The sequence below is a fragment of the Pseudomonas sp. WOUb67 genome, assembly GCF_050058005.1.
Taxonomy (GTDB): domain Bacteria; phylum Pseudomonadota; class Gammaproteobacteria; order Pseudomonadales; family Pseudomonadaceae; genus Aquipseudomonas; species Aquipseudomonas putida_R.
Genome location: NZ_CP170112.1, coordinates 6221094 through 6276903, shown reverse-complemented (window position 1 = coordinate 6276903; position 55810 = coordinate 6221094). Strand labels below are relative to the sequence as shown.

Here is a 55810-nt window from a genome sequence, read left to right as displayed (position 1 = left end):
GAGCAGCAGAGCCGCTACGAGTTCTTCGGGCCGGCGGCTGCCCTGGAGTGATGTAACACCTGTGCCGGCCTCTTCGCGGGCTTGCCCGCTCCCACAGGTACCCCACAGCATTTGAAGCCGGTGGAGTCCTGTGGGAGCGGGCAAGCCCGCGAAGAGGCCGGCACAGGCTTACATGATTACTTCCTGCCTATATATAAAGGAAAGATGAAACCGGGCGCTGCGCTTTCATCTTTAATCCTCCTTTAATCACGGTATCCTTCACTCCCGGGTGTCGAGGGGCTTGCCCCTGCGCGGCACCCGGGCAGCCGTTTTTTTGCCGCCCGGCGTTGAACCGACGTCGTTGCGGCCGGTCTCAGCCACACCGGATAGCCCTGCGCAGTGCTGTCACGCCGCTTCCTCGGCACGCTCAAAGGCCCTGCCCAGCGTGTAGACTTGCGCTCAGGCAGGCGGACCACGCTGCCACTATCCATCGAAGGAACCGGCAATGAACGAACAAACATCGCGCCTGAATCGGGAACGGCGCTTTCTGGTGCTGTTGGGCCTGATCTGCCTGTCGCTGATCGGCGGCGCCCTCTATATGCAAGTGGTGCTGGGCGAGGCACCTTGCCCGCTGTGCATCCTGCAGCGTTACGCGCTGCTGTTCATTGCCGTATTCGCTTTCATCGCCGCTGCGATGCCCGGGCGCCGCAGCCTGACCTTCTTCGAGGCACTGGTGGTGCTAAGCGCAATTGGCGGAATCATTGCGGCCGGCAACCATGTGTATATACTCGCCAACCCCATGGTCAGCTGTGGCATCGATACCCTCCAGCCGATCGTTGACGACCTGCCGCTGGCCAAACTCTGGCCGCTGGCGTTCCAGGTCGACGGCTTCTGCAGCACGCCGTACCCGCCGCTTCTCGGCTTGTCGCTGGCGCAATGGGCGCTTGTGGCGTTCGTGCTGACCGCCATCCTGGTTCCGCTCGGGATCTACCGCAACCGACGCCAGGCTTAGACAAAGGTCCTGAATTGCATGTGGTCTTTTACACCGCATGAGAAGAGGGAAATGTCGCTCACCGCTTGATCCAGATCAACCACGAAGCCTTGCAGAATGCGGCTTTGAGGCCTAGCAAGCGGGGTGCGACAAACTGTCGCGAAGTTGAATAATTGAGCAGCATTGTTGCGTATTCTGTAAAAGACTGTTGCTCAATAAGTCATAGTCAAGGGTTGGCGACCTCACTACAATCGCCCCCAATTTCCGTTCGGCACTGCTTGCGAGTCGCAGGATTGAAGGAAGCCCCAGCGCTCCTTTTTGCTGACTTCGTCAAGTTTCGCCCAACGGCGATACCGGGCGGACCCCCCTCCGCGTTTTCCCGCACCAAATGGACTTGGTCTGAAGTACAGGCCTGTTGCCTACGAAACCATAAGCACCGCTAACACGCTTGAAGCCAAGGTCCTGCAGTCGGACCCCAGGCAGGAGCGAGTACGGGCGCAAAATGCCTCACTTGGCAGGACGAAGTGTTGGCTACCAAAACACAAATTGCATTGAAGCAAGCTGATCTAGAGGTCGTGAGATGAGTAAAAAGCGTTACCCCAGACTGTTTGGCATATTGCCCTTTTTAGGCATGCTTTTACTCAGTGGGTGCAACTGGACCCTGCTCGACCCGAAGGGCCAGGTCGGCATTGAGCAAAAGAACCTGATCCTGATCGCTACCGGCCTCATGCTGCTGGTGGTCATTCCTGTGATCATCATGACCCTGGCGTTCGCCTGGAAGTACCGTGCTTCCAACAAGGCTGCCACCTACACCCCTGACTGGTCGCACTCGACCAAGATCGAGGCCGCGGTGTGGATCATCCCGATCCTGATCATCATCGCCCTGGGTTACGTCACCTACCACTCCACCCACAAGCTGGACCCGTACCGTCCGCTGGATTCGGACGTGAAGCCGATCCAGATCGACGTGGTCGCACTGGACTGGAAGTGGCTGTTCATCTACCCGGAACAGGGCATTGCCACCGTCAACAAGATCAACTTCCCGGCTAACACCCCGGTGAACTTCCGTGTCACCTCCGACGCCGTGATGAACTCGTTCTTCATCCCGGGCCTGGGTGGCCAGATCTACGCGATGGCCGGCATGACCACCAAGCTGCACCTGATCGCCAACGAGAACGGTGTGTTTGACGGTATCAGCGCCAACTACAGCGGTGCTGGTTTCACCGGCATGAAATTCAAGGCTACTGCCACCTCTCAGGAAGACTTCGACAAGTGGGTCGCCGAGGTCAAGCAGTCGCCGTTGAAACTGGGCAAAGCCGAGTACGAAGCTCTGGCCAAACCTAGCGAATACAACCCAGTCGCGCTGTACAGCGAGGCGCCAGCAGAGCTGTTCCAGTCCATCGTCGACAAGTACGAAGGCATGAACCGCGGCAAGCCGGTCCACGAAGAAGCAGGCAGCAAAGATCTGGCCACAACCAAGGGTGTGGAATCGAGTATGCAACCAGCTGCCGGTGCAGAGGAGTAAGAGATGTTCGGTAAACTAAGCCTGGAGGCGATACCCTATCACGAGCCGATAGTCATGGTGACGCTTGCCATGATCGCGCTCGGCGGTATCGCTGTCGTCGGTCTTATCACCTATTTCCGCAAGTGGACCTACTTGTGGAGCGAGTGGCTGACTACTGTCGACCACAAAAAGATCGGCGTGATGTACATCATCGTCGCGATGGTCATGCTGCTGCGCGGCTTTGCCGACGCCATCATGATGCGTACCCAGCTGGCTGCCGCTACCGGTGGCTCCGAAGGCTACCTGCCGCCTGAACACTATGACCAGATCTTCACCGCTCACGGTGTGATCATGATCATCTTCATGGCGATGCCGTTCTTCACCGGCCTGATGAACCTTGCGGTTCCTCTGCAGATCGGTGCACGTGACGTTGCCTTCCCGTTCCTGAACTCCCTGAGCTTCTACCTGCTGCTGGCAGGCGTGCTGCTGGTCAACATCTCGCTGGGCGTTGGTGAATTCGCCAAGACCGGCTGGGTTGCCTATCCGCCGCTCGCAGGCATTCAGTACAGCCCTGGGGTGGGTGTCGACTACTACATCTGGGCGCTACAGCTATCCGGACTGGGTACGACGCTTACCGGCGTGAACTTCCTCGTCACCGTGATGAAGATGCGCGCACCTGGCATGAAGCTGATGGACATGCCGATCTTCACCTGGACCTGCACCTGGGCCAACGTGCTGATCGTTGCTTCGTTCCCGATCCTGACTGCTGCACTCGCACTGCTGACTGTTGACCGTTATCTGGACTTCCACATTTTCACCAACGAGCTTGGTGGGAACCCGATGATGTACGTCAACCTGTTCTGGGCGTGGGGTCACCCTGAGGTTTACATCCTGATCCTGCCGGCCTTCGGCGTGTTCTCGGAAGTTACCTCGACGTTCTCTGGCAAACGCCTGTTCGGCCACCACTCGATGATCTACGCATCGGGCGCGATCGCCATCCTCGGCTTTGCAGTATGGCTGCACCACTTCTTCACCATGGGTGCCGGCGCCAGCGTCAACACCTTCTTCGGCCTGGCGACGATGCTGATCTCCATCCCGACCGGTGTGAAGCTGTTCAACTGGCTGTTCACCATGTACCAAGGCCGTGTGCGCTTCACCGCACCGATGCTCTGGACCCTGGGCTTCATGGTCACCTTCTCCATCGGTGGCATGACCGGCGTACTGCTGGCCGTTCCAGGTGCTGACTTCGTTCTGCACAACAGCCTGTTCGTAATTGCGCACTTCCACAACGTGATCATCGGTGGCGCGGTATTCGGCTACATCGCCGGTTTCGCCTTCTGGTTCCCGAAAGCCTTCGGCTTCACCCTGAACGAGAAGTGGGGCAAAGCTGCCTTCTGGTTCTGGCTGTCGGGCTTCTACGTTGCGTTCATGCCGCTGTACGCCCTGGGCTTCATGGGCATGACCCGTCGTCTGAACCACTCCGACAACCCACTGTGGGAACCCTACCTGTACGTAGCCGTTGTCGGCGCCGTGCTGATCCTGTTCGGTATCGCTTGCCAGCTGATCCAGATCTTTGTTTCGGTCCGCGACCGCAACCAGAACCTGGACGTGACCGGCGACCCATGGGGCGGCCGTACCCTGGAATGGTCGACTTCTTCGCCACCTCCGTTCTACAACTTCGCTCACATGCCTGAGAAAGTTGGCCTGGACTGCTGGCACGAAGCCAAAGAAGCCGGTGTTGCCTACAAGGTGCCGGGCAAGTACGAAGCGATCCACATGCCGAGCAACACCTCCACCGGTTTGTTCATGGGCCTGCTGCTGACCGTATTCGGCTTTGCCTTCATCTGGCACATCTGGTGGCTGGTAGGCGCGAGCCTGGTAGCAACCATCGCAGTCTTCGTTCGCCACGCTGCACGTGACGACCAGGGCTACATGGTTCCGGCCGAAGAAGTGGCGCGCATCGAAGGCGAGCGTCTGAAAGCGCTGGCCAAAGCAGGTGCTCTGCCTGCCGGCGCACGTGTCGAATCGTTTGAGCGGGTGTAATCAATGTCCAGTCAAGTAATGCACGGCGCTGCTCATGGTCACGACCATGGGCATGACGACCACCACCACGACTCGGGCCAGATGACCGTACTGGGTTTCTGGCTGTACCTGATGACCGACTGCATCCTGTTTGCGTCGCTCTTCGCCACCTACGCGGTGCTGTCCGGCAGTTTTGCCGGCGGCCCGTCGGGTCATGACATCTTCCAGCTCGATTTCGTAGCTGTTGAAACGCTGTTCCTGCTGCTGTCCTCGATCACCTTCGGCTTCGCCATGCTGAAGATGTTCGATGGCAAGAAAGCCGGTGTACTGGGCTGGTTGGCTGTGACCTTCCTGTTCGGTGCAGGCTTCATCGCGATGGAAATCTATGAATTCCATCACCTGATCAGCGAGGGCTTCGGCCCGCAGCGCAGTGGCTTCCTGTCGGCGTTCTTCGCCCTGGTAGGTACCCACGGTCTGCACGTGACTGCCGGCCTGATCTGGATGGCAATCATGATGTACCAGATCAACAAGCACGGCATCACGCCGACCGCCAAGACCCGCATGAGCTGCCTGAGCCTGTTCTGGCACTTCCTGGACGTGGTCTGGATCTGCGTGTTCACCGTCGTCTACCTGCTGGGAGTTCTGTAATGGCTAGCGCACACGACACTCATCACGAAGGCAACCACGGCAGCGTCAAGTCGTACATGATCGGCTTTGTACTGTCGATCATCCTGACCGCGATCCCGTTCGCGCTGGCGATGACTGCCAGCCTGCCGAAGAACCTGACCGTTCTGATCATTGTTGCCATGGCTGTGATCCAGGTGGTTGTACACCTGGTGTACTTCCTGCACATGGACCGCTCGAAAGAGCAACGCAACAACGTGTCGACGTTCCTGTTCACCGTACTGGTAATTGCACTGCTGGTCGGCCTGTCGCTGTGGATCATGTTCAACATCCACGTCGAAATGATGGCCAAGTGAGGTAAGACTGCATGTCCGTTAAGCACTTTATCCAAATCACCAAACCGGGGATCATTTTCGGTAACGTGCTTTCCGTGGCAGGCGGTTTCTTCCTTGCCTCGAAGGGCCATGTGGACTTCGCCTTGTTCCTGGCGGTGGTGATCGGTACTTCGCTGGTGGTTGCGTCCGGATGCGTGTTCAACAACTGCATCGACCGTGACATCGACCACAAGATGGAGCGCACCAAGAACCGCGTCATGGTGCAGGGCGGCATGTCGCTGCCCCTCGCGCTGATCTACGCCACCCTGCTCGGGGTGGCGGGTTTCAGCCTGCTGTATGTCCAGGCCAACCCACTGTCGGCGTTCTGTGCGCTGATCGGCTTCATCGTCTACGTCGGTTTCTACAGCCTGTGGCTGAAGCGTAAATCGGTGCACGGCACCTTGGTCGGCAGCCTGTCGGGTGCCATGCCTCCGGTGATCGGCTACTGCGCCGTCAGCAACAGCTTCGACCTGGCTGCGGTAACCCTGCTGGTGATGTTCAGCCTGTGGCAGATGCCGCACAGCTTTGCCATCGCAATCTTCCGCTTCAAGGATTACAGCGCTGCCAACATCCCGGTCCTGCCGGTGGCACGTGGCATCCTCGCGGCGAAGAAGCAGATCGTGCTGTACGTGCTGGCCTTCGTGCTCGCCACCTTGATGCTCACCCTCGGCGGTTACGCCGGCCTCGGCTACCTGGCCGTGGCAGCTGCCATGGGCCTGTACTGGCTGTACATGGCATGGGGTGGCTACAAGGCCGAGGACGACAGCAAGTGGGCCCGCAAGGTGTTCGGCTTCTCCATCCTCACCGTCACTGCCCTGAGCGTGATGATGGGTGTGGACAGCCAGACCGCTGCGGACGTGCTGATGACCTACGCACGCTGATACTGCTGCCTGCTTCACGAAAACCCCGGCCATGTGCCGGGGTTTTTTTATGCCTGTTTTCCTGTGCCGGCCTCTTCGCGGGCTTGCCCGCTCCCACAGGGTATTGCACGGGCTTCGAATCCTGTGTGGTCCCTGTGGGAGCGGGTTTACCCGCGAAAGGGCCGGTACAGGAGACATAAAATTCAGATTTTCAAAAAATACATCTGAAAAAATATAATAAAACAGGAAATTGTCCTTTACAGATATCCTGTTTCGGCACTATCTTCTGATTCAGGCCGCCACATCGGCCAGCGTCGCTCGGACGGTTCCGGGCGCTTACGTACTCAGAGGAAGCCATGGCCAACCCAGGTTCGCCGCGCCGCTTTGCGCGCATCGATCGTCTCCCCCCTTACGTCTTCAACATCACTGCCGAGCTCAAGATGGCTGCCCGCCGTCGTGGCGAGGACATCATCGACCTGAGCATGGGCAACCCCGATGGCGCCACGCCGCCGCACATCGTCGAGAAGCTGGTGCAGGTCGCCCAGCGTGAAGACACCCACGGCTATTCCACCTCTCGCGGCATCCCACGCCTGCGCCGGGCCATTTCCAACTGGTACAAGGAACGCTACGAGGTCGACATCGACCCGGAAAGCGAAGCCATCGTCACCATCGGCTCGAAAGAAGGCCTGGCCCACCTGATGCTGGCCACGCTCGACCAGGGCGACACGGTGCTGGTGCCAAACCCCAGCTACCCGATTCACATCTACGGGGCGGTCATCGCCGGTGCCCAGGTGCGTTCGGTGCCACTGGTGCCGGGAGTGGACTTCTTCAACGAACTCGAGCGGGCCATCCGCGAGTCGATCCCCAAGCCGAAGATGATGATCCTCGGCTTCCCGTCCAACCCCACCGCCCAGTGCGTGGAGCTGGACTTCTTCGAGCGTGTGGTGGCCCTGGCCAAGCAGTACGACGTGCTGGTGGTGCATGACCTGGCCTACGCCGACATCGTCTACGACGGCTGGAAAGCCCCGTCGATCATGCAGGTGCCTGGCGCCAAGGACATTGCGGTGGAGTTCTTCACCCTGTCCAAGAGCTACAACATGGCGGGCTGGCGGATCGGCTTCATGGTCGGCAACCCCGAGCTGGTCAACGCCCTGGCGCGGATCAAGAGCTACCACGACTACGGCACCTTCACCCCGCTGCAGGTGGCAGCCATTGCCGCGCTGGAAGGTGACCAGCAATGCGTGCGTGACATTGCCGAGCAATACCGCCAGCGCCGCAACCTGCTGGTGAAGGGGCTGCACGAGCTGGGCTGGATGGTCGAGAACCCCAAGGCATCGATGTACGTGTGGGCGAAGATCCCTGAGCAGTATGCGCACATGGGCTCGCTGGAGTTTTCCAAGAAGCTGCTGGCCGAGGCCAAGGTGTGCGTGTCGCCGGGCATCGGCTTTGGTGAATATGGCGATGACCATGTGCGCTTTGCCCTGATCGAGAACCAGGACCGCATTCGCCAGGCCATCCGCGGCATCCGGCAGATGTTCCGGGCTGACGGGTTGGCCCGCAAGTAAGCAACCGGGGCCGCTTTGCGGCCCATCGCGACATACAGGTACAGCGCCGTTTTCAAGCGATGCGCGGTCCCTGTAGGAGCGGCCTTGTGTCGCGATGGGCTGCAAAGCAGCCCCTCGATTTTGCAGCAGGGCGAGCTTTCCGCCTGCATTTCACCGATCACCCTACCTATCTTCAGCACTCATTTCTCATCACAGAGACCCACCCATGAGTGTCTTCACTGCCTACTTCTGCGGCACCGGCTCGCACCGCTTCGACGATGCCAACCCAAATTTCTGGAACGGCGAGCTGGTTTCGACCCTGGCCAGCAACGACCAGGGCCGCGAGTTCGCCCACTGGATCGCCGTTGACGGCCCCGGCAGCGGCAACCTTCAGGATGACAAGCTATTCGTCGAGCCCGGCGGCTACTTCAACTGGACCGGCCAGTTGTTCGGCCGCGGCTGGGAAGAAAACGTCAATCACGTGCTGCAGGTGATCAAAGGTGAAAGCAGCTGGCAGCGCACCAAGCTGAGCGAGGACGAATACACGCGGCTGAAGGACGCTGGCGTACCTGTCCCGGACGTATCCTCCGCGGCCTCGTGGTTCTGGCGCACCTACGACTACGGTGACCGCCACCCGACCCCGCAAGAGTTGCAAGAGCGCATCATCAGCATGTTCCGCAAGCCGCGCATTCCCACCCAGGTCAACCTGGTGGGCTGGAGCCGGGGCGGCATCAGCTGCCACATGCTGGCCAACGCCATGGCGAAAGACCCGATACTGCGCAACGTACCGGTGAATATTTTTGCGATTGACCCGGTGCCTGGTGTCGGCAATGTGCAAGCCGAACGCACCACGCTGGCGGCAAACGTGCGCGAATATGTTGGCTTCTACTCGCGGGATGAGCGTTCCAAAGGGTTTGCCTGTGTGATTCCTTCAGTCGCCAGTGGCACGCAGATCTGCATTTATCCGATGCCGGGGCGTCATGCCACGCTGGTCGGCAATGCATCGGCCGATGGTGCTAGCGATGGCAAAGTGCTCAGGGAGCCCGGGCTGATCGTTCGCCATCTCGCCGAAGTCTGCCTGACCCGCTGGGGTGTTCAGCTGGACAAACGACTGGCCTTGAATGACAGCCAGTTGATGAAGCATCACCAGGCCATGGCGGCAGCCGAAGCGCAGTACCAAGCCATGCGCAGGAACTCCTACACGGTGCTGACCGAGGGTGATAAGCACGACCGGTTGGTGCACTGCGGCGAAGCCCGCACGCACTTCAGCAAGGTGTGTGGTGATGACTATGACCCCACCGAAGGCCTGGCGCTGCAGCGTTGGGATGCCACCACCTACAAGGCATTGCGCTGAATGAAGCGGGCGGCCGGATCAGTGGCAAATTTATTTGCATGCGCCCTCTATCCAGCCGCCCCGGGTTCGATTAAAAATGGCGCCGCGGGCCAGCCCCGATAACAACAACCTTCCCTCCGTGGCATCATGTCTGAATATAACCCTTGCCTTGACTGCGGCGCCTGCTGCGGGTACTTCCGTGTGTCCTTCTTCTGGGGCGAATGCCAGTCTGCCGGGGGCGTTGTGCCGGATGACCTGGTGGTACAGATCAACCCCACCCGCGTTGCCATGATCGGCACCGATGCCAAGCCATGCCGCTGTGTCAGCCTTGAGGGCGAGATCGGTAAGGAAGTGGCTTGTACCATTTATGCCAACCGTTCCAGCCCTTGCCGCGAGTTCGAGGCATCGTGGGAGGGTGGGGTGCATAACCCCAGCTGCGACGATGCGCGTGCCGCGTATGGGCTGCCACCACTGACCCCGCCAGGGGCCAACGAGCCGCATTGGCCGGATGATGGGGCAGAGGTGGCCTAAGTCATTTTCGCTAGCCTGTACTGGCCCTATCGCCGGCAAGCCAGCTCCCACAGGTATTGCACAGGGCTCAGATCCTGTGGGGACCTTGTGGGAGCTGGCTTGCCGGCGATAGGGCCATCAGCTGTAAGAATATTCTGAACCTGAAACCAAATGCTTCAGGTTGCCAGGGATTGGGAATTATCCTACGACCTCTGTCGGATGCCGTCTGACATACGGGGAAATACTCCAGCGGTAACTTCATGGCTCGCTCAAAAGGCGAGCGGCCGTGAGAAGCTGCAGTATTACCCAGTCATGCCTACCTGTTATGGCAGCCGTGCGCGTGCAGACTTCGGTCTGGCCGCGAATGAGTCTGGGATGCGGTCTTCTCACCTCGCGTACGGTTGCCACCCAATCTGTGAGAAGGACGAGGTGGTCGATTTTCAGATAAATATCCCAGAGATTTCATCATGAAGAAGGTCGTCCCCGATCCACCCAGCGTGTTCCCAATCCCATACTCAACAATCATCGCCGACCTTCCCTACGAGGAGGCGAAGTCCCATGCCACCATTGTCATGGACAGCCTCTCCAATACGGTCAAGCAATTCATCGCAGCAGAAGACCCCGCTCAGCGTTCCACCCACCTGGAAACCCTGTCAATATCCGCCGTACTGCTTCACGCCCTGCTAGCCCACATGAAAACGCTGGAGGCACAGGCATGAGCGAACCCCTCAAATCCCGCACCACCGCAGGCGTGGAAAAATTCCTTGATCTGTACCGTGTAGAACCGGGCGTACCGCTCGACCTGGCATTCGATGAATTGTCGGTGCTGATCGGCTGCATCAAGCACCTGAACGAAGAAGCCGAGATGGAGGGCGACAAGATCGCCGGAAGCGCAGCGCGCATCTTGAGTGCCATGGCCAAGGCCCTGATCAATGACATGGAAATGGGGTTGAGTCGCGGCAATTGAGAGATTTTGGGCCGCAGTTGCGGCCCAATCTCGTCTGAGCAGACGAAACAATGGAGGTTATGAGCCAGCATCTCTATGAGTAGTGGGCTGACAGGCTCCATTCTATGTCAACCGAGTTGTCGAACTATAATGCCTCGGTTTTGTGTGGCAAATGCATTGTTTGTTTGAGTCGGCTGAATTTGAAGACTTCGGGTTGTTAAAGGAGGAAAGTTTTCTTTGTGGTTAATCTGTAAACGGCGATTTTCAGTATTTGCCTGATGCATGCCGTCTAACTCTACACTCTCACGATATAGATGCTGCTCCGATACATCCAATAATTCTATAGCCTGTTGCGTATGTTGTTTCACTGCTTGCATGTGCTCAGATTGCGATTGACGACTTGTTGACGTCATGGCTAATTGGCGAGACCGGCCGGCTGCCTGGTCGTGCCGCTGGGATGCCTGAGATGCATCAAAAGCAAGTGCCCTAGCATCCTGAGCTCTGAGGTAATGAGTTTCGGCACGTCGCAATAGATCTGCAGACAGAGCTGGCCTAGGATTACCTGAATAGCTGCGTGGCCGATTCGAGTTGATTCTTTTCAATGGGACGCGGATCTGACCGCTGGCATCTGAAAAGTTGACTGGGTCGCCCGAACAATAGCAATAGCAATTCAGCCCGCCCAACAAGAAAGGGCTTTGCCTATCAGGGGAGCAGAATCGCATTGCTGTTGGGCTGAAGGCGCGATGGCCATTGCCAAGATAATATCGCTCGGTTGACTTGTCCAGATTTTCCCCGTTGAAGGCTAGTGTTGTTGACTAGTGTTGTTGCAGCTAAATAAATATGCGGAGTAAAGCCGTAGGGGGTGTAATTCATTGAGGTGTTCCCATCTTGATTTACGTAGGTGAACAACTTGAGTAACGGTGGCAGTTAACGATTGATCTTCTTCAAAGAAAGTGCAACTGACACTTTTATCAGGTGACTGTGGAGATATTTTTGAAATTTGACGAAACGCGGCTCCGGCAAGGAGCAGGGGCCTGAGCCTTGAAACTGGCGGGTGCTTGATTGCGACGCTTGACGTTAAACTGTCATCTCCCCAGCAATGGACAGGAGATCCGGCGTGACCCCACCCCGCAGTTTCCCCAGTGACCTCTGCCTCGACAGCCCGCGGTTGCACTTGCGCCCCATGCGCCATGCCGACGCCGCGCAATGGCTGGCGATCATGGCCGACCCCGAGGTCATGCGTTATTGGCACCATGCCCCCTGGCAGAATTTGGCCGAGGCCGAAAGCGCCCTGGCCGCCGACCGCGAAGCCTATGCCAATGGTGACCAGCTCAAGCTTGGCATGTACCGCCGTGACAACGGCGAGCTCATTGGCATGGTGCAGTTGTTCAACATCGACGATGTCTCCCGCCGTGGCGAGATCGGCTATTGCCTGGCCAGCGCCGTACAGGGCAGGGGCTACATGGACGAAGCGCTCACCTGCTTTATCGACTACCTCGCCCATACCCTGCACATGCGCCGCCTTGAAGGCGAAATCGACCCGCGTAACCAGGGCTCGGCACGTACCCTCGAACGCCAGGGTTTCGTGCTTGAGGGCACGCTGCGGGCGCGTTGGTGCGTGGCCGGCGAGCTGTCCGACTCGGGTATCTACGGCTTGTTGCTGGAACCCGCTGTTGCATAGTCTTACGGCGAATAGCTACTATTCGGGAACAATTCTCACTTGTGTCCCGGTGCCCCATGCCCGTAGCCGACTCAACCAGCCCGTACCCGCTTGAACAGCTGTACAGCGAGCACCACGGCTGGCTGTTCAGCTGGCTACGCCGCAAGCTGCGCTGCTCTCACAGCGCAGCGGACCTTACCCAGGACACCTTCGTGCGCATCCTGGCCTCGCGTGATGCCTTGCTGGGCATGCGCGAGCCACGCGCCTACCTCAGTACCACGGCGCGCCGCCTGCTGATCGATCGGGTACGCCGGCAGCAGATCGAAGAGGCTTACCTCAGTGAGCTGGCCCAGGCTGCCGAGGCGCTGGAAGGGCACCAGTCCCCCGAGAGCATCCTCATCACCCTTGAGGCGCTGGAGCAGATCGCCTTCCTGCTTGAAGGCCTGCACGTGAATGCACGCGAAGCGTTCGTGGGTTACTACCTGGACGACCTGACCCAGGCGCAGATTGCCGAGCGCCTGCAGATTTCCCCGCGCATGGTGCGCAAGTACCTGGCCCAGGCCCTGATTCATTGCCACCGCACGCTGGATATCGCCGAGCCGTGAGCCCGACCCGGATCGAACAGGAAGCTGCCGAGTGGGCCCTGTGCCTGGGTGAAGGCGAACTGGATGCTGACGATGCGCGTGAGTTCGAGGCCTGGCTGCAGGCCGACCCACGCCACGGCGCTACATTGCGCCGTATGCAAGGCGTGATCAGTCAGGTGCAGGCGCTACGCCAGCAACGCGGGCCGGTGGGTGCCGGGCTGCGCGCCGGTATACCGCCCTCAGCGCCACGCTCTGGGGCCCGGCGTACCTTGCTCGGCCTGGCGTTGGCGGCTTCGTTGCTGGGCGCCATGCCATTTGCCGGCTTATCGCCACGGGACTGGCTGGCCGACCTGCACACCGCCCCGGCCGAGTGGCACAGCGAAATTCTGGCAGATGGCTCGTACCTGACCTTGGCGGGTAATTCTGCCGTGGACGTGCAGTTCAGTGCTGGCGAGCGGCGTATCCGCCTGCTGCATGGCCAGGTGCTGGTGGATGTCAGCCATGACCCTGCGCGGCCGTTCGTGGTTCAAACCGACGAGGGCAGCTTCAAGGCCCTGGGTACTCGCTTCGTGGTTAGCCAAGGTCGCGACCGCAGCGAGCTGACCATGCTCGAATCCCGGGTTGAAGCGCGCAGCGCCGTGTCTGGCGACAAGTTGGTCGCCGGGCGTGGTGAACGCGCCTGGGTAGCCCGCGACGGCCTTGGCCCGCTGCCGGCCATCGACCCGGCCCGCGTGGACCAAGCCTGGCAACATCATCAATTGGTGGCCGAAGGCGTGCCGCTCGATCAGGTACTTGACGCGTTGTCGCAGCAACGGCGCGGCGTGCTGCGCTTCGACCGACAGGCGATGCAGGCCATCAAGGTGTCGGCGGTACTGCCGCTGGATGACAGCGAGCGCGCCCTGCGCCTGCTGGCCGAGGCGCTGCCGATTCGTATCGGCGGTTTTGGCCGCTGGTGGACCACGGTCGAGCCCGCCCCGCGAGAAAATTGAGCAAGGTGGTTCCGCTTCTGCGCAGTGGCCCGTCAAACAAGAGGCCAACCGATCAAGAACAAGGAGCCGATCCACCATGCGCCGATTCCCTGGCCACCCCGTCCTCAGCCCGCTAGCCCTGGCCTTGCGCCTGTCCTGCGCCGGGCTGGCCCTCTCCCTTGCGGCCTTGCCGGCCGTGGCTGAGGAGGCCGCCCGCCGTAGCTTCGATGTGCCCGCCGGCAACCTGGCCGAGGCCCTTGGCAGCTATGCCCAGCAGGCCGCCGTGTCGCTGGCCTTCACCCCGCAAGCGCTGGCCGGGCTGCAAAGCAACGGCTTGCACGGCCTGTATTCGGTGGACAGCGGTTTTGCCGTGCTGCTGGCGGGCAGTGGCTATCGGGTGGAGCGCAGCGACAACGGCTACCGGCTGGTGGCCGAGCCGCAGGCGGCAGCAAGCGGTGACGCGATGGAACTGGGCGTGACCACCGTGGCCGGGCAGGGCATGGGCGAGAGCACCGAGAACACCGGCTCCTATGCGCCGGGCTTGATCAGCGTGGGCTCCAAGAGCCCGACCAGCCTGCGCCAGACGCCGCAATCGGTGTCGACGGTGACCCGCCAGCTGATCGAAGACCAGCAGCTCACCGACATCAATCAGGCGATGAAGGTGACGCCGGGCATCGTCACCCAGAGCACCACCTTCCGCACCCAGGACTTCCTCTCGCGCGGTTTCAGCATCCAGAACCTGCAAATCGACGGCGCTGCGCCGCAGGCGTTGGGTACCGCAATGGGCTCGTTCTATTCGTCGAACATCTTCGAGCTGGCCGAGTTCGACCACATCGAGGTGCTGCGCGGTACCGCTGCGCTGTATGGCGGCTCGGGCGACCCGGGCGGCATCATCAACATGGTGCGCAAGCGGCCGACTGCCTACAACCAGCTCAAGCTGACCCTGTCGGCCGGCAGCTGGGACAACTATCGCCAGGAATTCGACCTGTCCGGCCCGCTGGGCTGGGATGGCCGCCTGCGCGGACGCCTGGTGATGTCCAACACCGATCGCCAGTATTTCACCGACAACCGTTCCACCGAGCGGCCGCTTGTCTATGGCGTGCTGGAAGCAGACGTTACCGACGACACCATGCTCACCTTCGGTGCGCGCTACAACAAGTCCCACGAGAACGGCACCAACAGCGCGGTGCCCCGCTACAGCAATGGTGCTGACCTGAACCTGCCACGGCATACCGGCCTGACCAAGAACTGGGCCTACCTGGATGCCACCGCGCGCGAGTACTTCGCCAAGGTTGACCACCGCTTCAACGACGACTGGAAGCTCAACCTCAGCTACACCAATACCTGGGACCTCGGGCTATTCAAAACAGCTACCACCCTTAACGCGGTAGACCCGGTGACCAATACCGGGGCGACCTGGTACGGCACGTCGACCCGCCAGGAGAACGAGCAGCACTTGTACGACGGTAACGTCTCCGGCCACTTCCAGGCCTTTGGCCTGGACCATGAAGTGGTGATCGGTGCCGATTACCAGAAGATCGACAGCCGCTGGCTGGGCACCGCGCCGTACGCTGCATCGGGCTCGCCGGCCAATGTGTTCGACCCCGACAGTTCGGCCTTCGACGACCCTGGCAACGGGCGTGACTACAAGCGCGACTACAGCCCCAACTCGCAGCGCCAGTATGGTTTGTATGGCAGCCTGCGCTTGCAGCTGGCCGAACCGCTGCACCTGATCGTCGGTGCGCGTGCACAGCGCTTCCACTTCTGGCAGACCTACACCAACAACCTTGTGACGCCGGCCAGCATTTCCAGCCCCGAGCAGCGCATCGGCACCAAGGTCACGCCGTTTGGCGGCCTGGTCTATGACCTGGACGATCAATGGTCGGCCTATGCCAGCTACTCGGAAATCTACAAACCGCAGTCCAGCAGGATCAGCGGCCCGGCAGAAACCGGCTCTGCGCTGGAGCCGATGACCGGCAAGACCTACGAAACCGGCCTCAAGGGTGAACTGTTCAACGGCGCGCTCAATGCCAGCGTGGCGCTGTACTACACCACTCGCGAAAACGAAGCGGTGCAAGACCCGAACTTCCCGTCGACCAGCGCCGGCTTCTCGGGCAGTTGCTGCTATGTGTCCAACGGCAAGGTGGTGAGCAAGGGCATCGACATGGAGCTGTCTGGCGAGCTGTTGCCGGACTGGATGCTGGTGGGGGGCTACACCTTCAACCTCAATCGCAACCGCAGCGCCGACACCCCGCTGAGCACGGTGATGCCCAAGCACCTGTTCAAGCTTTACACCACCTACCGCCTGCCGGGCATGTTCAGCGACTTCAAGGTCGGCGGCGGCGTGCAAGTGCAAAGTGCCACCTACACCTCCGGGACGGTGAACCGCTATGACAGCAATGGCGCACTGGCGGAGCGCAATGTGCCCTTCGATTTCGACCAGAGCGGCTATGCCATCTGGAACGCCCTGGTCGACTACCGTGTGGATGACAACTGGAACGTCACGCTCAACGGCAACAACCTGTTCGACAAGAAGTACTACGCCACCGTGGGTACCTCGACCTATGGCAACTTCTACGGTGAACCACGCAACTTCATGGTCACCCTGCGCGGCACCTATTGAGGGTCTGGAAGCGGGGCAGGGCCTGGGTTAAGGTCGTAGGCTGTCCCGTTTCCTCCAGGTGTGTCCCTTGCCCGTTTTCTACCTGAGCATCAGCCTGCTGCTGTATGTGCTCGCCCTGTTTTTCGATGGCGCGCTGATGAGCGGCGCGCGCCACATGCCGGCCCTGCAGATGTTGCTGTACGGGCCATGGGGCATGCCCTTCGGTTTGTACCAATGGTTTGCCAACCCGCTGCTGGCTCTGGCCATCCTTGCCCATCGGCGGTTCCGCCGCCTGGCATTGCTGGCCGGGTTGGCGGCGGCGTACCTGGCGGCCAGCAGTTTCGGCATCACCCGCCTGCCAGACAACCAGAGCTACGAGTTTCACGACCTGACCGGTTTCGGTGCTGGCTTCTATCTGTGGCTGGCGGCCATTGTGGTGTTCTGCCTGGGCCAGGCCTGGCATTGCTGGAAGGCACGCAGCGCCGACGACATGCCGGGCTGGAACTGGCTTGATGTGGCGTTGATTGCGGCGTTGGGCGTGGCGCTGTATTCGGCAACGCAGATGCCATCGTTGCGCTTCTACCCAGGCAAGGTCCTGATGCCGCCAGAACAGCCGCAGTCGTTTTGATACCCCAAGGAGGTTTGCATGATCAAGCATTACCTGACAGGCCTGGCACTGGCCTGTGTTTTGCCGCTGGCCGCGGCGGACGATTACACGCCGGCTTACGGAACGTGCATGGACAAGGCTTCCAGTACCGTGGCCATGAGCGAATGCATCAAGGCCGAGACACAAGTGCAGGACCAGCGCCTTAACCGGGTGTACAAGCAGTTGATGGCCAAGCTGGATGCCGGGCAGCAGAAGAGCTTGCGGGATGTGCAGCGCAAATGGCTTGCCTACCGCGATGGCAATTGCCAGTTTCATGTGCAGGCCAGTGGCGGGACCATGGCGCAGCTGGAGGGTGGGACCTGCCTGATGGACATGACCCGCGACCGGGCGGCGGAGCTGGAGCGGGTGCTCAGCCCGGGGCAGTGAGGTTGCCTGTACCGGCCTCTTCGCGGGTAAACCCGCTCCCACAGGTACTCCACAGGTCTCACGTCCTGTGCAGGTCCTGTGGGAGCGGGTTTACCCGCGAAGAAGGCGACTCGGTTTGGCGCACCGGCTGTGCCGGTGCTAATGATGAGGTTTGCGCAGTGCCCGGGCCTTGAGGTATTCGCGCACTTCCACGGCATCCCCGGCAAACTCGATGCGCTCTGCCTTCGCCGCACGCTGGTAGGCATACATCGGGTCGTAATACTCGTTCAGCAACCCTTCGATCCAGCCCCGGTGCAGGTCCACCGCGCCGCTGCGTTGTTGCTCTTCAAGGGCCTGGCCCAGCATCGCCGACAGTCGCTGATAGCGCTCGCCACCCAAGCGCTTGTGAATATTGGCCATGCTCTGCTGCATGCGCTCGGCAAACAACCGGCGGCCGTCTTCCTCACCATGCACGCTGACGAATTCGGCACTGAGGTTGACCACGTAGTCGCGCAAGATGCGCTCCACGCGATGGGTGAAGCTGTCTTCCAGCCACACCAGCGGGTACTGCTGCATGCCCTGGTACAGCTCCAGCGGCACCGTGCAACTGCCGACGATGCGGCCTTCATCCTCCAGCACGAACTGCCCGATTCCGCCGGCGCGCTTTTTCAGCACGTCGATGGCCAATTGGTTTTCGAAATCGATCTGCGCCGGCTGCGCGGTGGCGCGTTTGCCGAAGCTGGAGCCGCGATGGTTGGCGTGGCCTTCCAGGTCCAGCACGTTGTCCAGCTGGTGCAGCACATCAGTCTTGCCAGTACCGGTCAGGCCGCCCAGCAGCACGAAATCGCATTGCGCCACCGCCTGCTGGGTGGTCTCCAGCAGGAAGGTGCGCATGGCCTTGTAGCCGCCTTTGACACGCGGGTACTGAATGCCCGCTTCATCGCGCAGCCAGCCCTGCACGATCTGCGAACGCAGGCCGCCCCGAAAACAATACAGGTAGCCTTGCGGGTGGGCCTGGGTGAAGGCCACCCAGGCGTCCATCCGCGCCTGCTTGCTGGCGCCGCTGACCAGCTGGTGGCCAAGGGCGATGGCAGCCGCCTGGCCCTGCTGTTTGAAGCAGGTGCCGACCTTCTGCCGCTCCTGATCGTTCATCAATGGCAGGTTGACCACACCTGGGAAGGCGCCTTTGGCGAATTCGACAGGGGCGCGCATGTCCATCATCGGCACGTCGTCGAGGAACAGCTGGCGCAAGTCGGTGCAGTCGGGGCGCATCAGATCACCTCGACCGCGTGGCGCTGTCGCTCGACCAGCTTGCCGATCGGCGACAGCTGCAGGCCCAGTTCGGCCGCCAAGGTGAGGAACTCGGTTTCCCCTTCCGGCGCAACCGCCACCAGCAGGCCGCCGCTGGTCTGGGGGTCGCACAGCAGGTGTTTCTGGTCGTCGCTGAGGGCGCCAATCTTGTGCCCGTAGCTTTCGTAGTTGCGCAGCGTGCCGCCGGGGATGCAGCCCTCGGCCAGGTAGTGGTCGACACTGGGCAGGCGGGGCACGGCGGCGTAGTCCAGGTGCGCAGTGAGGCCGCTGCCTTCAGCCAGCTCGACCAGGTGCCCGAGCAGGCCGAAGCCGGTGACGTCGGTCATGGCCTTGACCCCGTCGAGCTTGCCGAAGCGGCTGCCGGGGGTGTTGAGGGTGCACATCCAGTCGCGGGCCAGGCCCTGGTCCTGCGCGCGCAGCTTGGCCTTTTTCTCGGCGGTGGTGAGGATGCCGATGCCCAGCGGCTTGGTCAGGTACAGCCGGCAGCCGGCAGTGGCGGTGTCGTTGCGCTTGAGGTGACGCTTGCTGACCACACCGGTCACGGCCAGGCCGAAGATGGGTTCGGGGGCGTCGATGGAGTGGCCGCCGGCCAGCGGGATGCCGGCTTCGGCGCACACGGCGCGGCCGCCGCGGATCACTTCACGGGCGACTTCCGGGGGCAGCACGTTGACTGGCCAGCCAAGGATGGCGATGGCCATCAGCGGGTCGCCGCCCATGGCGTAGATGTCGCTGATGGCGTTGGTGGCGGCGATGCGGCCGAAGTCGTACGGGTCATCGACGATGGGCATGAAAAAGTCGGTGGTCGAGACCACGCCGCGCTCATCGTCCAGCGCATACACGGCGGCGTCGTCGCGCGAGGCGTTGCCCACCCACAGTTTCGGGTCCAGGGCCTGGGCGCCGCTTTCGGCAAGGATCACATCCAGCACCTTGGGTGAAATCTTGCAGCCACAGCCGGCACCATGGCTGTACTGGGTCAGGCGAATCGGCTCGCTCATACGTACCTCGGCAGGTCAGATTGTTGCGCGAGTTTAGCAAAGCTGGCCATCGGGCCTTTGCCTCTTATACTTGCCGGTGCTGGCATCCATGTTGGCCATTCCCCGCTATTGAACCGGAGAACACTCATGTTCAAACGCCCCCTGGCGCTCGCCGCCGGTCTTGTACTGTCCTGCTGTGCCGTTGCCGTTCAGGCTGCTGAAACCCTGCGGGTCAGCGCCATCCCCGACGAAGCGCCTACCGAACTGCAGCGCAAGTTCAAGCCATTGGGCGAGTACCTGGCCAAGCAGTTGGGCATGGAGGTCAAGTTCGTACCGGTGGCCGATTACCCGGCGGTGGTCGAGTCGCTGGCCGCCGACCGCCTGGACCTGGCCTGGCTGGGCGGTTTTACCTTTGTCCAGGTACACCTGAAAGACCCGACTGCCACGCCGCTGGTGCAGCGTGAGCAGGATGCGCAATTTACCTCCAAGTTCATCACTGCCAACCCCGACGTGAAGAGCCTGGCCGACCTCAAGGGCAAGTCGTTTGCCTTTGGGTCCATCTCGTCCACGTCGGGCAGCCTGATGCCGCGTTACTTCATGCTCAAGGAAGACCAAATCACCCCTGAAAAGTATTTCAGCCGCGTGGCCTACTCTGGCGCCCATGACGCCACCGTGGCCTGGGTACAGGCTGGCAAGGTTGATGGTGGCGTGCTCAACGCCAGTGTGTGGCAAAAGCTGGTGGATGCCGGCAAGGTCGATACCAGCAAGGTGAAGGTGTTCGCCACCACCCCGACCTACTTCGATTACAACTGGACCGTTCGCGGCAACATGGACCCGGCGTTGAAAGACAAGATCAAGAAAGCCTTCCTTGACCTCGACCCGGCCAAGCCGGAGCACAAGGCGATCCTCGACCTGCAGGCCGCCAGCCGCTTCATCGAAACCAGGCCGGAGAACTACAAGGGTACCGAGCAAGCCGCACGCGAGGCCGGCCTGCTCAAGTGACTGCTTCGAATAATGTAGCCATCCATCTGCACGGTGCCAGCCTGCGTCATGGCCCGGTACGCGCGCTTGATGCGGTCAGCCTGCGCATCGAACAGGGCGAGCGCGTTGCTATCATCGGGCCCTCGGGGGCTGGCAAGTCCAGCTTGCTGCACCTGATGGCCACGGCCATCCAGCCCAGCAGCGGGTACCTGGAGCTGCTGGGCGAGCAGCCTTGGGCGTTGCCTGCCGGGGCACGCCAACGTTTGCGGGCGCGGGTGGGCCTGGTGCATCAGGCACCGCCCTTGCCACCGCGCCAGCGGGTGGTGACCGCCGTGCTGGCGGGCCGCCTGGGGCAGTGGGGTGTACTGCGCGGTTTGCTCAACCTGCTGTACCCCGGCGATGTGCCGGGGGCGCGCCAGGTTTTGGCCGAGCTGGGCCTGGCCGACAAGCTGTTCGTGCAGTGCGGGCAATTGTCCGGTGGCCAGTTGCAGCGGGTGGGCATTGCCCGGGCGCTGTACCAGCGGCCGCAGGTGCTGCTGACCGACGAGCCGGTGTCGGCCATGGACCCGGTGCTGGCCGACCACAGCCTGGCCTTGCTCAACCGCCATGCCCAGGCCAACGGTGTGACGCTGGTGGCGAGCCTGCATGCCGTGGAGCTGGCGCTGGCGCATTTCCCACGGGTGATTGGTATTCGCGAAGGGCAGGTGGTGTTTGACTGCCCGGCTGATGCGGTCACCGAGCCCATGCTGGATGCGCTCTACGCCAACGAACAACTGGCCTCGCCGCCAACCCAGGGGCCGACCCTGACCGTGCAGATTCCGCGATGCTGAAGGCCGACACCCGCGACCCGGCCCTGCTGCCGCGGTTGCTGCTGGCCTTGCTTGCAGTTGTCGTGCTTTGGCCTGGCATTCAGTTGAGCGAGCTGAACCCGTGGGTATTGCTGCAGGCTGAGAACCGACACCAGATTGCCAGTTTCACCAGCGCCTTCTGGCCACCGGCACACGATGCCGACTTTCTCGCGTTGCTGTACGAGGCCACACTGCAAACCCTGGCCGTGGCCACTGCGGGCATGGCGTTGGCATTGCTGCTGGCCGTTCCGGCCGGGCTGATGGCCAGCCGCGCCTTGTCGTTGCGTGCCGCCCACCGTGGCGGGCGTGCCGGGTTGTGGTCGCGCTTGCTGCGCCTGCCGGTGCGCGGGTTGCTGATTTTTCTGCGCAGCGTGCCGGAAATTGTCTGGGCGCTGCTGTTTGTGCGGGCCGTGGGGCTGGGGCCAACGGCCGGCGTGCTGGCGATCGCCATTACCTACAGCGGCATGCTCGGCAAGGTTTACGCCGAGATTTTCGAGTCGGTCGACCAGCGCCCGGCCCATGCCTTGTTGCAGGCGGGCAGCGGCCGGCTGACGGCGTTTCTGTACGGCATCCTGCCCAATGCTGCGTCGGAAGTGGTGTCGTACACCGTGTACCGTTGGGAGTGCGCAGTGCGGGCATCGGTGGTGATGGGGTTTGTCGGTGCTGGCGGGCTGGGGCAGCAGATTGACCTGTCGATGCGCATGTTCGCCGGTGCGCAGGTGGCGAGCATGCTGCTGACGTTCCTGGTGCTGGTGATGCTGGCCGACCTGCTCAGTCGCCTGTTGCGCTGGAGACTGGCATGAACCGGGTGATCAACCTGATGCTGCTTGGCGCCATCGCGGTGGCGGTAGTGGCTTCGTTTGCTTACCTGGAGCTGGACTTGCGCGCACTGGTCGGCAACGGCGGGTTGGGGCAGATGGGCGAGTATGCCGGGCGTTTCCTGCACCCGGACTTGTCTGCCGAGCACCTGAAGGCAGTGTGGCGTGGCGCACTGGAGACGCTGGCCATGTCCGGCCTGGGCACCTTGTTGGCGATGGTGCTGGGGCTGTTGCTGGCGCTGCCGGCGGCGGGGCGTTTCGGTTGGCCGTTGCAGGCTGTGTCGCGGTTGTTGCTGAATGCACTGCGGGCCATCCCTGAGCTTGTATGGGCGGCATTGACGGTGCTGGCGGCAGGCCTTGGCCCCAATGCCGGCACCCTGGCCTTGGCGCTGCATACCGCTGGCGTGCTGGGGCGGTTGTTTGCCGAGGCGCTGGAGAACGCACCCCCAGAGCCGGCAGCGGCTATCCGCCTGCAGGGCGGCAGCCAGGTGGCGGCGTTCTGTTTTGGTACTTTGCCCAACCTGTGGCCGCAGTTGCTGGCCTACAGCTTGTACCGCTGGGAGAACAACATCCGCATGGCCAGCGTGCTGGGGTTTGTCGGGGCGGGTGGCTTGGGGCAGATGCTGTACACCACCTTGAGCCTGTTCCAGGAGGCCCAGGCCAGCACGGTGATCATCGGGATGCTGGTGCTGGTGTTGCTGGTGGATGTGTTGAGCGATGCATTGCGCCAGCGCTATGTGCGCGCCTGAGTGCTTTTGGCGCCGCTTTACACCCCATGACATTTGCGCAGTCCCTGTAGGAGCGGCCTTGTGTCGCGATGGGCTGCAAAGCAGCCCCAAAATACCTCAGCCCCCCACAACTTCAGCACACTGCGCCTCCCGCTGCATCGACTCCAGGTTGCGCTCGATCGTCTCGCAAATGGTATCCATCTGGATCTGGTGCTCACTGAACCTGAACGGGCTCTGCAGATCAGTCCCGATCCGTTCGATGGCCAGCAGCATGAACCCCACCACCGTCGATGCCAGCGGCGTAAACCAACCCAGCGATTCCACCAGCCCCACCGGCACAATCAAACAGAACAGGGTGATGAATAGCCGAGGAAAATACACATAAGGGTAAGGCAGCGGCGTATTGGCAATCCGCTCCATGCCACCCTGGGCGTTGGACAGGTCCACCAGCGTCGACTCCAGCCGGGCCAGGCGGATGCTGTCCAGCCGCCCGGCCTGGTATTCCCGGGCCAGCAAGGCCGCCGAACCGCCGAGAATGTCATTGGCAAAGTTGTTCGAACGGTTGCGCCGCTCGAATTCTGCCGGTGGAATGAACGCCATCAACTCGTCCGGGCACGGTTCACCCTTCAGGTGCGCCGCCAGGCAGTTCACATAGGCGATATGCCGGCGCAGCAATGTGGCCTTGACCGGGTTCAGGCCATCGTCCGTGTCATCGATCAGGGTCAGCGTCTGCCGTGCGAAGCTGCGCGACCCGTTCACCAGCGCCCCCCACAACGTGCGTGCCTCCCACCAGCGGTTGTAGGCGCTGCTGTTGCGAAAACTCACCAGCACCACCAGCGCCGAGCCCAGCAAGGTCAATGGGATCAGCGGCAGGGTGAACTTGCTGTTGAAGAACAGCATGAAGTCGATGGTGACCAGCACATCCCAGATCAGCAGCCAGAACAGCGACCAGCCGATGTAGCCGATGGTCTTCACGGCCAGGCGGTACTTGCGGATGATGATGTCTTTCACGCGGGGTACCTCGAAACGCGGGGGATGCAGGATCGGACGTCGAGGCTCGTCGAAGGTTCGAGGGTGGAATGTTGCAAGGGATTTTGTAGCTGTAACGAAGGGAAAAATCCGACCAGCTTATGAGATGTGCCTGAATTCCTGATTCAGCTGAAAAACGACAGAGTGGGTCGCTTCAATACTTGAACGGGTGTATCCATAAGGATACGATTGGGTGACCACTTGATGTTTCTCGTTGAACAGACGGAAAGCTTTGCCGCTTGGCTATCGAGCTTGAGAGATTTGAGGGCCAGGCTGGCGATAGGTCGTAGGCTGGAGCGAGCGGCGGCGGGGAATCTTGGTGACTTCAAATGGCTTGGAGGCGGCATTGGTGAGCTTCGCATCGACGTAGCTGCCGGTTATCGCGTCTATTTCACGCAAAAGGGGCAAAGGTTGGTTTTACTGCTGGTCGGCGGCGACAAGTCGACCCAGGCCGCCGACATCCTCAAAGCCAGAAAGCTGCTGAAGGAGATGAAATGAGCGAAAAATTGATCCCGTTTGATATGGCAGCCTTGTTGAGCAGCGATGAGGCAATCAGTGAATACCTTAGCCAGGTGCTATCAGATGGCGATACCGAGGAAATCATTCGAGCACTTGGCCATATCGCTCGTGCACGGGGCATGACACATATTGCTACGGAGAGTGGGCTGGGTAGAGAAAGCCTGTATAAGGCGCTGAGCCCTGGCGCGAAGCCTCGTTTTGACACTGTATTGAGGGTCATTCGTGCCCTGGGAGTGGACCTTCTCGTTCAGCCACATGCAGTGACCCGCTGATCCAGCTCGGTTAAGTCAGTGTTTGCTTCATCTGCACCAACGCTACCCGCGTGCCATCCCATGCCTGCCGCTCCTCGATGCCGAACGGTGTAAAGCCCAGTTGTGGATAAAGCAGCAAGCCTGCGGTGTTGTGATTGAAGCAAGACACCCAGACCTCCCGGGCGCTGTACTGCTGGCGGGCCAGTTCGTTCATGGCGGTTACCAGATAACGCGCTACACCAAGGCCGCGGGCGCTGGGGGCCACCACTACGTTGCCCAGGGCACATACGCCGCCGTTTTCTGCTTTGTAGAAGTTGGCGAAGGCCAGGACAGCGCCGTTACCTTCCACCACCGTGGAGCCGCTGCGTTGGGCGATGGCGTCGCTCAACTGGTCGGGGGTGAGGGGGTAGGTGGCTTTGGGGAACATGTAGAACAGTTCGTCCGGGTTCTGCGGAAAGTTGCAGATGACGGGGATGTCGGCAGGCTGGATGGGGCGGTGGGTCAGGTGCATGGCAGGTCCTTCTTGCACTGGCTGGCAGGGCCTCTTCGCGGGTAAACCCGCTCCCACAGGTACTGCACAAGACTCAAATCCTGTGCAGGTCCTGTGGGAGCGGGTTCACCCGCGAATAGGCCATCAGCCGCACATCATAAGCCGCTTTCCATCCTCAATCGCGACCCGCCTCACGGCTTGGTGGCAACCGCCACGTAGCCTTTGATCGAAGCCGGTGCCTGAGGCTTGCCTTTGTGTGCCGTCAGGTACTGAAAACGCCGCCATTCCTTGTCGATCTCGCTGAACGACATGAACACGCTGATGCGGTCCTTGCCAGCCAGGTCCGGGCGCTTGCCGGCGTCGATCTCGCTGGTAGGAATGATGGCCACGTTGATACCCACCACCGTGCCATCATCGGCAAACACCGGCCCACCTGACATGCCCTTGGTGATCGGGCCGTCATGCACCGAGTAGAAGACGCTGCCAGGCGTACCCTCAAGCCGTACCAGCGACGGCAGGGCATGGCCCTTGCCCTGCATCGGCATCATGAAACTGTTGAAACCCACCGCCGTCACGGCTTCCCCCGGCACGTACTGGCGCCAGTGCGGCACGGCGCTGGCCTTGTGCTTGAAGAACACCACGTCACCGAGGCCCTCGTGGACTACGTTGCGCAGGAAGGGGGTGTGTTTGGCGGTTACTGCGTAATCCTCGTTCCACTGGATGGCGCTGGCCATCAGCAACATCGGCAGCGGGGCACCCGAAGTGACCACGAACGCCTGGCTGTAGACGGGATCTGAAACGTACGACGTTGGCACTCCATTGCACCCACTGAGCAGCATCATTGCCGCCATACAGGGCGCGATTGTTTTCATGTATCACACAGGGCGTGGAGAAAAGGGAACGCAACTATGGCTAAGTGCCATTACGCTAACAATACTTTCGGCATATATCCGACGAATGACAGCTTAAGTGTTAGTCATGACGGCGGCCAATAGAATGCTGGTATGGCTGCAGGCCTTAGAGCCATTGGGGCGGCGTCAAAGTGGCGAGATATTTTCTCGGGTGGGCGTGAGCTCTATTGAGCTACGTCCGAAGACCTCATGGCGCTGGAAAACAAGATTCTGCTGGCCTTGGAGGAGCATGCTGGTCAGCCAGCGCAATTTCCTGGTGCAGGACCCGGACGGCTACCTGCTTCGGTTTGCTGAAAATCTTGGCATGAAGAGCGCCTGAGCCAAGGCGGGGACAGGAAAAATTGATCTGATAATCGTTATCATCTAAGGTGCCATCCTCGCCCGGAGGGATGCCCGTGATAAACGACGATCTGAGTCAGGTCTATGCCGAGCACAACGGATGGCTCAAGCAATGGCTCTACCGGCGGCTGGGTTGCTCGGCGCAAGCTGCCGACCTGGCACAGGACACCTTCCTGCGGGTGCTCCAGGCGCAACAAAAGGCTGGCGCCAGCCTGAGTCTGCAACGCCCCCGGGCCTACCTGGCAACGGTCAGCCGGCGGCTGGTGTACGACCATTTCCGCCGCCAGTCACTGGAGCGCGCCTACCTGGATATGCTCGCGCAACTCCCCGAGTTGTTCGCGCTGTCTGCCGAGGAGCAGTGGTCCATGCGCGAAACCCTGCAGCAGCTGGATGCACTGCTCGACACCTTCAAGCCGGTGGTGCGTTCGGTGTTTCTGCTGGTGCAGCTGGAGGGCCTGACCTACATCGAAGTGGCGCGCCGCCTGGGTATTGGCGAGCGCACGGTCAAGCGGCACATGGCCAACGCCCTGCAAGCCTGCATTCTGTTCGACGACGACCTCTGATGCCCAGCCAACAACCCCGCATCACCCCGGAAGTGGCTCGACAAGCAGCCAACTGGCACATGCTGATGCTCGATGAAGCCGTCAGCCCGGCTCAGCGTGCAGCCTGTAGCCGCTGGCGCGCGGCCGCTCCCGAACATGAGCGGGCCTGGCAGAAGGCACTGCGGGTTCAGGCCCAACTGGGCCTGTTGCCGCAACAACTGGCCATGGGCACCTTGAACCGCGAGCGCCGCCAGGCAATGAAGCAGATGCTGGCACTGGCCATCGTCGCGCCGCTCGGCTATGTGGGCTATCGCCAGCTTGCGCCGCAGGAGGCTTATGCCACCGACGTTGGCCAGCACAAACAGCTGACGCTGGCCGACGGCACCTTGCTGGACATGAACACCGATACCGCCGTGGAGGTGGATTTCGACACGCATCAACGGCTGATCAGCCTGCGCCGTGGCGAGGTGCTGGTCGACAGCGGGCCGGATACCCACAGCGCCGTTCACCGGCCGCTGCGCGTCGCCACCGCGCAAGGCCTGATGGAGGCCCTGGGGACGCGCTTCATGGTCCGCCAGCGCGAGGGCACCACACAGCTGGCCGTGTTCCAGGGCGCGGTGATGGTGACGCCTACCGCTGGCCCACCGCAAACCCTCGATGCCGGCCAGCAGCTTACCTTCGATGCCAGGGGGCAGGGCGCCGTGGCGCCCGCCCGTGAACAGGACAGCCAGTGGACCCGTGGTCAGCTGGTGGTCGACGAGATGCCCTTGCGCGAATTTCTCAATGAACTGGGGCGCTACCGGCCCGGCTGGCTGCGTTGTCAGGCCGATGTCGGGCACCTGCTGATCAGTGGCGCTTTCCAGCTGGGAAACACCGACGCGATTCTGGCCGCGCTGCCTGCCACCTTGGCGGTGCAGGTGGATTACCGCACCCGCTACTGGGTGACCGTGAGCAAACGTTAATGAGAATTGGCCCGATTATTCAACTCATCAGTCCTTATCTGTGGAACTGCCACACATAAAGGGACAATTTCTCAATGAATCGCTCTTCTTCAGCGGTCGCCATGACCAACATCGCCAGGGGTAAAACGCGCGTGCCCGGCTATCGACGGGTACTTGCCCTGAGCGCACTGGCCATTGCCCTGCAAGGTGCCGGCCTGCACGCCTTGGCCGCGCCTACCCAGGCGCCGCAAGCCTTCAGCATCGCGTCCGGCAGCCTGGCCCAGGTGCTGGCCCGCTTCGCCAGTGAAGGCGGGTTTACCCTGCAATACACCTCGGAGCTGACCCGTGGCCTGTCCAGCCCGGGGCTGCGGGGGCAGTATGGTATCGAAGAAGGCTTGCAGCACCTGCTGGCCGGCACCGGGCTGCAGGCCGTGCGCCGCGGCAACAATGTCTACGGCTTGCAGCCCGTCCCGTTGAGTGCCGCCGCTGGCGGTGCCGCCTTGAACCTGGAGCCGCTGAACATCAGTGGTGTTCAGGATGGAGCAACCACCGAAGGCTCGGGCAGCTACACCTCCAATGCCGTCACCATCGGCAAGGGCACGCACCGCCTCAAGGACATCCCGCAGTCGGTCAGCGTGGTCACGCGCAAGGCCATGGACGACCAGCGCCTGGACACGCTGGATGAAGTGCTGGAAAAGACCACCGGCATCACCACCTTGCAGAGCCCCTCGGGCGGCAAGTACATCTATTCCCGTGGTTTCGAGGTGGAAACCATCCAGTACGACGGCGTGCCGCTGGACCGCCGCTACTACGCCATCGGCAGCAGCTTCACTTCCGACACGCTGCTGTACGACCGTGTCGAGATCCTGCGCGGCGCCAACGGCCTGCTGCAAGGCAGCGGCAACCCCGGTGCTGCGATCAACCTGGTACGCAAGCGGCCAAAAGCCGAGCCGTCATTGTCGGTCACGGCCAGCGCCGGCTCCTGGGACACCTATCGCCAGACCATCGACGGCAGCGCCCCCCTCAACGCCGACGGCTCGCTGCGCGGCCGCCTGGTGGCCGGCCATGAAGACCAGAACTACTTCTACGACACGGCCGAGAGCCGCAAGAACGTGCTTTACGGCATCCTTGAATACGACCTCGGCGACGCCACCACGGTAGCGGCGGGCGCCAGCGTGGAGGACTTGCACTCCACACCATTCTTCAGCGGCCTGCCGCGCAACAAGGACGGCAGCGCGGTGAATGTCAGCCGGTCCACCTATACCGGTGCGGACTGGAACAAGTGGGACAACAAGCAGACCACCTATTTCGCCGACATTACCCACGATTTCAACGAAGACTGGCGCCTGAAAGCCTCCGGCAGCTACATGCGCGAAACCAACTACATCCTCTACAGCTTTGGCCGTGGCGCGGTAGACCCGGCAACCGGTGACGGCATGCGCTCGCGTGCCTACCTGTACGATTTCGAGAACATCAACAAGGGCGCTGACATCAACCTGACCGGCAAGTGGCGTGCTTTTGGCCGGGAGCACGAAGTGGTGGTGGGCGCCAACGCCAGCGACCTGCACACCGACGACCTGCAAGGCGGTTTCATCAACCTGGGCCCGATGAATATCTACGACCCGGTCTCGCCGCAGCGCCCGACCATGGATCAACTGCTGGGCAAGGAGGGGACAAACACCTACCCCGGCACATCCAAAGGCAAGATCCGCCAGAACGGGGTTTACGCCGTAACGCGCTACAAGCTGACCGACCCACTGACCCTGGTACTTGGCGGGCGCACCAGCAACTACACCTACGACTACGAACTGCACCGGTTCAACGGCGTATCGCCAACCCCGGCCCATTCACGGGAGAGCGGCGAGTTCACGCCCTATGGTGGCCTCATCTACGCGCTGAACGATCAGTGGTCGGCCTATGTGAGCTACGCCGACATCTTCAAGCCGCAGACCGAACTGAGCGTGGACAACGCCCCGCTGAAGCCCATCGAAGGGGCCAACTATGAGTTGGGCCTGAAAGGTGAACTGTTCGACGGGCGCGTCAATACCAGCTTCGCACTGTTCCAGGTTGACCAGGAGAATCGTGCGCAAGCCGCGGAGTGTGGAGTAGGCGGTGGGGAGAACTGCTATGTGGCCGGCGGCAAAGTGCGTACCCAGGGCTTTGATGCCGAGATCAGCGGCGAAGTGCTGGACCGCTTGCAACTGTTCGCGGGCTACACCTACACCCACACCGAGTACCGCAACGACCCGGCCGATGGTGAGTCCGAGGCCGGCGGCACCTTCAACACCTATACGCCCCGACACCTGATGCGGTTCTGGGCGGACTACAACCTGCCCGGTGAACTGGAGCAGTGGACCGTGGGCGGTGGCGCCAACATCCAGAGCCGCAACTACCACGGCAACTTTGGCGGCACGGATGGGGTAGGGAAGATCGAACAGGCGGGTTATGCGATCTGGAACGCCCGGGTCGCGTACCAGATCAACAAGAACTTCAGCGTGTCGTTGAACGGCAACAACCTGTTCGACAAGAAGTACTTCTCCAGCATCGGTTGGCTGTATGCGGCGAACTACTACGGGGATCCGCGCAACTATACCGTTACCCTGCGGGCTGATTTCTAAAGCCGGGCACGCTCTGCTGTGGGAGCGGGTTTACCCGCGAATCAGGCGCCGCGGTGGATGGCACCGGCTGCGCCGGTGTTCGCGGGCACGCCCGCTCCCACAGGTATTGCATAAGCCTGAAGCCTGCGCGGTCCCTGTGGGAGCGGGTTCACCCGCGAAGAATTCAGCGCGGTGGATGGCACCGGCTTCGCCGGTGTTCGCGGCTAAAGCCGCTCCCACAGGGACTGCATGAGCCTGATGCCTGCGCAGTCCCTGTGGGAGCGGGTTCACCCGCGAAGAATCCAGCGCGGTGGATGGCACCGGCTTCGCCGGTGTTCGCGGCTAAAGCCGCTCCCACAGGGACTGCATGAGCCTGAAGCCTGCGCGGTCCCTGTGGGAGCGGGCATGCCCGCGAAGCACCCAGCGCGGTGGATGGCACCGGCTTCGCCGGTGTTCGCGGCTAAAGCCGCTCCCACAGGAACTGTATTAGCCTGAAGCCTGCGCGGTCCCTGTGGGAGCGGGCATGCCCGCGAAGCACCCAGCGCGGTGGATGGCACCGGCTTCGCCGGTGTTCGCGGCTAAAGCCGCTCCCACAGGGACTGCATAAGCCTGAAGCCTGCGCGGTCCCTGTGGGAGCGGGCATGCCCGCGAATCAGTCGCCGCGGTGGATGGCACCGGTTTTAAAGCCACTGCTACAGGTAAACGCGGCCTGACGCTTGCGCAGTGCCTGTAGGAGCGGTCTTGTGTCGCGATGGGCTGCCGCGCACACGAACTAATGAATTCGCGCGCCTATTGCCTCAGCGAACTTTCGAAACTAAGCCAACTTCTTCGTAAAACTAACTTCCAACTTCCGGGTATTGGGTGTCGCCATATTAACTATTTATGTCTCCTGCTTGATAGTTTCAAAATAGCTGAACTAAGTATTTGCCCACAGCGCTTTTTCCCGACCCGGGTCATCAACAAAATAGCCGCCCTTCAATTTTAAGCATCAGCCAGCACGCGACGGCCGAAATTTGATCGCAGCGGCTGGCGGCCAGTTACGTGACCCGCCGCCTGATCTGATGCAACCCACACCGATTACCAGGAAAGGAAAGTGTCATGGGAATGACGAGGCGTAAATTTTTGATCGGCGGCGGCGTCGTGGCTATCGCAGGTGGCGCAGGCATTCTGACCCCCTTGCTGACCCGCGAAGGCCGGTTGATCCCCGGCAAACCGCGGTTTGGTTTTGTAGAAGGCACCGAAGGTGCGCTACCCAAGCAGGCAGACGTCGTCGTTGTTGGCGCTGGTATTCTGGGGCTCATGACCGCGATCAATCTTGTCGAGCGTGGCCTCTCGGTAGTCGTCGTTGAAAAAGGTGATATTGCCGGCGAGCAGTCCTGCAGGTTCTATGGTCAGGTCATGACCTACAAGATGCCTGATGCGACGTTCCAGTTGCACCATCTTGCCAAACAACGTTGGCGCGAGATGAACGCCAAAGTGGGTGCAGATACCAGCTATCGCACACAAGGCCGGGTCGAAGTGCCTTTCGATGAAGAAGACCTGGAAGGCGTCAGAAAGTGGATCGATGTCAAAAGCCGGGAAGTAGCAGCGGACAACCCCTTCAAGACTCGGATCATTCAAGGTAATGAACTCGAACAGCGGCTGCGCGGTGCATCCTCGAGCTGGAAAATTGCAGGTTTCGAGGAAGACTCCGGTAGCCTGGACGCCGAGCGCGCATCGTTTGTCATGGCGGAGTACGCCAAGAAAGTGGGTGTGCGCATCTACACCCACTGCGCCGCAAGGGGCCTGGAAACCCAGGCAGGCGTCATCTCCGATGTGGTGACCGAGAAGGGCGCCATCAGGACTTCTCGCGTGGTCGTGGCCGGCGGCGCCTGGTCCAGGCTGTTCATGCAGAACCTGGGCGTCGATGTGCCGACCTTGCCCGCCTACCAGTCCCAGCAAATCATCAGCGCGGCACCCCGTGCGCCGGGGGGCAACGTCGCACTGCCAGGGAACATCTACTTCCGCGAGCAGGCCGACGGTACATACGCCACCTCGCCGCGCGTCGTGGTTGCCCCGGTGGTCAAAGAGTCGTTCATGTATGGCTATAAATACCTGCCATTGCTGGCCATCCCCGACTTCCCGGTGCACATCTCACTCAACAAGCAACTGATCGATTCGTTCACTCAGCCAACGCACTGGAGGCTGGACGAGGTATCGCCCTTCGAGAAAAACAGGCTGATGACGGCGGCCCCGGATATCCCGGAGCTGGATGCATCGCTGGAAAAACTGAAAGTCGAGTTCCCTGCCTTCAAGGATGCGAAGTTGATCGATCAGTGGAGCGGTGCCATGGCCATCGCCCCGGATGAGAACCCGATCATTTCGCAAGTCAACGAATACCCAGGCCTGGTCATCAACACCGCGACCGGTTGGGGTATGACGGAAAGCCCGGTGTCGTCCGAGCTGACGGCAGACCTGCTGCTTGGAAAGGCGCCGGTGCTGGACCCGCAACCCTTCAGTTTGTATCGATTCTAAGTACACATACCGCAATGGAATGACCCGTACACGCATCATCGGTGCGTGTACATTCTTGTGTAACCATCAGGAGAGAACTATGAAATTCGCTTTCAAGACCGTTGCTGCACTGGCGTTGGGATTAGCCGGTGTCGGCAGCGCTCATGCACAAGATATCGTGCGCCATGGCGCAGGTAGTTTCCCTATCTCGTCGGCCGTGGAGATTCCTGCCGGGAAGTCGATCGTCTATCTGAGCGGTTCCGTCCCGTCGGTGATCCACCCCGATGCGCCCAAGGATTCGCTGGAAGCCTACGGTGATACCAAGGCACAAACCATCAATGTGCTTGAAAGCATCCAGCAGCAGCTGAAAGGGCTGGGTCTTGGCCTCACTGACGTGGTGAAGATGCAGGTGTTCCTGGTGGGCGGGCCGGAGAACGGCGGCAAGATGGATTTCGACGGTTTCATGGCCGGCTACACCCAGTTCTTCGGGCCAGCCGCCAAGCAGCCAGTGCTTCCTGCGCGCTCGGCGTTCCAGATTGCAGGCCTGGCGCACCCTGCCTGGCGGGTTGAGATCGAAGTGACCGCGGTTCGTCCCTGAGAGGACGTTTGCTGTAGCCCGACATAATCGTCGGGCACAAAAAAACCGACCATAAGGTCGGTTTTTTCCGGATTTTGGTGCCCCGAGGGAGACTCGAACTCCCACTCCTTTCGAAAACGGATTTTGAATCCGCCGCGTCTACCAATTCCGCCATCAGGGCGTGTGGCGCGCAGTATAGAGAGGTGCCGCTAGTCGGTCAATCGGCTTTCATGGTCAATTTTCACGCGTTGGGCTAAACTTCCCGGCCCTGCCGAACCGAACATCATCATGCGTGTCGCCGATTTTTCCTTCGAACTCCCTGATTCCCTGATCGCCCGCCACCCGTTGGCCGAGCGCCATGGCAGCCGTCTGCTGGTGCTCGATGGGCCGACCGGCGCGCTGTCGCACCGGCAATTCCCCGACCTGCTCGAATACCTGCGCCCCGGCGACCTGATGGTGTTCAACAACACCCGGGTGATCCCGGCGCGGTTGTTTGGCCAGAAAGCCTCTGGCGGCAAGCTGGAAGTGCTGGTCGAGCGCGTGCTCGACAGCCACCGGGTGCTGGCCCATGTGCGTGCCAGCAAGGCGCCGAAAGTAGGCGCGGTCATCCTTGTCGATGGCGGTGGCGAGGCCGAAATGGTCGCACGCCATGACACGCTGTTCGAGCTGCGTTTCACCGAAGAGGTGCTGCCACTGCTCGACCGCGTCGGCCACATGCCGCTGCCGCCCTACATCGACCGCCCCGACGAGGGCGCCGACCGTGAGCGCTACCAGACCGTGTACGCCCAGCGCGCCGGTGCGGTTGCCGCACCCACTGCGGGCCTGCACTTTGACGAAGCGCTGCTGGAAAAGATTGCTGCCAAGGGCGTGGAGCGGGCTTTCGTTACCCTGCACGTGGGCGCGGGCACCTTCCAGCCGGTGCGGGTCGACAAGATCGAAGACCACCACATGCATAAAGAATGGCTCGAAGTGGGCCAGGATGTGGTCGATGCCATCGAGGCCTGTCGCGCACGCGGCGGCCGGGTGATCGCGGTCGGTACCACCAGCGTGCGTTCGCTGGAAAGCGCGGCGCGCGATGGCGTGCTCAAGGCTTTCAGCGGCGACACCGACATCTTCATCTTCCCGGGCCGGCCGTTCCATGTGGTCGATGCCCTGGTCACCAACTTCCACCTGCCGGAGTCCACGCTGCTGATGCTGGTCTCGGCGTTCGCCGGTTACCCCGAGACCATGGCTGCCTACGCGGCGGCGGTCGAGAACGGGTACCGCTTCTTCAGTTACGGTGATGCCATGTTCATCACCCGCAATCCGGCGCCACGCGGCCCCGAGGATCAAGCATGAGTCGCACCTGTCGAATGTCCTTCGAACTGCTGGCTACCGACGGCAAGGCCCGTCGTGGCCGCATCACCTTCCCACGTGGCACGGTGGAAACCCCGGCGTTCATGCCGGTGGGCACCTATGGCACGGTCAAGGGCATGCTGCCACGCGATATCGAGGCCATTGGCGCCGAGATGATCCTGGGCAACACCTTCCACCTGTGGCTGCGCCCGGGCACCGAGGTGATCAAGAAGCACAACGGCCTGCACGACTTCATGCAGTGGAAAGGCCCGATCCTCACCGACTCCGGTGGCTTCCAGGTATTCAGCCTGGGCGCCATGCGCAAGATCAAGGAAGAGGGCGTGACCTTCGCCTCGCCAGTCGATGGCTCGAAGGTGTTCATGGGCCCTGAAGAGTCGATGCAGGTGCAGCGTGACCTGGGCTCGGACGTGGTGATGATCTTCGACGAGTGCACCCCGTACCCGGCCGAGCACGACGTGGCACGTACCTCCATGGAGCTGTCGCTGCGCTGGGCCCAGCGCTCGAAGAACGCCCACGCCGACAACACGGCGGCGCTGTTCGGCATCGTCCAGGGTGGCATGTACCAGGACCTGCGCATGCGCTCGCTGGAAGGCCTGGAAAACATCGGCTTCGACGGCCTGGCCATCGGCGGCCTGTCGGTGGGCGAACCCAAGCACGAAATGATCAAGGTGCTGGATTACCTGCCGGGCATGATGCCGGCTGACAAACCTCGTTACCTTATGGGGGTAGGCAAACCGGAAGATCTCGTTGAGGGTGTGCGCCGCGGCGTCGACATGTTCGACTGCGTGATGCCTACGCGTAACGCGCGTAACGGCCATCTGTTCGTCGATACAGGGGTGATCAAGATCCGCAATGCGTTCCATCGCCACGATGAATCGCCGCTGGATCCGACCTGTGACTGCTACACCTGCACCAACTTCTCCCGTGCCTATCTCCATCACCTGGACAAGTGCGGCGAAATGTTGAGCAGCATGCTGAATACCATCCACAACTTGCGCCATTACCAGCGCTTGATGGCCGGTTTACGCGAGGCTATTCAACAGGGTAAATTGGCCGCCTTTGTCGACGCCTTCTACGCCAAGCGCGGGCTTCCCGTACCGCCTTTGGACTGACTGTCTGCATCCATTATTAGAAAATTACATTAGGAGTGCCCAATGAGCTTCTTCATCCCCGCCGCATACGCGGACGCTGCAGCACCTGCCGCTGGCCCAGCCGGTACCGGCTTCGAGTGGATTTTCCTGGTCGGTTTCCTGGTCATCTTCTACCTGATGATCTGGCGTCCACAGGCCAAGCGCGCCAAAGAGCAGAAGAACCTGCTCGGCAACTTGCAGAAAGGTGACGAAGTTGTCACCAACGGCGGCATCGCCGGCAAGATCGTCAAGGTTTCCGATGACTTCGTGGTGCTGGAAGTTTCCGACACTGTCGAGCTGAAGTTCCAGAAGGGCGCCATCGCGGCAACCCTGCCAAAAGGTACGCTCAAGGCTATCTGAGTTACCGGTTTTATTTTCCAGTCGGGGCGCGCAAAGCGCCCCGCGTCTTGAACGGGCGGCGTGATGCTGAACAAATACCCTCTGTGGAAATATGCACTGATCGTGCTGGTACTGGTGGTCGGTTTCATTTATTCCGCTCCCAACCTCTACCCGGATGACCCGGCGGTACAGATCAGCGGTGCCAGCTCGGCGCTGCAGGTGAACCAGGCCGACCTCGATCGCGTCAGCAAGGCGCTGGTCGATGCCAAGATCGCCGTCAAGGGCGTTAGCCTGGGTGAGAAGGGCAGCGGGCTGATCCGCCTGACCAACCAGGAAGACCAGCTGCCAGCCAAGGATGTAGTGCGCAAGGCACTGGGCGATGATTACGTCGTGGCCCTGAACCTGGCACAGACTACCCCGCAATGGCTGCGCAACCTGGGTGCAAGCCCGATGAAGCTGGGCCTGGACCTGTCCGGTGGTGTGCACTTCCTGCTGGAAGTGGACATGGACAAGGCCATGACGGCCCGCATGAAAGTCTACGAAGGCGAGGTCAAGACCTTGCTGCGCAAAGAGCGCGTCCGCTACCGCAGCCTGCCTCAGCAGGATGGCGGCATCATGCTGGGCTTCTCTGACGATGCAACCCGCGAACAGGCACGTGCCCTGATCCGCAAGAATTTCAATGATTTCGACGTCACCACCACCGAGCGCAACGACCTCGCCGTGCTGCGTCTGGCGCTGACTCAGGCAAAAGTTGCCGAGATCCGCGAATACTCGATCAAGCAGAACCTCACCACTGTCCGCAACCGTGTCAACGAGCTGGGCGTGGCCGAGCCACTGGTACAGCGCCAGGGCGCCAACCGTATCGTGGTCGAGCTGCCGGGCGTGCAGGACACTGCGGAAGCCAAGCGTATCCTCGGTAAAACCGCCAACCTGGAGTTCCGCTTCGGTGCCGAGCCGGGTGCGTCCAAGGCCACTACCGAAGTGTTCGAGTTCCGCGAAGGCGGCCGTTCTGCTCCGGTCGAGCGCGGCCTGATCATCACCGGTGACCAGGTTACCGACGCCCAGGCCAGCTTTGACGAGCACGGCCGCCCACAAGTGAACATCCGCCTGGATGGCCACGGTGGCGAGCTGATGAGCCGTGCTACCCGTAGCAACGTCGGCCGCAGCATGGCAGTGATCTTCATCGAGCAGAAGCCGGTCACCCGCTACGTGAAGCAGACCGTCGACGGCGTCGAGAAAGACGTTGCCGTACAAAGCTTCGTGGAAGAGAAGAAGATCATCAGCCTGGCGACCATCCAGTCGCCGCTGGGCAGCCAGTTCCGCATCACCGGCCTGAACGGCCAGGGCGAATCGTCCGAGCTGGCCCTGCTGCTGCGTGCCGGTGGTCTGGCCGCGCCGATGTACTTCGCTGAAGAACGTACCATTGGCCCAAGCCTGGGTGCCGACAACATCACCAAGGGTGTCGATGCGTCGCTGTGGGGCATGCTGTTCGTCTCGCTGTTCATCATCGCCATCTACCGTGGCTTCGGCGTGATCGCCACCATCGCCCTGGCGGGCAACATGGTGCTGCTGCTGGCGCTGATGTCGCTGCTGGGTGCCACCCTGACCCTGCCGGGCATTGCCGGTATCGTGTTGACCATGGGTATGGCGGTGGACGCCAACGTACTGATCTTCTCGCGGATCCGCGAAGAGCTGAAATCCGGCATGTCGGTACAGCGCGCCATCCATGAAGGCTTCAACCGCGCCTACACCGCGATCATCGACGCCAACCTGACCAGCCTGCTGGTCGGCGGCATCCTGTTCGCCATGGGTACCGGCCCGGTCAAAGGCTTTGCGGTTACCATGTCCCTCGGGATTTTCACCTCGATGTTCACCGCCGTCATGGTGACCCGCGCAATGGTCAACCTGACCTGCGGCGGGCGTGACATCAAGAAGCTGTGGGTTTGAGGGAGCTGCGATGAAAACCATCAACTTCATGGGCGTGCGCAATGTCGCGTTCGCCATTACCGTGCTCCTCACCGTGCTGGCGCTGTTCAGCTGGTGGCAGAAGGGCCTCAACTTTGGCCTGGACTTCACCGGCGGTACGCTGATCGAGCTGACTTACGAGCGCCCGGCCGACCTCAAGGCGGTGCGTGCCGAGCTGGTCGATTCCGGCTTCCACGAGGCCGTGGTGCAGAGCTTCGGTGCTACCACCGACCTGCTGGTGCGTATGCCGGGTGATGACCCGCAGCTGGGTAACAAGGTGGCCGCTGCCCTGCAGAAGGCTGGCGGCGACAACCCGGCCACGCTCAAGCGTGTCGAGTTCGTTGGCCCGCAGGTGGGTGAAGAGCTGCGCGACCAGGGCGGCATGGGCATGCTCATGGCCTTGGGCGGCATCCTTATCTACCTGGCCTTCCGTTTTCAGTGGAAGTTCGCCGTGGGTGCGATCGTCTCGCTGATCCACGACGTGGTGGTCACCCTGGGTATCCTGTCGTTCTTCCAGATTACCTTCGACCTGACGGTACTGGCGGCGGTGCTGGCGATCATCGGCTACTCGCTGAACGACACCATCGTCGTGTTCGACCGGGTGCGTGAGAACTTCCGCGTCATGCGCAAGGCTTCGCTGATCGAGAACATCAACGTTTCGACCACCCAGACCCTGCTGCGCACCATCGCCACCTCGGTTTCGACCTTGCTGGCCATTGCCGCGCTGCTGTTCTTCGGTGGCGACAACCTGTTCGGCTTCTCGCTGGCCCTGTTCATCGGCGTCATGGCCGGTACCTACTCGTCGATCTACATCGCCAACGTGGTACTGATCTGGCTGAACCTGAACAGCGAAGACCTGATCCCTCCAGTCAAGGCTGAGGGTGTGGACGAGCGTCCGTAAGGCCCTGTCCCTACGCCGTCCGGCGACCAAAAAAGGCGCGAGTGTTGAACTCGCGCCTTTTTTTTTGCTCCAAGGCTGGGAGAAGCGCGGGTTGATACCCGCTGGTACGATCAGGAGGTTCACGTGAATAAATCAATGCTGGTGGGTGCGGTGCTGGGTGCTGTCGGTGTAACTGCCGGAGGTGCTGTGGCGACCTACAGCTTGGTGAACAAAGGCCCCGAAGTCGCCCAGGTGACTGACGTGCAGCCGATCAAGCAGCAGGTGAAAACCCCGCGTGAAGTATGCAAGGACGTGACCGTGACGCGTCAGGCGCCGGTCAAGGACCAGCACCAGATTGCCGGTACCGTGGTCGGTGCGCTGGCAGGTGGTTTGCTGGGTAACCAGATTGGCGGCGGTACCGGCAAGAAAATCGCCACCGTGGCCGGTGCGGTTGGTGGTGGCTATGCCGGTAACAAGGTGCAGGAAGGCATGCAGCAGCGTGACACCTACACCACCACGCAAACCCGCTGCAATACGGTCAATGACATCAGCGAGAAGGTGGTGGGTTACAACGTGACCTATTCCATCGGTGATCAGGTAGGCAAGGTGAAGATGGACCGCGAGCCGGGGTCGACCATTCCGCTGGACAAGAATGGCAAGCTGATCCTGAGCGAAGCTGGCCAGTGATTGATGTTGCCTGAATTAGCCTCTTCGCGGGTGAACCCGCTCCCATAGATGTAATGTGACCCCTGTGGGAGCGGGTTCACCCGCGAAGAGGCCGGCTCAGGCAATACAAAGCTGTCAGGCACAAAAAAAGCACCCCGAGGGGTGCTTTTTGCGTTTCGGCCATCCGCGCTTAGCGCTTCATGCTTTCTGGCAGGTGCGGCTGGATAGCGGTCAGCACAGCCTTGAAGCACTTGATGTTGCCTGCAACGATGTGGCCTTTGTCGAGGAAGTCGTGGCCACCGTTGAAGTCGCTCACCAGGCCACCGGCTTCCTGGATCAGCAGCACGCCGGCTGCCATGTCCCATTCGGACAGGCCCGACTCCCAGAAGGCGTCGAAGCGGCCAGCGGCCACGTAGGCGAGGTCCAGGCTGGCGGAGCCGGCGCGGCGGATGCCGGCGGTCTGGCCAGTCAGGGCGCGGAACATGCCGAGGTAGTTGTCCATGTCGGCCATCTGGCCATCACGGAACGGGAAGCCGGTACCCAGCAGGGCGCCTTCCAGGCTGGTGCGCGAGCTGACGCGCAGGCGACGGCCATTGAGCTGGGCGCCACGGCCACGGCTGGCGGTGAATTCTTCCTGGCGTACTGGGTCGAGCACCACGGCGTGCTCAAGGCGACCACGGTATTTGCAGGCGATGCTGACGGCAAAGTGGGGGATGCCGCGCAGGAAGTTGGTGGTGCCGTCCAGTGGGTCGATGATCCACAGGTAGTCTTTGCCTTCTTCGCCGGTGCCCGCGTGCATGCCCGTCTCTTCACCCTGGATGGAGTGGTTCGGGTAGGCCTTGCGCAGCGCGTCGACGATTTTCTGCTCGGCGGCACGATCAACCTCGGAAACGTAGTCCTTAGCCTCTTTCTCGTCCACCTTGATGCTATCCAGGCGTTCGATGGAGCGGAAAATCAGTTCACTGGCGCTGCGAGCGGCGCGCAGGGCGATATTCAGCATAGGCTGCATGGGCGGGTCACCTGGAGATGTTAAAGAAGAAAGCCGAACATTCTAGCAGAAAAGTTTGTCGGCAGAAGTGTCACATTTGCTTTCATGGCGTTACGTCTGTCGGTTCTGTAAGATCGAAGGCCCTGATTCCTGCATCTGTGAGCACAACACCTTGCTGCAAAATATTCGTGTTGTTCTGGTCAATACCAGCCACCCCGGCAACATCGGCGGCGCTGCGCGTGCCATGAAAAACATGGGCTTGTCGCGCCTGGTGCTGGTGCAGCCGAAAGAATTCCCCGCCCTGGAAGCCAGTGCCCGCGCCTCGGGCGCCGACGATGTGCTGGATAACGCCCAGGTGGTCGACACCCTTGAACAGGCGCTGGTCGGCTGTAACCTGGTGATGGGTACCAGCGCCCGCGAGCGCAGCATCCCCTGGCCGTTGATTGGCCCGCGCGAGTGCGGGGCCAAGGCGGTGGAGCATGCCAAGGGTGGCGAAGAGATCGCCCTGGTGTTCGGGCGCGAGCACGCCGGCCTGACCAACGAAGAACTGCAGCGATGTCACTTCCACGTGCACATTCCCTCCAACCCCGACTTCAGCTCGCTGAACCTTGCGGCCGCTGTCCAGGTGCTCTCTTACGAGGTGCGCATGGCATCGTTGGCTGCCGGTGAAGCACCGGGCAAGGTCGAGAAGGTTGACGCCAGCGAGCTGGCGACAATGGACGAAATGGAGCTGTTCTACGACCACCTGGAGAAAACCCTGGTGGGCATCGGCTTCCTCGACCCCGAAAAACCCAAGCACCTGATGCCGCGCCTGCGCCGGCTGTATGGGCGGGTGGCGGTCGAGCGTACGGAAATGAGCATTTTGCGCGGCATCCTCACCGAGACCCAGAAAGTGGTCCGGGGCGAGCCGCATAAACGGAAGGACTGACAGATGTTCGAACGCCTGCGTGAAGATATTCAAAGCGTATTCCACCGTGACCCGGCTGCGCGCAATGCCTTCGAGGTGCTCACCTGCTACCCGGGCATGCATGCCATCTGGCTGCACCGCCTGGGCAATGCCCTGTGGAAGCGTGATTTCAAGTGGCTGGCCCGGCTGGTGTCGAACTTCGGCCGCTGGTTGACCGGTATCGAGATCCACCCCGGTGCCACCATCGGCCGGCGCTTCTTCATTGACCACGGCATGGGTATCGTCATCGGCGAAACTGCCGAGATCGGCGATGACGTCACCCTTTACCAGGGTGTGACCCTGGGCGGCACCAGCTGGAACAAAGGCAAGCGCCACCCCACCCTGGAAAACGGCGTGGTGGTAGGGGCGGGGGCCAAGGTGCTGGGCCCGTTCACCGTCGGCGCCGGGGCCAAGATCGGCTCCAATGCGGTGGTGACCAAGGCCGTACCGGCCGGCGCCACGGCGGTGGGCATCCCGGGGCGGATCATCGTCAAGAGCGAGGACACCGAAGTCGAGGCCAAGCGCAAGGCCATGGCCGAGAAGATCGGTTTCGATGCCTACGGTGTCAGTGGCGACATGCCTGACCCGGTGGCGCGTGCCATCGGCCAGATGCTCGACCACTTGCAGGCTGTCGACGAGCGGCTGGAGGGCATGTGTGGTGCCCTGACCAAGATGGGTAGCGACTATTGCGCCAAGGAGCTGCCGGCCCTGCCGGAAGATGAATTCACCGAGGTTGCCCAGGTGGCCCAGCGCGACACTCAGTCGCATTGATTGCGCCGCGCTGAAACCCTTGTGACATACGGGGCGTGTGCTCACGCCCCTCGTCTGCTACAATCGCGCCCGCCTCCCCGACGCAAACCCGACTAAAGCACTAGGTCTAATAGTTGACTTAAATGCTCGGGAATCGCATACTCGCACACATCCCGAAACTCCCGTGGTACCCAATAGCCATGCGACTGACTACCAAAGGCCGATACGCCGTGACTGCCATGCTTGACCTGGCGTTGCACGCGCAGCATGGGCCGGTGTCTTTGGCCGACATTTCCGAGCGCCAGGGCATTTCCCTCTCTTATCTGGAACAGCTGTTCGCCAAGCTGCGCCGCAGCAGCCTGGTCTCCAGCGTGCGCGGTCCAGGCGGTGGCTACCAGCTGTCGCGGGGCATGGAAACCATCCAGGTGGCCCAGGTCATCGATGCGGTCAACGAATCGGTCGATGCCACCCGTTGCCAGGGCCTCGGGGACTGCCATGCCGGTGATACCTGCCTGACCCACCACCTGTGGTGCGACCTCAGCCAGCAGATCCATGAATTCCTCAGCGGCATCAGCCTGGCCGACCTCGTCATGCGCCGTGAGGTGCAGGAAGTTGCCCAGCGCCAGGACCTGCGTCGTGTCGCAGGCCGAACCGCCCAGCTGGACAAGATTGAGACGTCCGCCGTCGATTGATCCCCCCGGGACGATGAGCGACGCCACCGCCTGATAGGAGAGACAAATGAAGTTGCCGATCTACCTTGATTACTCCGCGACCACCCCGGTCGACCCACGTGTGGCCCAGAAAATGGCCGACTGCCTGCTGGTCGACGGGAACTTCGGTAACCCGGCCTCGCGCTCCCACGTCTTTGGCTGGAAAGCCGAAGAAGCGGTCGAGAACGGTCGTCGTCAGGTTGCCGAACTGATCAACGCCGATCCGCGCGAAATCGTCTGGACCAGCGGTGCCACCGAGTCCGACAACCTCGCCCTGAAAGGTGTCGCGCACTTCTATCAGACCAAAGGCAAGCACATCATCACCTCCAAGATCGAGCACAAGGCGGTACTGGATACCGCTCGCCAGCTGGAGCGTGAAGGTTTCGAAGTCACCTACCTGGAACCGGGCGAAGACGGCATCGTCACCCCGGCCATGGTAGAAGCGGTGCTGCGCGACGACACCATCCTGGTCTCGCTGATGCACGTGAACAACGAAGTCGGCTCGATCAACGACATCGCTGCCATCGGTGAACTGACCCGTTCGCGCGGCGTGCTGTTCCACGTTGACGCCGCCCAGTCGGCCGGCAAGGTCGAAATCGACCTGCAAAAGCTGAAAGTCGACCTGATGTCGTTCTCGGCGCACAAAGTCTACGGCCCGAAAGGCATTGGCGCGCTGTATGTCAGCCGCAAGCCGCGTGTACGCCTGGAAGCCATCATCCACGGCGGTGGCCATGAGCGCGGCATGCGTTCGGGCACCCTGCCGACCCACCAGATCGTCGGCATGGGCGAAGCGTTCGCCATTGCCAAACAGGAAATGGCCGCCGAAAACGTGCGCATCAAGGCCCTGAGCGACCGCTTCTTCAAGCAGGTCTCGGACCTCGAAGAGCTGTACGTCAACGGCAGCAGCACCGCTCGCGTGCCGCACAACCTGAACCTGAGCTTCAACTACGTCGAAGGCGAGTCGCTGCTGATGTCGCTGAAAGACATCGCCGTATCGTCCGGTTCGGCCTGCACCTCCGCTTCGCTCGAGCCGTCGTACGTACTGCGCGCTCTGGGCCGTAACGACGAGCTGGCGCACAGCTCGATCCGCTTCTCCTTCGGCCGTTTCACCAGCGAAGAAGAAGTCGACTACGCCGCGCAGAAAGTCTGCGAGGCCGTCAACAAACTGCGTGAGCTGTCGCCGCTGTGGGACATGTACAAAGACGGCGTTGACATCTCCAAGATCGAGTGGGCCGCCCACTAAGCAGTCGCCGGCAAGAGCGGCTCCCCTGATGAGGAAGGAATAGCACCATGGCTTACAGTGAAAAGGTCATCGACCACTACGAAAACCCACGCAACGTCGGCAAGATGAACGCCGAGGACCCGGATGTCGGTACCGGCATGGTCGGTGCCCCAGCGTGCGGTGACGTGATGCGTCTGCAGATCAAGGTCAACGAGCAAGGCATCATCGAAGACGCCAAGTTCAAGACTTACGGCTGCGGTTCGGCCATCGCTTCCAGCTCCCTCGCCACCGAGTGGATGAAGGGCAAGACCCTGGACGAAGCCGAAACCATCAAGAACACCCAGCTGGCGGAAGAACTGGCGTTGCCGCCAGTGAAGATCCACTGCTCGGTACTCGCCGAGGATGCCATCAAGGCAGCCGTTCGCGATTACAAGCAGAAAAAAGGCTTGATCTAAGTCGCCTGCAAGGTAAGAGGTAAGGAGTTCTGATGGCTATCAGCATGACAGAAGCCGCCGCCAACCACGTGCGGCGTTCCCTCCAGGGGCGCGGCAAGGGCGAAGGCATTCGCCTGGCCGTGCGCACCACCGGCTGCTCGGGCCTGGCCTACGTGCTGGAGTTCGTCGACGAAGTGGCGGGCGAAGACCAGGTGTTCGAGAACCACGGCGTGAAGGTCATCATCGACCCGAAAAGCCTGGTGTACCTTGACGGCACCGAACTGGACTTCGTCAAGGAAGGGTTGAACGAAGGCTTCAAGTTCAACAACCCCAACGTGCGCGGTGAGTGTGGCTGCGGCGAAAGCTTCAACGTCTGAGGCTGGCTGTGGGTACTCCTTGTCATTACGCTCTGTTTGATCTCCAGCCGTGCTTTCGGCTGGACCTCGACAAGCTGGCCACTCGCTATCGCGAGCTGGCCCGCGAGGTCCATCCTGACCGCTTTGCCGACGCTTCCGAGCGTGAGCAGCGGGTAGCGCTGGAGAAGTCCGCGGCCCTCAACGACGCCTACCAGACCCTGCGCAGTGCGCCGCGCCGTGCCCGCTATCTGCTGGCCATCGGTGGCCACGAAGTGCCCCAGGAGGTCACGGTCCACGACCCCGACTTCCTGCTGCAGCAGATGCAGTGGCGCGAAGAGCTCGAAGAGCTGCAGGACGAAGCCGACCTCGATGGTGTTGCCGTGTTCAAGAAGCGCCTCAAAGGTGCCCAGGACACGCTGAACGAGGATTTCGCCGCCTGCTGGGATGTGCCTGCCGAGCGCGACAAGGCCGAACGCCTGATGCGCCGCATGCAGTTCCTCGACAAGCTCGCCCAAGAAGTGCGCCAACTGGAAGAGCGCCTCGACGATTAACCCGGCGTTGCCCGTGATGACGCCTAAGGTATTCAGATAAGCATGGCCCTACTGCAGATCGCCGAACCCGGTCAAAGCCCTCAGCCGCACCAGCGCCGCCTGGCGGTGGGTATCGACCTGGGTACCACCAATTCTCTGGTCGCTGCCGTGCGCAGCGGTCGCAGCGAACCCCTGCCCGATGCGCAGGGCAACGTCATTCTGCCCTCTGCGGTGCGCTACCTGGCTGGCCACAACGAGGTCGGCCTGGCTGCGCGCGAGGCCGCCGCCAGCGACCCGCTGAACACCGTGCTGTCGGTCAAGCGCCTGATGGGGCGCGGCCTGGCCGACGTCAAGCAATTGGGTGAGCAGCTGCCGTACCGCTTCATTGGCGGTGAATCGCACATGCCGTTCATCGACACTGTCCAGGGGCCGAAGAGCCCGGTGGAAGTGTCCGCTGACATCCTCAAGGTGCTGCGTGAGCGTGCCGAAGCGACCCTGGGCGGTGACCTGGTGGGCGCGGTGATCACCGTGCCGGCTTATTTCGACGACGCTCAGCGCCAAGCGACCAAGGATGCGGCCAAGCTGGCCGGCCTGAACGTGCTGCGCCTGCTCAACGAGCCAACTGCCGCTGCCGTTGCCTACGGCCTGGACCAGAATGCCGAAGGCCTGGTGGCCATCTATGACCTGGGTGGCGGTACTTTCGATATTTCGATCCTGCGCCTGACTGCTGGTGTGTTCGAAGTACTGGCCACCGGCGGTGATACCGCCTTGGGTGGTGACGACTTCGACCACGCCATTGCTGGCTGGATCATCGAGCAGGCTGGCCTGTCCTCCGACCTCGATCCGGGTACCCAGCGCCAGCTGTTGCAGGCCGCTTGCGCCGCCAAGGAAGCCCTGACCGACGCTGACGTGGTCAGCGTCAGCCACGGTGCCTGGCAGGGCGAGCTCAGCCGGGCCGCCTTCGATGCCATGATCGAGCCGCTGATCGCCCGCAGCCTCAAGGCCTGCCGCCGCGCCGTGCGCGACAGCGGTGTCGAGCTTGAGGAGGTAGGTGCAGTGGTCATGGTCGGTGGTTCGACCCGCGTACCGCGTGTGCGTGAGGCTGTCGGTGCACTGTTTGGCCGCACGCCGCTGACCTCGATCGACCCTGATCAGGTGGTCGCCATCGGTGCCGCCATCCAGGCCGATACCCTGGCCGGCAACCGCCGCGAAGGCGGTGAACTGCTGCTGCTTGACGTCATCCCGCTGTCCCTGGGCCTTGAGACCATGGGCGGGCTGATGGAGAAGGTGATCCCGCGTAACACCACCATTCCGGTGGCACGTGCCCAGGAGTTCACGACTTATAAAGATGGCCAGTCGGCCATGATGATTCACGTACTGCAGGGCGAGCGCGAGCTGATCAGCGACTGCCGCTCCCTGGCACGCTTCGAGCTGCGCGGTATTCCGGCGATGGTTGCCGGCGCTGCAAAAATCCGCGTCACCTTCCAGGTGGATGCCGACGGCCTGCTCAGCGTTGCCGCCCGTGAACTGGGCTCGGGCGTGGAAGCCAGCATTCAGGTCAAGCCGTCCTACGGCCTGACCGACGGCGAAATCGCCCGTATGCTCAAGGACTCCTTCGAACACGCAGGTTCCGACAAGCAGGCCCGTCAGTTGCGCGAGCACCAGGTGGACGGCGAGCGTCTGCTCGAAGCAGTACAAGGCGCCCTGGACGCCGATGGCGAGCGCCTGCTCAGCAGCGAAGAGCGCGAAGCCATCGAATTCCAGATGCAAGAACTACGTGATTTGCTCGCCGGCACCGATGGCGCAGCCATCGAGCAACAGACCAAGCGTCTGTCGCAGGTGACCGACGCATTTGCCGCCCGTCGCCTTGATTCGACGGTCAAAGCCGCACTGGCCGGGCGCAACCTGAATGAGATCGAGGAGTAACCGATGCCGCTGGTGACATTCCTGCCGCACGAGAAGTTCTGCCCCGAGGGGCTGACCGTGGAGGTGCCGACCGGGACCAACATCCTGGAGCTGGCCCACGACCATCACATCGAGATGGAAAGCGCCTGCGGCGGCGTCAAGGCTTGCACTACTTGCCACTGCGTCGTGCGCAAGGGCTTCGACTCGCTCGAGGAAGCCGACGAGCTGGAAGAGGACATGCTGGACAAGGCGTGGGGCCTGGAAGCGCAGTCGCGTCTGGGCTGCCAGGTGGTCGTGGCCGATGCAGACCTGACCATCGAGATCCCCAAGTATTCGCTTAACCACGCTGCCGAAGCACCGCACTGAGGGCCTGTACATGAGTCTGAAATGGGTTGATGTACTTGAGATCGCCATCCAGCTTGCAGAAAGCAAGCCTGAGGTCGATCCTCGTTATGTGAATTTCGTCGACCTGCACCGCTGGGTGCTGGCATTGCCAGAGTTCAGCGACGATCCGTCACGCGGCGGTGAGAAAGTGCTTGAGGCAATCCAGGCCGCCTGGATCGACGAAGCCGACTAAAGGCTTGTGCCAAAAGTCGCCGAGCGCCGATCAGGCAAGGCGAAAACAGGCGAGGAAGCGGAATTTACTGGTTGTAAATGAGCATTCCGAGCCTGTTTTCAACGCAGCATGATCGTCGCGCAGGCACTTTTGGCACAAAGCCTGTGCGTCATTTGCAGGTTAGGCAATCCCCTAAAACCCGCGTATAATTCGCGGGTTTAATTTTTCGTAACACTCATATTCTGGAGTTTTCCATGGCTGTTCAACGTACTTTCTCGATCATCAAGCCTGACGCAGTTGCCAAAAACGTCATCGGCAAGATCACCACTCGCTTTGAAGAAGCCGGCCTGAAAATCGTTGCCTCGAAAATCAAGCAACTGTCCAAAGCCGAAGCCGAAGGCTTCTACGCTGAGCACAGCGCTCGCGGCTTCTTCGGTGACCTGGTTGCCTTCATGACTTCCGGCCCGGTTGTTGTTCAGGTTCTGGAAGGCGAAAACGCCATCGCTCTGAACCGTGAGCTGATGGGCGCTACCAACCCTAAAGAAGCTGCTGCCGGCACCATCCGTGCTGACTTCGCCGAGTCGATCGACGCCAACGCCGTTCACGGTTCGGACTCCGAAGCTGCTGCTGCTCGCGAAATCGCTTACTTCTTCGCTGCTACCGAGGTAACCACTCGCTAAGCGAAAGCTTACGGGTGAGGGTGAATCCATGACGACATCTACTGGCAAAATCAACCTGTTGGGTCTGACCCAGCCGGAAATGGAACAATTCTTCGACTCAATCGGGGAGAAGCGCTTCCGTGCCGGCCAGGTGATGAAATGGATTCACCATTTTGGCGTGTCCGACTTTGCGGCCATGACCAACGTAGGCAAGGTCTTGCGCGAAAAGCTCGAGGCCGTTGCCGAGATTCGCCCACCGGAAGTGGTCAGTGAAGACATTTCCGCCGACGGCACCCGCAAGTGGGTGATCCGCGTTGCCTCCGGCAGCTGCGTCGAGACCGTCTACATTCCTACCGACGACCGCGGCACCCTGTGCGTATCGTCGCAAGCCGGCTGTGCCCTGGATTGCAGCTTCTGCTCCACCGGCAAGCAAGGCTTCAACAGCAACCTCACCGCCGCTGAAGTCATCGGCCAGGTGTGGCTTGCCAACAAATCCTTCGGGACCGTTCCTGCCAAAGTCGACCGCGCGATTACCAACGTGGTCATGATGGGCATGGGCGAGCCCTTGCTGAACTTCGACAACGTCATCGCCGCCATGAAAATCATGATGGATGACCTGGGCTATGGCATTTCCAAGCGTCGCGTCACCCTGTCCACCTCGGGCGTGGTGCCGATGATCGACGAACTGGCCAAGCACATCGACGTGTCGCTGGCCCTGTCGCTGCATGCACCGAACGACGAACTGCGCAACAAGCTGGTACCGATCAACAAGAAGTACCCGCTGAAAGTGCTGCTGGAGTCGTGCATGGGCTACATGTCCACCTTGGGTGGCAAGCGCGTGCTCACCGTCGAGTACACCCTGCTCAAGGACGTCAACGACCAGCCCGAGCATGCCGCGCAGATGATCGAGTTGCTGCGCGATGTGCCGTGCAAGATCAACCTGATCCCGTTCAACCCGTTCCCGCATTCGGGCTACGAGCGGCCGAGCAACAACGCCATTCGTCGCTTCCAGGACCTGCTGCACCACGGTGGTTTCAACGTCACCACCCGTACCACCCGTGGTGAGGACATCGATGCCGCCTGTGGCCAGCTGGTCGGCCAGGTCAACGACCGTACCCGTCGCAGCGAGCGCTACATCGCCGTACGCCAGCTTTCCGCGGACGTCGAGCTGCAAGACAGCGCCGCCAGCCACTGACCGGGACCTTGCCCATGAGCCTGCGCGCTGCGCTGTCGATCCTTGCGCTTTTGCTGCTGGCCGGCTGCGTGTCGGGCGGCGCGGGCGACCCCCTGGCCAGCCGCCAGGGCAGGGCGGATGCGGGGCGTGCCTATGTGCAGCTCGGCCTGGGTTATTTGCAACAGGGTTTGACCGAGCAGGCCAAGGCGCCGCTGGGCAAGGCCCTGGCCCTGGACAGCCGTGATGCCGACGCCCACGCCGCCCTGGCGCTGGTGTTCCAGGCCGAAGGTGAGCCGGCATTGGCCGAAGCGCACTTTCGCAAGGCCTTGCAGGCCCGCACGGGCGACACGCGAATTCGCAACAATTACGGCAGTTTCCTTTATGCTCAGGGGCGATTTGCCGAGGCCGAGCAGATGTTTCGCCTCGCCAGTAGCGATACCCTGTATCCTGAGCGCTCACGCGTGTACGAGAACCTGGGCCTGACTGCCCTGAAGCTCGAACGCCGCGATCAGGCCCATGCGTATCTGCACAAAGCGTTGCAACTCAACCAGCGGCAACCGAAAGCGTTGCTGGAAATGGCTGAGTTGTCCTACGAAAACAGGCATTATGTGCCGGCCCGGGACTACTACGATCGTTTCAGCCAGCTGAGCGACCACGATGCCCGTAGCCTGCTGCTGGGCAGCCGCCTTGCCAGGGTGTTCGACGAGCAGGGCACACTGGCCGAGCTGGGCCAGCAATTACAACGACTTTATCCCGGTACGCCGGAATATCAGCAATACCTGTCGGAGCAACGATGAACGCCGCGCATCCCGAAGTAGCAGTAGCGCCTGGCCAGAACCCCGGTGAGCTTTTGCGCCTGGCCCGTGAGAAACGGGACTGGTCTCAAGCCGAGGTGGCCCGCAAGCTCAACCTCACTGTCAGTTCGTTGAACCATGTGGAAACCGGCGCCTTCGACAAGCTGCCCGGTCATACCTTCGCCCGTGGCTATATCCGCGCCTATGCCAAATTGATGGACCTCGACCAGGCCACCCTGGTAGAAGCCTTCGACCGCTACACCGGCACCCACGCCAAAGGCAGCGATGTGCACTCGCTGGGCCGTATCGAAGAGCCGGTACGCCTGTCGCACAACATCCTGCGCGGCGTCAGCCTGCTGTTGCTGGTGGCTGTGGTCGGCGGTGGCTTCGTCTGGTGGCAGGACCAGGGCAGCCTGCGTGGCAAGGACCTGGCCAAGATGGCCCTGGAGCACGTCGAAGTCGAAAGCGCCGACGGCACCACCCAGATTCACCCGCTTGACGAGCCTGAAGATCAGGCCGTGACCGCCGGCCAGCAGCCTGAAAGCGCGCCGCTGGCACTGAACCAGGGCACTGCCGAACAGCCTGCCGGTGCTGTCGAACAGGCCCCGGCAAGCCCGGCGCCAACAGCTGCTGCACCCGCGCCCGCCCAGCAGATGCCTGCACAACCTGCAGCCAGCGTAGCGCCTGCTCCGGTGGCACCGGCTAGTCCTGCACCGGCTGCCGTTGCGCCTGTAGCGCCAGCCGCCGTGGCCGCTGCCGAGCCAGCCGCAGTGCCGGCAGGCAGCGCCAAGGTCGCCATCCAGTTCACTGCCGATTGCTGGACGCAGGTCTCCGACGGTAACGGCAAGGTGCTGTTCAGCGCCGTCAAGCGCAAGGGGGACAACCTCGAGCTGACCGGCAAGCCGCCGTTCGCGGTGCGCCTGGGCTTTGCCCGGGGCGCCCAGGTCAGCTACAACGGCCAGGCCGTCGATGTTGCCCCGTTCACCAGTGGCGAGACTGCTCGCCTGAAGTTGGGACAGTAAGTCATGCACGGCGAATCTCCGATCAAACGTCGCGAATCCCGCAAAATCTGGGTCGGCAATGTGCCGGTGGGTGGTGATGCACCTATCGCGGTGCAGAGCATGACCAACACCGACACCAACGACGTGGCCGCCACCGTGGCGCAAATCCAGCGCCTGGTCGATGCCGGCGTGGACATCGTGCGGGTTTCGGTGCCGGACATGGACGCGGCCGAGGCGTTTGGCAAGATCAAGCAACTGGTCAGCGTGCCGCTGGTCGCCGATATCCACTTCGACTACAAGATCGCCCTGCGCGTGGCCGAACTGGGCGTCGACTGCCTGCGTATCAACCCGGGCAACATCGGACGCGAAGACCGTGTACGCGCCGTGGTCGATGCTGCCCGCGACCGTGGCATCCCGATCCGTATCGGCGTCAACGCCGGGTCCCTGGAAAAGGACCTGCAGAAGAAGTACGGCGAACCGACCCCGGCGGCGCTGGTGGAGTCGGCCCTGCGCCACGTCGAGCACCTCGACCGCCTGGACTTCCAGGACTTCAAGGTCAGCGTCAAGGCCTCCGATGTGTTCATGGCCGTCGAAGCCTATCGTTTGCTGGCCAAGCAGATCGTGCAGCCGCTGCACCTGGGCATCACCGAAGCCGGTGGCCTGCGTTCAGGGACGGTGAAATCCGCCGTCGGCCTCGGTATGCTGCTGGCCGAGGGCATTGGCGATACCATTCGTATCTCGCTGGCGGCCGACCCGGTCGAAGAAGTGAAAGTCGGCTACGACATCCTCAAGTCGCTGCACCTGCGCTCGCGTGGCATCAACTTCATCGCCTGCCCGAGCTGCTCGCGGCAGAACTTCGATGTGGTCAAGACCATGAACGAGCTGGAAGGGCGCCTGGAAGACCTGCTGGTGCCGCTGGACGTGGCGGTGATCGGTTGTGTGGTCAACGGCCCAGGTGAAGCCAAGGAAGCCCATGTAGGCTTGACCGGCGGCACGCCGAACCTGATCTACATCGACGGCAAGCCGGCGCAGAAGCTGACCAATGACAACCTGGTCGATGAGCTGGAAAGGCTCATCCGTCAGAAAGCGGCCGAAAAGGCCGAAGCCGACGCGGCGCTGATCGCCCGTGGCTGACACACAGCATTCGTAAGGACTTTTCGTGAGCAAATCGCTGCAAGCCATCCGTGGCATGAACGACATCCTGCCAGAACAGTCGCCACTGTGGCGCTACTTCGAAGGCACCGTGGCCGGTCTGCTGGACACCTACGGGTACAGCCAGATCCGCACGCCGATCGTCGAGTTCACCGAGCTGTTCAAGCGCTCGATCGGTGAAGTGACCGACATCGTCGAAAAAGAGATGTACACCTTCGAGGACCGCAACGGCGATTCGCTGACCCTGCGCCCCGAAGGCACCGCCGCGTGCGTACGTGCCGTGCTGGAGCACGGCATCACCGGCAACGGCCAGGTGCAGAAACTGTGGTACATCGGCCAGATGTTCCGCCACGAGCGCCCGCAGAAGGGCCGCTACCGCCAGTTCCACCAGATTGGCGTGGAAGTGTTCAACCTGGACGGCCCGGACATCGATGCCGAGCTGATCATGCTGACCTGGCGCCTGTGGGGCCTGCTGGGCATCCAGGATGCGGTCAAGCTGGAACTCAACAGCCTGGGTACCAGCGAAGCCCGCGCGCGCTACCGTGATGCGCTGGTCGAGTTCCTCTCGGCGCGCCTGGAGCAACTGGACGAAGACAGCCAGCGCCGCCTGAAGAGCAACCCGCTGCGCATCCTCGACAGCAAGGACCAGAACACCCAGGCGGTGCTGGTCGGCGCGCCGAAGCTGGAAGATTACCTGGACGAAGAGTCGCGCGTGCACTTCGAGGGCCTGAAGGCTCGTCTGGACGCTGCCGGCATTCCGTTCGTGATCAACACCAAGCTGGTGCGTGGCCTGGACTACTACAGCAAGACTGTCTTCGAGTGGGTGACCGACAAGCTCGGGGCCCAGGGCACTGTTTGTGCCGGTGGCCGCTATGACGGCCTGGTCGAACAGATGGGCGGCAAGCCGACCACTGGCGTTGGTTTCGCCATGGGCATCGAGCGCCTGATCCTGCTGCTGGAAACCCTGGGCAAGGTGCCGGAGTCCATCAGCCGCCAGATCGACGTTTACCTGTGTGCCTTTGGCGAGCAGGCCGAGCTGGCTGGCCTGCGCCTGTCCGAAACCCTGCGTGACCGCTTGCCGGGCTTGCGCCTGGCAGTCAACGCCGGTGGCGGCAGCTTCAAGAGCCAGTTCAAGAAAGCCGACAAGAGCGGTGCATTGTTCGCGCTGATCCTGGGCGACGACGAACTGGCCAAGCAAGAGATCGGTTTGAAGCCCCTGCGTGGCCAGGGCGAACAACAGAACATTGCCTGGGATGCTCTGGCAGAGCACCTGGAAACTGCGATCGCGCAAGCGTAACGCGGTTCAACAAGCGAATAGGCGAAAAGGAGTATTGGGGTGTCGAGTACCGATGATGATGACCTGGCAGGGGTCAAGGACTGGTGGAACCGCAACGGCAAGCCGCTGCTGACCGGCGCATTGCTGGCGGGCGTGGTGGTGTTGGGCTGGAATACCTGGCACAAGTACCAGAACAACCAGTCCCAAGGTGCCTCGCAGCTGTATCAGGCGTTGCTTGAGACCAGCCTGACGCCGACTGGTCAGCCAGACGCCACCAAGGTTGCGGAACTGGCCGGCAAGCTCAAGAGCGAGTTTGGCGGTACCGCCTATGCCCAGTACGGCAGCCTGTTCGTGGCCAAGGTCGCGGTCGAGAGCGGCAAGCTCGACGACGCCGCTGCCGAGCTGAAAGGCGTGCTGGACAAGCCGGCCGACGTGACCCTGGGCGAGATTTCGCGCCAGCGTCTGGCGCGCGTGCTGGCCGCCCAGAACAAGGCCGAGGATGCCCTCAAGCTGCTCGACGGCGACGCCGACAAAGCCTTCCTGGCCAGCCGTGAAGAGTTGAAGGGTGACCTGCTGGTACAGCTGGGTCGCGCCGACGACGCGCACAGCGCTTACGAAAAAGCCAAGGCGGCGCTGTCTGATGAGGCGGCTGTCGGTGGCCTGCAATTGAAGCTGGATGACCTGGCTAAAGGGGACGCGTAAGTGATCGGTTGGAAACATGCAGCAGTGCTGACCCTGGCCGTACTGGCCGCCGGTTGCAGCAGCAACAGCAAGAAGGAACTGCCCCCGGCCGAGCTGACCAAGTTCACCGAGGAAGTGGTGCTGAAGAAGCAGTGGAGCCGTTCGATCGGTGACGGCCAGGGTGAGACCTACAACACCCTGGTACCGGCCATCGAAAACGACCGTATCTATGCGTCCGACGTCAATGGCGAAGTCTTCGCCCTCGACCGCATCACCGGTGACGTGGTGTGGAAGAAGGACCTGGATCTGCAGGTTTCCGGCGCTGTCGGCGTGGGCTACGGCCTGGTCATGCTCGGCACCCTCAAGGGTGAAGTCATTGCCCTGGACTCCAGCACCGGTGAAGAGCGTTGGCGCTCGCGCGTGACCAGCGAAGTGCTGGCCCCGCCCGCCAACAACGGTGATGTGGTCGTGGTGCAGA

At 61.6% G+C, this 55810-nt stretch carries 59 protein-coding genes, 1 tRNA gene and 1 pseudogene (2 of these 61 only partly in view); 53 read left to right on the top strand and 8 right to left on the bottom strand.

Going from position 1 to position 55810, the window contains the following annotated elements; translation table 11 throughout:
- The 12 genes from hmpA to ABOC32_RS27780 form a co-directional block, all read left to right on the top strand.
- Positions 1-51: the final stretch of an NO-inducible flavohemoprotein gene (hmpA, locus tag ABOC32_RS27835; RefSeq protein WP_426809628.1), read on the top strand. It extends 1128 nt beyond the left edge of the window; 51 of the gene's 1179 nt are visible here — the last part of the coding sequence; the start codon falls outside the window, past its left edge; the stop codon is at positions 49-51.
- A gap of 433 nt (positions 52-484) precedes the next feature.
- Entirely contained in the window at positions 485-991 is a 507-nt protein-coding gene (locus ABOC32_RS27830; protein ID WP_016484939.1) for a disulfide bond formation protein B, read from the top strand.
- 559 nt (positions 992-1550) lie between these two features.
- Positions 1551-2495 (top strand): ubiquinol oxidase subunit II, encoded by a 945-nt coding sequence (cyoA, locus tag ABOC32_RS27825; protein WP_043204139.1) that lies wholly within the window; start codon positions 1551-1553, stop codon positions 2493-2495.
- A gap of 3 nt (positions 2496-2498) precedes the next feature.
- Positions 2499-4517 (top strand): cytochrome o ubiquinol oxidase subunit I, encoded by a 2019-nt coding sequence (gene cyoB / locus ABOC32_RS27820; RefSeq protein WP_086978127.1) that lies wholly within the window; start codon positions 2499-2501, stop codon positions 4515-4517.
- Between the two features lie 3 nt (positions 4518-4520).
- Complete coding sequence (cyoC, locus tag ABOC32_RS27815; RefSeq protein WP_043204143.1) at positions 4521-5144, top strand: cytochrome o ubiquinol oxidase subunit III; 624 nt, start codon at positions 4521-4523, stop codon at positions 5142-5144.
- Positions 5144-5476: a cytochrome o ubiquinol oxidase subunit IV gene (gene cyoD, locus ABOC32_RS27810; protein ID WP_043204144.1), complete on the top strand. Its 333-nt coding sequence runs from the start codon at positions 5144-5146 to the stop codon at positions 5474-5476. Before cyoC ends, cyoD begins: the two co-directional genes overlap by 1 nt.
- Positions 5477-5487: 11 nt before the next feature.
- Positions 5488-6375 (top strand): heme o synthase, encoded by an 888-nt coding sequence (cyoE, locus tag ABOC32_RS27805; RefSeq protein WP_025337747.1) that lies wholly within the window; start codon positions 5488-5490, stop codon positions 6373-6375.
- A gap of 335 nt (positions 6376-6710) precedes the next feature.
- Positions 6711-7919: an alanine transaminase gene (gene alaC / locus ABOC32_RS27800; RefSeq protein ID WP_016501427.1), complete on the top strand. Its 1209-nt coding sequence runs from the start codon at positions 6711-6713 to the stop codon at positions 7917-7919.
- Between the two features lie 205 nt (positions 7920-8124).
- Positions 8125-9252: a hypothetical protein gene (locus ABOC32_RS27795; protein ID WP_426809627.1), complete on the top strand. Its 1128-nt coding sequence runs from the start codon at positions 8125-8127 to the stop codon at positions 9250-9252.
- Between the two features lie 126 nt (positions 9253-9378).
- On the top strand, positions 9379-9762 hold the full coding sequence (locus ABOC32_RS27790) for a YkgJ family cysteine cluster protein (protein WP_016501425.1): 384 nt from the start codon (positions 9379-9381) through the stop codon (positions 9760-9762).
- 446 nt (positions 9763-10208) lie between these two features.
- The gene (locus ABOC32_RS27785) at positions 10209-10460 is read left to right on the top strand and encodes a hypothetical protein (RefSeq protein WP_426809626.1); all 252 of its coding nucleotides are present in this window, start codon (positions 10209-10211) and stop codon (positions 10458-10460) included.
- Positions 10457-10708, top strand: coding sequence for a DUF3077 domain-containing protein (locus ABOC32_RS27780; RefSeq protein ID WP_426809625.1), 252 nt, complete (start codon positions 10457-10459; stop codon positions 10706-10708). Before ABOC32_RS27785 ends, ABOC32_RS27780 begins: the two co-directional genes overlap by 4 nt.
- Positions 10709-10815: 107 nt before the next feature.
- Here ABOC32_RS27780 and ABOC32_RS27775 read toward each other — a convergent pair.
- Positions 10816-11487, bottom strand: a pseudogene (locus ABOC32_RS27775) (RHS repeat-associated core domain-containing protein); the annotation flags it as partial.
- A gap of 317 nt (positions 11488-11804) precedes the next feature.
- Here ABOC32_RS27775 and ABOC32_RS27770 point away from each other — a divergent pair.
- The 6 genes from ABOC32_RS27770 to ABOC32_RS27745 all read left to right on the top strand — a co-directional run bounded on the left by ABOC32_RS27770 (position 11805) and on the right by ABOC32_RS27745 (position 17534).
- Complete coding sequence (locus tag ABOC32_RS27770; RefSeq protein ID WP_426809624.1) at positions 11805-12368, top strand: GNAT family N-acetyltransferase; 564 nt, start codon at positions 11805-11807, stop codon at positions 12366-12368.
- A gap of 56 nt (positions 12369-12424) precedes the next feature.
- Positions 12425-12952, top strand: a complete 528-nt coding sequence (locus ABOC32_RS27765) for a sigma-70 family RNA polymerase sigma factor (RefSeq protein WP_426809623.1) — start codon at positions 12425-12427, stop codon at positions 12950-12952.
- A complete protein-coding gene (locus ABOC32_RS27760) occupies positions 12949-13920 on the top strand; it encodes a FecR family protein (RefSeq protein ID WP_426809622.1) in 972 nt (323 codons plus the stop codon). Before ABOC32_RS27765 ends, ABOC32_RS27760 begins: the two co-directional genes overlap by 4 nt.
- 76 nt (positions 13921-13996) lie before the next feature.
- Entirely contained in the window at positions 13997-16522 is a 2526-nt protein-coding gene (locus ABOC32_RS27755) for a TonB-dependent siderophore receptor (protein WP_426809621.1), read from the top strand.
- A 67-nt stretch (positions 16523-16589) separates the two neighbouring features.
- Complete coding sequence (locus ABOC32_RS27750) at positions 16590-17129, top strand: hypothetical protein (RefSeq protein ID WP_426809620.1); 540 nt, start codon at positions 16590-16592, stop codon at positions 17127-17129.
- Positions 17130-17147: 18 nt separating this feature from the next.
- Positions 17148-17534, top strand: a complete 387-nt coding sequence (locus ABOC32_RS27745; protein WP_426809619.1) for a lysozyme inhibitor LprI family protein — start codon at positions 17148-17150, stop codon at positions 17532-17534.
- Between the two features lie 138 nt (positions 17535-17672).
- Here the strand turns inward: ABOC32_RS27745 and mnmH are convergent, their stop codons facing one another.
- Both mnmH and selD read right to left on the bottom strand, forming a co-directional pair.
- Positions 17673-18785 (bottom strand): tRNA 2-selenouridine(34) synthase MnmH, encoded by a 1113-nt coding sequence (gene mnmH, locus ABOC32_RS27740; protein ID WP_426809618.1) that lies wholly within the window; start codon positions 18783-18785, stop codon positions 17673-17675.
- Positions 18785-19819, bottom strand: a complete 1035-nt coding sequence (gene selD, locus ABOC32_RS27735) for a selenide, water dikinase SelD (RefSeq protein ID WP_426809617.1) — start codon at positions 19817-19819, stop codon at positions 18785-18787. Before selD ends, mnmH begins: the two co-directional genes overlap by 1 nt.
- Before the next feature lie 126 nt (positions 19820-19945).
- Here selD and ABOC32_RS27730 point away from each other — a divergent pair, with 126 nt between their 5' ends.
- Genes ABOC32_RS27730 through phnE form a run of 4 tightly spaced genes read left to right on the top strand, consistent with a single transcriptional unit; the run spans position 19946 to position 23194 of the window.
- Complete coding sequence (locus ABOC32_RS27730) at positions 19946-20800, top strand: putative selenate ABC transporter substrate-binding protein (protein ID WP_426809616.1); 855 nt, start codon at positions 19946-19948, stop codon at positions 20798-20800.
- Positions 20797-21609: a phosphonate ABC transporter ATP-binding protein gene (locus ABOC32_RS27725; RefSeq protein ID WP_426809615.1), complete on the top strand. Its 813-nt coding sequence runs from the start codon at positions 20797-20799 to the stop codon at positions 21607-21609. Before ABOC32_RS27730 ends, ABOC32_RS27725 begins: the two co-directional genes overlap by 4 nt.
- Positions 21603-22430 carry a PhnE/PtxC family ABC transporter permease gene (locus ABOC32_RS27720; RefSeq protein ID WP_426809614.1) on the top strand — a complete coding sequence of 276 codons (828 nt, stop codon included), beginning with the start codon at positions 21603-21605 and terminating at the stop codon, positions 22428-22430. The genes ABOC32_RS27725 and ABOC32_RS27720 overlap by 7 nt, the downstream gene beginning before the upstream one ends.
- Complete coding sequence (gene phnE / locus ABOC32_RS27715) at positions 22427-23194, top strand: phosphonate ABC transporter, permease protein PhnE (RefSeq protein ID WP_426809613.1); 768 nt, start codon at positions 22427-22429, stop codon at positions 23192-23194. Before ABOC32_RS27720 ends, phnE begins: the two co-directional genes overlap by 4 nt.
- Positions 23195-23290: 96 nt before the next feature.
- Here phnE and ABOC32_RS27710 read toward each other — a convergent pair whose 3' ends face one another.
- The gene (locus ABOC32_RS27710) at positions 23291-24184 is read right to left on the bottom strand and encodes a bestrophin family protein (protein WP_426809612.1); all 894 of its coding nucleotides are present in this window, start codon (positions 24182-24184) and stop codon (positions 23291-23293) included.
- A 222-nt stretch (positions 24185-24406) separates the two neighbouring features.
- On the opposite strand from ABOC32_RS27710, the gene ABOC32_RS27705 reads away from it, so the two are divergent.
- The gene (locus tag ABOC32_RS27705; RefSeq protein WP_019472637.1) at positions 24407-24700 is read left to right on the top strand and encodes a type II toxin-antitoxin system RelE/ParE family toxin; all 294 of its coding nucleotides are present in this window, start codon (positions 24407-24409) and stop codon (positions 24698-24700) included.
- Positions 24697-24993, top strand: coding sequence for an addiction module antidote protein (locus ABOC32_RS27700; protein WP_190869679.1), 297 nt, complete (start codon positions 24697-24699; stop codon positions 24991-24993). The genes ABOC32_RS27705 and ABOC32_RS27700 overlap by 4 nt, the downstream gene beginning before the upstream one ends.
- Before the next feature lie 10 nt (positions 24994-25003).
- Here the strand turns inward: ABOC32_RS27700 and ABOC32_RS27695 are convergent, their stop codons facing one another.
- The gene (locus tag ABOC32_RS27695; protein WP_426809611.1) at positions 25004-25483 is read right to left on the bottom strand and encodes an N-acetyltransferase family protein; all 480 of its coding nucleotides are present in this window, start codon (positions 25481-25483) and stop codon (positions 25004-25006) included.
- A 170-nt stretch (positions 25484-25653) separates the two neighbouring features.
- On the bottom strand, positions 25654-26301 hold the full coding sequence (locus ABOC32_RS27690) for a trypsin-like peptidase domain-containing protein (RefSeq protein WP_426811666.1): 648 nt from the start codon (positions 26299-26301) through the stop codon (positions 25654-25656).
- A 461-nt stretch (positions 26302-26762) separates the two neighbouring features.
- On the opposite strand from ABOC32_RS27690, the gene ABOC32_RS27685 reads away from it, so the two are divergent.
- The 5 genes from ABOC32_RS27685 to ABOC32_RS27665 all read left to right on the top strand — a co-directional run bounded on the left by ABOC32_RS27685 (position 26763) and on the right by ABOC32_RS27665 (position 33883).
- The gene (locus ABOC32_RS27685) at positions 26763-27275 is read left to right on the top strand and encodes a sigma-70 family RNA polymerase sigma factor (RefSeq protein ID WP_426809610.1); all 513 of its coding nucleotides are present in this window, start codon (positions 26763-26765) and stop codon (positions 27273-27275) included.
- On the top strand, positions 27275-28216 hold the full coding sequence (locus ABOC32_RS27680) for a FecR domain-containing protein (RefSeq protein WP_426809609.1): 942 nt from the start codon (positions 27275-27277) through the stop codon (positions 28214-28216). The genes ABOC32_RS27685 and ABOC32_RS27680 overlap by 1 nt, the downstream gene beginning before the upstream one ends.
- A 74-nt stretch (positions 28217-28290) precedes the next feature.
- Complete coding sequence (locus ABOC32_RS27675) at positions 28291-30813, top strand: TonB-dependent siderophore receptor (protein WP_426809608.1); 2523 nt, start codon at positions 28291-28293, stop codon at positions 30811-30813.
- A gap of 1077 nt (positions 30814-31890) precedes the next feature.
- Positions 31891-33306 (top strand): NAD(P)/FAD-dependent oxidoreductase, encoded by a 1416-nt coding sequence (locus ABOC32_RS27670; RefSeq protein ID WP_426809607.1) that lies wholly within the window; start codon positions 31891-31893, stop codon positions 33304-33306.
- A 79-nt stretch (positions 33307-33385) separates the two neighbouring features.
- Positions 33386-33883, top strand: a complete 498-nt coding sequence (locus ABOC32_RS27665) for a RidA family protein (protein WP_426809606.1) — start codon at positions 33386-33388, stop codon at positions 33881-33883.
- 75 nt (positions 33884-33958) lie between these two features.
- Here the strand turns inward: ABOC32_RS27665 and ABOC32_RS27660 are convergent.
- Positions 33959-34043: transfer RNA gene (locus ABOC32_RS27660), tRNA-Leu, on the bottom strand.
- A 107-nt stretch (positions 34044-34150) separates the two neighbouring features.
- On the opposite strand from ABOC32_RS27660, the gene queA reads away from it, so the two are divergent.
- The 6 genes from queA to ABOC32_RS27630 all read left to right on the top strand — a co-directional run bounded on the left by queA (position 34151) and on the right by ABOC32_RS27630 (position 40219).
- On the top strand, positions 34151-35200 hold the full coding sequence (queA, locus tag ABOC32_RS27655) for a tRNA preQ1(34) S-adenosylmethionine ribosyltransferase-isomerase QueA (RefSeq protein ID WP_426809605.1): 1050 nt from the start codon (positions 34151-34153) through the stop codon (positions 35198-35200).
- A gap of 14 nt (positions 35201-35214) precedes the next feature.
- Positions 35215-36330 (top strand): tRNA guanosine(34) transglycosylase Tgt, encoded by a 1116-nt coding sequence (gene tgt / locus ABOC32_RS27650; RefSeq protein WP_016501406.1) that lies wholly within the window; start codon positions 35215-35217, stop codon positions 36328-36330.
- A gap of 42 nt (positions 36331-36372) precedes the next feature.
- Positions 36373-36708 (top strand): preprotein translocase subunit YajC, encoded by a 336-nt coding sequence (gene yajC / locus ABOC32_RS27645; RefSeq protein ID WP_016484964.1) that lies wholly within the window; start codon positions 36373-36375, stop codon positions 36706-36708.
- Between the two features lie 63 nt (positions 36709-36771).
- A complete protein-coding gene (gene secD / locus ABOC32_RS27640) occupies positions 36772-38634 on the top strand; it encodes a protein translocase subunit SecD (RefSeq protein WP_426809604.1) in 1863 nt (620 codons plus the stop codon).
- Positions 38635-38644: 10 nt separating this feature from the next.
- The gene (gene secF, locus ABOC32_RS27635) at positions 38645-39553 is read left to right on the top strand and encodes a protein translocase subunit SecF (protein ID WP_016484966.1); all 909 of its coding nucleotides are present in this window, start codon (positions 38645-38647) and stop codon (positions 39551-39553) included.
- Between the two features lie 123 nt (positions 39554-39676).
- Positions 39677-40219, top strand: a complete 543-nt coding sequence (locus ABOC32_RS27630; RefSeq protein WP_426809603.1) for a glycine zipper 2TM domain-containing protein — start codon at positions 39677-39679, stop codon at positions 40217-40219.
- A 169-nt stretch (positions 40220-40388) separates the two neighbouring features.
- Here the strand turns inward: ABOC32_RS27630 and suhB are convergent, their stop codons facing one another.
- On the bottom strand, positions 40389-41207 hold the full coding sequence (gene suhB, locus ABOC32_RS27625) for an inositol-phosphate phosphatase (protein WP_012270588.1): 819 nt from the start codon (positions 41205-41207) through the stop codon (positions 40389-40391).
- Positions 41208-41358: 151 nt separating this feature from the next.
- Here suhB and trmJ point away from each other — a divergent pair, with 151 nt between their 5' ends.
- The 18 genes from trmJ to bamB all read left to right on the top strand — a co-directional run.
- On the top strand, positions 41359-42114 hold the full coding sequence (trmJ, locus tag ABOC32_RS27620) for a tRNA (cytosine(32)/uridine(32)-2'-O)-methyltransferase TrmJ (protein WP_426809602.1): 756 nt from the start codon (positions 41359-41361) through the stop codon (positions 42112-42114).
- Positions 42115-42117: 3 nt separating this feature from the next.
- The gene (gene cysE, locus ABOC32_RS27615) at positions 42118-42903 is read left to right on the top strand and encodes a serine O-acetyltransferase (RefSeq protein WP_252459016.1); all 786 of its coding nucleotides are present in this window, start codon (positions 42118-42120) and stop codon (positions 42901-42903) included.
- A gap of 179 nt (positions 42904-43082) precedes the next feature.
- Positions 43083-43574: a Fe-S cluster assembly transcriptional regulator IscR gene (gene iscR / locus ABOC32_RS27610; protein ID WP_008092572.1), complete on the top strand. Its 492-nt coding sequence runs from the start codon at positions 43083-43085 to the stop codon at positions 43572-43574.
- Between the two features lie 46 nt (positions 43575-43620).
- The gene (locus ABOC32_RS27605; RefSeq protein WP_043196983.1) at positions 43621-44835 is read left to right on the top strand and encodes an IscS subfamily cysteine desulfurase; all 1215 of its coding nucleotides are present in this window, start codon (positions 43621-43623) and stop codon (positions 44833-44835) included.
- A gap of 47 nt (positions 44836-44882) precedes the next feature.
- Positions 44883-45269 carry a Fe-S cluster assembly scaffold IscU gene (gene iscU, locus ABOC32_RS27600; protein WP_007929523.1) on the top strand — a complete coding sequence of 129 codons (387 nt, stop codon included), beginning with the start codon at positions 44883-44885 and terminating at the stop codon, positions 45267-45269.
- Positions 45270-45301: 32 nt separating this feature from the next.
- Complete coding sequence (gene iscA, locus ABOC32_RS27595) at positions 45302-45625, top strand: iron-sulfur cluster assembly protein IscA (protein WP_016501399.1); 324 nt, start codon at positions 45302-45304, stop codon at positions 45623-45625.
- Between the two features lie 8 nt (positions 45626-45633).
- Positions 45634-46155, top strand: coding sequence for a co-chaperone HscB (hscB, locus tag ABOC32_RS27590; protein ID WP_016501398.1), 522 nt, complete (start codon positions 45634-45636; stop codon positions 46153-46155).
- A gap of 42 nt (positions 46156-46197) precedes the next feature.
- Positions 46198-48060 (top strand): Fe-S protein assembly chaperone HscA, encoded by a 1863-nt coding sequence (gene hscA, locus ABOC32_RS27585; protein WP_426809601.1) that lies wholly within the window; start codon positions 46198-46200, stop codon positions 48058-48060.
- Between the two features lie 3 nt (positions 48061-48063).
- Positions 48064-48405 carry an ISC system 2Fe-2S type ferredoxin gene (gene fdx, locus ABOC32_RS27580; protein WP_086979142.1) on the top strand — a complete coding sequence of 114 codons (342 nt, stop codon included), beginning with the start codon at positions 48064-48066 and terminating at the stop codon, positions 48403-48405.
- Positions 48406-48415: 10 nt separating this feature from the next.
- A complete protein-coding gene (gene iscX, locus ABOC32_RS27575) occupies positions 48416-48616 on the top strand; it encodes a Fe-S cluster assembly protein IscX (protein ID WP_003248529.1) in 201 nt (66 codons plus the stop codon).
- 233 nt (positions 48617-48849) lie between these two features.
- Positions 48850-49275 (top strand): nucleoside-diphosphate kinase, encoded by a 426-nt coding sequence (ndk, locus tag ABOC32_RS27570; protein WP_008092560.1) that lies wholly within the window; start codon positions 48850-48852, stop codon positions 49273-49275.
- A gap of 28 nt (positions 49276-49303) precedes the next feature.
- Complete coding sequence (gene rlmN, locus ABOC32_RS27565) at positions 49304-50449, top strand: 23S rRNA (adenine(2503)-C(2))-methyltransferase RlmN (RefSeq protein ID WP_426809600.1); 1146 nt, start codon at positions 49304-49306, stop codon at positions 50447-50449.
- 14 nt (positions 50450-50463) lie between these two features.
- Positions 50464-51225 (top strand): type IV pilus biogenesis/stability protein PilW, encoded by a 762-nt coding sequence (pilW, locus tag ABOC32_RS27560; RefSeq protein WP_426809599.1) that lies wholly within the window; start codon positions 50464-50466, stop codon positions 51223-51225.
- Positions 51222-52244, top strand: coding sequence for a RodZ domain-containing protein (locus ABOC32_RS27555; protein ID WP_426809598.1), 1023 nt, complete (start codon positions 51222-51224; stop codon positions 52242-52244). The genes pilW and ABOC32_RS27555 overlap by 4 nt, the downstream gene beginning before the upstream one ends.
- Positions 52245-52247: 3 nt before the next feature.
- On the top strand, positions 52248-53357 hold the full coding sequence (gene ispG, locus ABOC32_RS27550) for a flavodoxin-dependent (E)-4-hydroxy-3-methylbut-2-enyl-diphosphate synthase (RefSeq protein WP_043196974.1): 1110 nt from the start codon (positions 52248-52250) through the stop codon (positions 53355-53357).
- Between the two features lie 25 nt (positions 53358-53382).
- Positions 53383-54672, top strand: coding sequence for a histidine--tRNA ligase (gene hisS, locus ABOC32_RS27545; protein WP_426809597.1), 1290 nt, complete (start codon positions 53383-53385; stop codon positions 54670-54672).
- A gap of 39 nt (positions 54673-54711) precedes the next feature.
- A complete protein-coding gene (locus tag ABOC32_RS27540) occupies positions 54712-55353 on the top strand; it encodes a tetratricopeptide repeat protein (RefSeq protein WP_016501391.1) in 642 nt (213 codons plus the stop codon).
- A protein-coding gene (gene bamB, locus ABOC32_RS27535; RefSeq protein ID WP_426809596.1) for an outer membrane protein assembly factor BamB crosses the window boundary here: on the top strand, positions 55354-55810 show its beginning. It continues 686 nt past the right edge of the window; the window shows 457 of its 1143 coding nt (coding positions 1-457); the start codon lies at positions 55354-55356; the stop codon falls past the right edge of the window. It abuts the gene before it with no gap.

Coding starts and splice junctions, on each gene's coding strand:
- cysE (WP_252459016.1), top strand. CDS start 42,118: ATGTTCGAACGCCTGCGTGAAGATATTCAAAGCGTATTCCACCGTGAC.
- ABOC32_RS27745 (WP_426809619.1), top strand. CDS start 17,148: ATGATCAAGCATTACCTGACAGGCCTGGCACTGGCCTGTGTTTTGCCG.
- rlmN (WP_426809600.1), top strand. CDS start 49,304: ATGACGACATCTACTGGCAAAATCAACCTGTTGGGTCTGACCCAGCCG.
- hscA (WP_426809601.1), top strand. CDS start 46,198: ATGGCCCTACTGCAGATCGCCGAACCCGGTCAAAGCCCTCAGCCGCAC.
- ABOC32_RS27765 (WP_426809623.1), top strand. CDS start 12,425: ATGCCCGTAGCCGACTCAACCAGCCCGTACCCGCTTGAACAGCTGTAC.
- ABOC32_RS27705 (WP_019472637.1), top strand. CDS start 24,407: ATGTTTCTCGTTGAACAGACGGAAAGCTTTGCCGCTTGGCTATCGAGC.
- cyoC (WP_043204143.1), top strand. CDS start 4,521: ATGTCCAGTCAAGTAATGCACGGCGCTGCTCATGGTCACGACCATGGG.
- fdx (WP_086979142.1), top strand. CDS start 48,064: ATGCCGCTGGTGACATTCCTGCCGCACGAGAAGTTCTGCCCCGAGGGG.
- ABOC32_RS27790 (WP_016501425.1), top strand. CDS start 9,379: ATGTCTGAATATAACCCTTGCCTTGACTGCGGCGCCTGCTGCGGGTAC.
- secD (WP_426809604.1), top strand. CDS start 36,772: ATGCTGAACAAATACCCTCTGTGGAAATATGCACTGATCGTGCTGGTA.
- cyoD (WP_043204144.1), top strand. CDS start 5,144: ATGGCTAGCGCACACGACACTCATCACGAAGGCAACCACGGCAGCGTC.
- cyoE (WP_025337747.1), top strand. CDS start 5,488: ATGTCCGTTAAGCACTTTATCCAAATCACCAAACCGGGGATCATTTTC.
- ABOC32_RS27695 (WP_426809611.1), bottom strand. CDS start 25,483: ATGCACCTGACCCACCGCCCCATCCAGCCTGCCGACATCCCCGTCATC.
- phnE (WP_426809613.1), top strand. CDS start 22,427: ATGAACCGGGTGATCAACCTGATGCTGCTTGGCGCCATCGCGGTGGCG.
- cyoA (WP_043204139.1), top strand. CDS start 1,551: ATGAGTAAAAAGCGTTACCCCAGACTGTTTGGCATATTGCCCTTTTTA.
- ABOC32_RS27830 (WP_016484939.1), top strand. CDS start 485: ATGAACGAACAAACATCGCGCCTGAATCGGGAACGGCGCTTTCTGGTG.
- iscA (WP_016501399.1), top strand. CDS start 45,302: ATGGCTATCAGCATGACAGAAGCCGCCGCCAACCACGTGCGGCGTTCC.
- ABOC32_RS27700 (WP_190869679.1), top strand. CDS start 24,697: ATGAGCGAAAAATTGATCCCGTTTGATATGGCAGCCTTGTTGAGCAGC.
- iscU (WP_007929523.1), top strand. CDS start 44,883: ATGGCTTACAGTGAAAAGGTCATCGACCACTACGAAAACCCACGCAAC.
- ABOC32_RS27795 (WP_426809627.1), top strand. CDS start 8,125: ATGAGTGTCTTCACTGCCTACTTCTGCGGCACCGGCTCGCACCGCTTC.
- yajC (WP_016484964.1), top strand. CDS start 36,373: ATGAGCTTCTTCATCCCCGCCGCATACGCGGACGCTGCAGCACCTGCC.
- ABOC32_RS27730 (WP_426809616.1), top strand. CDS start 19,946: ATGTTCAAACGCCCCCTGGCGCTCGCCGCCGGTCTTGTACTGTCCTGC.
- mnmH (WP_426809618.1), bottom strand. CDS start 18,785: ATGCGCCCCGACTGCACCGACTTGCGCCAGCTGTTCCTCGACGACGTG.
- pilW (WP_426809599.1), top strand. CDS start 50,464: ATGAGCCTGCGCGCTGCGCTGTCGATCCTTGCGCTTTTGCTGCTGGCC.
- queA (WP_426809605.1), top strand. CDS start 34,151: ATGCGTGTCGCCGATTTTTCCTTCGAACTCCCTGATTCCCTGATCGCC.
- ABOC32_RS27780 (WP_426809625.1), top strand. CDS start 10,457: ATGAGCGAACCCCTCAAATCCCGCACCACCGCAGGCGTGGAAAAATTC.
- ABOC32_RS27785 (WP_426809626.1), top strand. CDS start 10,209: ATGAAGAAGGTCGTCCCCGATCCACCCAGCGTGTTCCCAATCCCATAC.
- ABOC32_RS27685 (WP_426809610.1), top strand. CDS start 26,763: ATGCCCGTGATAAACGACGATCTGAGTCAGGTCTATGCCGAGCACAAC.
- alaC (WP_016501427.1), top strand. CDS start 6,711: ATGGCCAACCCAGGTTCGCCGCGCCGCTTTGCGCGCATCGATCGTCTC.
- ABOC32_RS27675 (WP_426809608.1), top strand. CDS start 28,291: ATGAATCGCTCTTCTTCAGCGGTCGCCATGACCAACATCGCCAGGGGT.
- cyoB (WP_086978127.1), top strand. CDS start 2,499: ATGTTCGGTAAACTAAGCCTGGAGGCGATACCCTATCACGAGCCGATA.
- iscR (WP_008092572.1), top strand. CDS start 43,083: ATGCGACTGACTACCAAAGGCCGATACGCCGTGACTGCCATGCTTGAC.
- ABOC32_RS27665 (WP_426809606.1), top strand. CDS start 33,386: ATGAAATTCGCTTTCAAGACCGTTGCTGCACTGGCGTTGGGATTAGCC.
- secF (WP_016484966.1), top strand. CDS start 38,645: ATGAAAACCATCAACTTCATGGGCGTGCGCAATGTCGCGTTCGCCATT.
- selD (WP_426809617.1), bottom strand. CDS start 19,819: ATGAGCGAGCCGATTCGCCTGACCCAGTACAGCCATGGTGCCGGCTGT.
- ABOC32_RS27680 (WP_426809609.1), top strand. CDS start 27,275: ATGCCCAGCCAACAACCCCGCATCACCCCGGAAGTGGCTCGACAAGCA.
- ABOC32_RS27555 (WP_426809598.1), top strand. CDS start 51,222: ATGAACGCCGCGCATCCCGAAGTAGCAGTAGCGCCTGGCCAGAACCCC.
- ndk (WP_008092560.1), top strand. CDS start 48,850: ATGGCTGTTCAACGTACTTTCTCGATCATCAAGCCTGACGCAGTTGCC.
- ABOC32_RS27605 (WP_043196983.1), top strand. CDS start 43,621: ATGAAGTTGCCGATCTACCTTGATTACTCCGCGACCACCCCGGTCGAC.
- ABOC32_RS27670 (WP_426809607.1), top strand. CDS start 31,891: ATGGGAATGACGAGGCGTAAATTTTTGATCGGCGGCGGCGTCGTGGCT.
- tgt (WP_016501406.1), top strand. CDS start 35,215: ATGTCCTTCGAACTGCTGGCTACCGACGGCAAGGCCCGTCGTGGCCGC.
- ABOC32_RS27755 (WP_426809621.1), top strand. CDS start 13,997: ATGCGCCGATTCCCTGGCCACCCCGTCCTCAGCCCGCTAGCCCTGGCC.
- ABOC32_RS27690 (WP_426811666.1), bottom strand. CDS start 26,301: ATGCTGCTCAGTGGGTGCAATGGAGTGCCAACGTCGTACGTTTCAGAT.
- ispG (WP_043196974.1), top strand. CDS start 52,248: ATGCACGGCGAATCTCCGATCAAACGTCGCGAATCCCGCAAAATCTGG.
- iscX (WP_003248529.1), top strand. CDS start 48,416: ATGAGTCTGAAATGGGTTGATGTACTTGAGATCGCCATCCAGCTTGCA.
- suhB (WP_012270588.1), bottom strand. CDS start 41,207: ATGCAGCCTATGCTGAATATCGCCCTGCGCGCCGCTCGCAGCGCCAGT.
- ABOC32_RS27720 (WP_426809614.1), top strand. CDS start 21,603: ATGCTGAAGGCCGACACCCGCGACCCGGCCCTGCTGCCGCGGTTGCTG.